This window comes from Candidatus Neomicrothrix sp. (genome assembly GCF_035329545.1).
Lineage (GTDB): Bacteria > Actinomycetota > Acidimicrobiia > Acidimicrobiales > Microtrichaceae > Microthrix > Microthrix subdominans.
On record NZ_DAOLGP010000003.1, the window covers coordinates 115,031 to 172,701 of the forward strand.

Annotated in this window: 53 protein-coding genes and 1 tRNA gene (2 of these 54 running past the window's edge); 27 read left to right on the forward strand and 27 right to left on the reverse strand. The window is 68.5% G+C overall.

Features of this window, described 5'->3' with window-relative positions:
* The 11 genes from hemC to PKD89_RS02995 form a co-directional block, all read right to left on the reverse strand.
* Positions 1-854 carry the 5' portion of a hydroxymethylbilane synthase gene (hemC, locus tag PKD89_RS02945; protein ID WP_287394064.1) on the reverse strand. It extends 40 nt beyond the left edge of the window, so only the first 854 of its 894 coding nucleotides appear in the window; its start codon is at positions 852-854; its stop codon lies off the left edge, out of view.
* Positions 851-2,131: a glutamyl-tRNA reductase gene (gene hemA / locus PKD89_RS02950; protein ID WP_287394062.1), complete on the reverse strand. Its 1,281-nt coding sequence runs from the start codon at positions 2,129-2,131 to the stop codon at positions 851-853. Before hemA ends, hemC begins: the two co-directional genes overlap by 4 nt.
* Before the next feature lie 60 nt (positions 2,132-2,191).
* A complete protein-coding gene (locus PKD89_RS02955) occupies positions 2,192-2,974 on the reverse strand; it encodes a redox-sensing transcriptional repressor Rex (protein ID WP_287379919.1) in 783 nt (260 codons plus the stop codon).
* Positions 2,975-3,038: 64 nt separating this feature from the next.
* Positions 3,039-4,577 (reverse strand): AMP-binding protein, encoded by a 1,539-nt coding sequence (locus PKD89_RS02960; protein WP_287394059.1) that lies wholly within the window; start codon positions 4,575-4,577, stop codon positions 3,039-3,041.
* A gap of 312 nt (positions 4,578-4,889) precedes the next feature.
* Positions 4,890-5,780 (reverse strand): SAM hydrolase/SAM-dependent halogenase family protein, encoded by an 891-nt coding sequence (locus PKD89_RS02965; protein WP_287379917.1) that lies wholly within the window; start codon positions 5,778-5,780, stop codon positions 4,890-4,892.
* Positions 5,781-5,837: 57 nt separating this feature from the next.
* On the reverse strand, positions 5,838-6,683 hold the full coding sequence (gene proC / locus PKD89_RS02970; RefSeq protein WP_289011350.1) for a pyrroline-5-carboxylate reductase: 846 nt from the start codon (positions 6,681-6,683) through the stop codon (positions 5,838-5,840).
* A gap of 24 nt (positions 6,684-6,707) precedes the next feature.
* Positions 6,708-7,181, reverse strand: coding sequence for a YbjN domain-containing protein (locus PKD89_RS02975; RefSeq protein WP_287379915.1), 474 nt, complete (start codon positions 7,179-7,181; stop codon positions 6,708-6,710).
* A 57-nt stretch (positions 7,182-7,238) separates the two neighbouring features.
* On the reverse strand, positions 7,239-8,459 hold the full coding sequence (locus PKD89_RS02980) for a glycosyltransferase (protein ID WP_287379914.1): 1,221 nt from the start codon (positions 8,457-8,459) through the stop codon (positions 7,239-7,241).
* A gap of 46 nt (positions 8,460-8,505) precedes the next feature.
* A complete protein-coding gene (locus PKD89_RS02985; protein ID WP_287379912.1) occupies positions 8,506-8,889 on the reverse strand; it encodes a helix-turn-helix domain-containing protein in 384 nt (127 codons plus the stop codon).
* A gap of 60 nt (positions 8,890-8,949) precedes the next feature.
* On the reverse strand, positions 8,950-10,485 hold the full coding sequence (locus PKD89_RS02990) for a hypothetical protein (RefSeq protein ID WP_287379911.1): 1,536 nt from the start codon (positions 10,483-10,485) through the stop codon (positions 8,950-8,952).
* Entirely contained in the window at positions 10,482-10,724 is a 243-nt protein-coding gene (locus PKD89_RS02995; protein WP_287379910.1) for a MoaD/ThiS family protein, read from the reverse strand. Before PKD89_RS02995 ends, PKD89_RS02990 begins: the two co-directional genes overlap by 4 nt.
* A 153-nt stretch (positions 10,725-10,877) precedes the next feature.
* On the opposite strand from PKD89_RS02995, the gene PKD89_RS03000 reads away from it, so the two are divergent.
* Positions 10,878-11,471 carry a histidine phosphatase family protein gene (locus PKD89_RS03000; protein WP_289011352.1) on the forward strand — a complete coding sequence of 198 codons (594 nt, stop codon included), beginning with the start codon at positions 10,878-10,880 and terminating at the stop codon, positions 11,469-11,471.
* Between the two features lie 149 nt (positions 11,472-11,620).
* Here PKD89_RS03000 and PKD89_RS03005 read toward each other — a convergent pair whose 3' ends face one another.
* Complete coding sequence (locus PKD89_RS03005) at positions 11,621-11,941, reverse strand: hypothetical protein (RefSeq protein WP_324332266.1); 321 nt, start codon at positions 11,939-11,941, stop codon at positions 11,621-11,623.
* 56 nt (positions 11,942-11,997) lie between these two features.
* Here PKD89_RS03005 and PKD89_RS03010 point away from each other — a divergent pair, with 56 nt between their 5' ends.
* Together PKD89_RS03010 and PKD89_RS03015 are read left to right on the forward strand one after the other, a co-directional pair.
* Positions 11,998-12,480, forward strand: a complete 483-nt coding sequence (locus tag PKD89_RS03010; protein WP_289011353.1) for a hypothetical protein — start codon at positions 11,998-12,000, stop codon at positions 12,478-12,480.
* Between the two features lie 115 nt (positions 12,481-12,595).
* A tRNA-Lys gene (locus tag PKD89_RS03015) sits at positions 12,596-12,672 on the forward strand.
* A 12-nt stretch (positions 12,673-12,684) separates the two neighbouring features.
* Here PKD89_RS03015 and PKD89_RS03020 read toward each other — a convergent pair.
* A complete protein-coding gene (locus PKD89_RS03020; RefSeq protein ID WP_289011354.1) occupies positions 12,685-13,008 on the reverse strand; it encodes a nitroreductase/quinone reductase family protein in 324 nt (107 codons plus the stop codon).
* Positions 13,009-13,091: 83 nt separating this feature from the next.
* Here PKD89_RS03020 and PKD89_RS03025 point away from each other — a divergent pair, with 83 nt between their 5' ends.
* Entirely contained in the window at positions 13,092-13,700 is a 609-nt protein-coding gene (locus tag PKD89_RS03025) for a GNAT family N-acetyltransferase (RefSeq protein ID WP_289011355.1), read from the forward strand.
* 314 nt (positions 13,701-14,014) lie between these two features.
* On the opposite strand, the gene PKD89_RS03030 is transcribed toward PKD89_RS03025, so the two are convergent.
* Entirely contained in the window at positions 14,015-16,705 is a 2,691-nt protein-coding gene (locus PKD89_RS03030) for a penicillin acylase family protein (protein WP_289011356.1), read from the reverse strand.
* Positions 16,706-16,822: 117 nt separating this feature from the next.
* Between PKD89_RS03030 and PKD89_RS03035 the strand changes: the two genes are divergently transcribed.
* The 4 genes from PKD89_RS03035 to PKD89_RS03050 all read left to right on the forward strand — a co-directional run bounded on the left by PKD89_RS03035 (position 16,823) and on the right by PKD89_RS03050 (position 22,817).
* Complete coding sequence (locus tag PKD89_RS03035; protein WP_289011357.1) at positions 16,823-19,960, forward strand: DEAD/DEAH box helicase; 3,138 nt, start codon at positions 16,823-16,825, stop codon at positions 19,958-19,960.
* A 72-nt stretch (positions 19,961-20,032) separates the two neighbouring features.
* Complete coding sequence (locus PKD89_RS03040; protein ID WP_289011358.1) at positions 20,033-21,256, forward strand: hypothetical protein; 1,224 nt, start codon at positions 20,033-20,035, stop codon at positions 21,254-21,256.
* Between the two features lie 86 nt (positions 21,257-21,342).
* A complete protein-coding gene (locus tag PKD89_RS03045) occupies positions 21,343-22,002 on the forward strand; it encodes a TetR/AcrR family transcriptional regulator C-terminal domain-containing protein (RefSeq protein ID WP_287394042.1) in 660 nt (219 codons plus the stop codon).
* Positions 21,942-22,817, forward strand: coding sequence for an NTP transferase domain-containing protein (locus PKD89_RS03050; protein ID WP_287394039.1), 876 nt, complete (start codon positions 21,942-21,944; stop codon positions 22,815-22,817). Before PKD89_RS03045 ends, PKD89_RS03050 begins: the two co-directional genes overlap by 61 nt.
* 26 nt (positions 22,818-22,843) lie before the next feature.
* Here the strand turns inward: PKD89_RS03050 and PKD89_RS03055 are convergent, their stop codons facing one another.
* The 3 genes from PKD89_RS03055 to PKD89_RS03065 all read right to left on the reverse strand — a co-directional run bounded on the left by PKD89_RS03055 (position 22,844) and on the right by PKD89_RS03065 (position 26,096).
* Positions 22,844-24,262 (reverse strand): neutral zinc metallopeptidase, encoded by a 1,419-nt coding sequence (locus tag PKD89_RS03055; protein WP_289011359.1) that lies wholly within the window; start codon positions 24,260-24,262, stop codon positions 22,844-22,846.
* Between the two features lie 103 nt (positions 24,263-24,365).
* On the reverse strand, positions 24,366-25,088 hold the full coding sequence (locus PKD89_RS03060) for an endonuclease/exonuclease/phosphatase family protein (RefSeq protein WP_289011360.1): 723 nt from the start codon (positions 25,086-25,088) through the stop codon (positions 24,366-24,368).
* A gap of 9 nt (positions 25,089-25,097) precedes the next feature.
* On the reverse strand, positions 25,098-26,096 hold the full coding sequence (locus PKD89_RS03065) for a 1-acyl-sn-glycerol-3-phosphate acyltransferase (RefSeq protein ID WP_287379897.1): 999 nt from the start codon (positions 26,094-26,096) through the stop codon (positions 25,098-25,100).
* Positions 26,097-26,250: 154 nt separating this feature from the next.
* Here PKD89_RS03065 and PKD89_RS03070 point away from each other — a divergent pair, with 154 nt between their 5' ends.
* The 5 genes from PKD89_RS03070 (at position 26,251) to PKD89_RS03090 (ending at position 32,073) form a co-directional block, all read left to right on the forward strand.
* Positions 26,251-27,402, forward strand: coding sequence for an alpha/beta hydrolase family protein (locus tag PKD89_RS03070; protein ID WP_289011361.1), 1,152 nt, complete (start codon positions 26,251-26,253; stop codon positions 27,400-27,402).
* A gap of 3 nt (positions 27,403-27,405) precedes the next feature.
* Positions 27,406-29,037: an RNB domain-containing ribonuclease gene (locus PKD89_RS03075; RefSeq protein ID WP_324332267.1), complete on the forward strand. Its 1,632-nt coding sequence runs from the start codon at positions 27,406-27,408 to the stop codon at positions 29,035-29,037.
* A gap of 186 nt (positions 29,038-29,223) precedes the next feature.
* Entirely contained in the window at positions 29,224-30,741 is a 1,518-nt protein-coding gene (locus PKD89_RS03080) for an aldehyde dehydrogenase family protein (RefSeq protein ID WP_289011363.1), read from the forward strand.
* 143 nt (positions 30,742-30,884) lie between these two features.
* Positions 30,885-31,382 carry a hypothetical protein gene (locus tag PKD89_RS03085; protein ID WP_287379893.1) on the forward strand — a complete coding sequence of 166 codons (498 nt, stop codon included), beginning with the start codon at positions 30,885-30,887 and terminating at the stop codon, positions 31,380-31,382.
* 160 nt (positions 31,383-31,542) lie between these two features.
* Entirely contained in the window at positions 31,543-32,073 is a 531-nt protein-coding gene (locus tag PKD89_RS03090; RefSeq protein ID WP_287379892.1) for a hypothetical protein, read from the forward strand.
* A gap of 4 nt (positions 32,074-32,077) precedes the next feature.
* Here the strand turns inward: PKD89_RS03090 and PKD89_RS03095 are convergent, their stop codons facing one another.
* Positions 32,078-33,007 carry a cation diffusion facilitator family transporter gene (locus tag PKD89_RS03095; RefSeq protein ID WP_289011364.1) on the reverse strand — a complete coding sequence of 310 codons (930 nt, stop codon included), beginning with the start codon at positions 33,005-33,007 and terminating at the stop codon, positions 32,078-32,080.
* Positions 33,008-33,099: 92 nt separating this feature from the next.
* Between PKD89_RS03095 and PKD89_RS03100 the strand changes: the two genes are divergently transcribed.
* The 3 genes from PKD89_RS03100 to PKD89_RS03110 all read left to right on the forward strand — a co-directional run bounded on the left by PKD89_RS03100 (position 33,100) and on the right by PKD89_RS03110 (position 36,147).
* The gene (locus tag PKD89_RS03100) at positions 33,100-33,405 is read left to right on the forward strand and encodes a metal-sensitive transcriptional regulator (RefSeq protein WP_289011365.1); all 306 of its coding nucleotides are present in this window, start codon (positions 33,100-33,102) and stop codon (positions 33,403-33,405) included.
* Positions 33,406-33,455: 50 nt separating this feature from the next.
* Positions 33,456-33,704: a heavy-metal-associated domain-containing protein gene (locus PKD89_RS03105; RefSeq protein ID WP_287379888.1), complete on the forward strand. Its 249-nt coding sequence runs from the start codon at positions 33,456-33,458 to the stop codon at positions 33,702-33,704.
* A 76-nt stretch (positions 33,705-33,780) separates the two neighbouring features.
* The gene (locus tag PKD89_RS03110; protein ID WP_287379887.1) at positions 33,781-36,147 is read left to right on the forward strand and encodes a heavy metal translocating P-type ATPase; all 2,367 of its coding nucleotides are present in this window, start codon (positions 33,781-33,783) and stop codon (positions 36,145-36,147) included.
* A gap of 12 nt (positions 36,148-36,159) precedes the next feature.
* Here PKD89_RS03110 and PKD89_RS03115 read toward each other — a convergent pair whose 3' ends face one another.
* Together PKD89_RS03115 and PKD89_RS03120 are read right to left on the reverse strand one after the other, a co-directional pair.
* Entirely contained in the window at positions 36,160-37,329 is a 1,170-nt protein-coding gene (locus PKD89_RS03115; protein WP_289011366.1) for a serine hydrolase domain-containing protein, read from the reverse strand.
* Between the two features lie 98 nt (positions 37,330-37,427).
* On the reverse strand, positions 37,428-38,702 hold the full coding sequence (locus tag PKD89_RS03120; RefSeq protein ID WP_287379885.1) for a cytochrome P450: 1,275 nt from the start codon (positions 38,700-38,702) through the stop codon (positions 37,428-37,430).
* A gap of 242 nt (positions 38,703-38,944) precedes the next feature.
* Here PKD89_RS03120 and PKD89_RS03125 point away from each other — a divergent pair, with 242 nt between their 5' ends.
* On the forward strand, positions 38,945-40,174 hold the full coding sequence (locus PKD89_RS03125) for an epoxide hydrolase (protein ID WP_287394021.1): 1,230 nt from the start codon (positions 38,945-38,947) through the stop codon (positions 40,172-40,174).
* 125 nt (positions 40,175-40,299) lie between these two features.
* Here PKD89_RS03125 and PKD89_RS03130 read toward each other — a convergent pair whose 3' ends face one another.
* On the reverse strand, positions 40,300-40,725 hold the full coding sequence (locus PKD89_RS03130) for a cyclic nucleotide-binding domain-containing protein (protein ID WP_287379884.1): 426 nt from the start codon (positions 40,723-40,725) through the stop codon (positions 40,300-40,302).
* Positions 40,726-40,839: 114 nt separating this feature from the next.
* Between PKD89_RS03130 and PKD89_RS03135 the strand changes: the two genes are divergently transcribed.
* Both PKD89_RS03135 and PKD89_RS03140 read left to right on the forward strand, forming a co-directional pair.
* Positions 40,840-43,110, forward strand: a complete 2,271-nt coding sequence (locus PKD89_RS03135; protein ID WP_324332268.1) for a heterodisulfide reductase-related iron-sulfur binding cluster — start codon at positions 40,840-40,842, stop codon at positions 43,108-43,110.
* A 130-nt stretch (positions 43,111-43,240) separates the two neighbouring features.
* The gene (locus tag PKD89_RS03140; protein ID WP_289011368.1) at positions 43,241-44,392 is read left to right on the forward strand and encodes a winged helix DNA-binding domain-containing protein; all 1,152 of its coding nucleotides are present in this window, start codon (positions 43,241-43,243) and stop codon (positions 44,390-44,392) included.
* A 177-nt stretch (positions 44,393-44,569) separates the two neighbouring features.
* Here PKD89_RS03140 and dcd read toward each other — a convergent pair whose 3' ends face one another.
* Positions 44,570-45,154, reverse strand: a complete 585-nt coding sequence (dcd, locus tag PKD89_RS03145) for a dCTP deaminase (RefSeq protein WP_289011369.1) — start codon at positions 45,152-45,154, stop codon at positions 44,570-44,572.
* Positions 45,155-45,390: 236 nt separating this feature from the next.
* On the opposite strand from dcd, the gene PKD89_RS03150 reads away from it, so the two are divergent.
* The 3 genes from PKD89_RS03150 (at position 45,391) to PKD89_RS03160 (ending at position 50,302) form a co-directional block, all read left to right on the forward strand.
* Positions 45,391-47,511: a YceI family protein gene (locus PKD89_RS03150; protein ID WP_289011370.1), complete on the forward strand. Its 2,121-nt coding sequence runs from the start codon at positions 45,391-45,393 to the stop codon at positions 47,509-47,511.
* Positions 47,508-47,954 (forward strand): hypothetical protein, encoded by a 447-nt coding sequence (locus PKD89_RS03155; protein ID WP_287379879.1) that lies wholly within the window; start codon positions 47,508-47,510, stop codon positions 47,952-47,954. The genes PKD89_RS03150 and PKD89_RS03155 overlap by 4 nt, the downstream gene beginning before the upstream one ends.
* A gap of 146 nt (positions 47,955-48,100) precedes the next feature.
* A complete protein-coding gene (locus PKD89_RS03160; protein WP_289011371.1) occupies positions 48,101-50,302 on the forward strand; it encodes a YceI family protein in 2,202 nt (733 codons plus the stop codon).
* Positions 50,303-50,323: 21 nt separating this feature from the next.
* On the opposite strand, the gene PKD89_RS03165 is transcribed toward PKD89_RS03160, so the two are convergent.
* Positions 50,324-51,625, reverse strand: coding sequence for a DEAD/DEAH box helicase (locus tag PKD89_RS03165; protein ID WP_289011372.1), 1,302 nt, complete (start codon positions 51,623-51,625; stop codon positions 50,324-50,326).
* Positions 51,626-51,806: 181 nt separating this feature from the next.
* Here PKD89_RS03165 and PKD89_RS03170 point away from each other — a divergent pair, with 181 nt between their 5' ends.
* Complete coding sequence (locus PKD89_RS03170; protein ID WP_289011373.1) at positions 51,807-52,112, forward strand: type II toxin-antitoxin system PemK/MazF family toxin; 306 nt, start codon at positions 51,807-51,809, stop codon at positions 52,110-52,112.
* Positions 52,113-52,128: 16 nt separating this feature from the next.
* Here PKD89_RS03170 and PKD89_RS03175 read toward each other — a convergent pair whose 3' ends face one another.
* The gene (locus tag PKD89_RS03175; protein WP_324332272.1) at positions 52,129-52,812 is read right to left on the reverse strand and encodes an SDR family oxidoreductase; all 684 of its coding nucleotides are present in this window, start codon (positions 52,810-52,812) and stop codon (positions 52,129-52,131) included.
* A 257-nt stretch (positions 52,813-53,069) separates the two neighbouring features.
* Between PKD89_RS03175 and PKD89_RS03180 the strand changes: the two genes are divergently transcribed.
* Entirely contained in the window at positions 53,070-53,474 is a 405-nt protein-coding gene (locus tag PKD89_RS03180) for a ferritin-like domain-containing protein (RefSeq protein ID WP_287379875.1), read from the forward strand.
* Entirely contained in the window at positions 53,471-54,262 is a 792-nt protein-coding gene (locus tag PKD89_RS03185; protein ID WP_289011374.1) for a family 1 encapsulin nanocompartment shell protein, read from the forward strand. The genes PKD89_RS03180 and PKD89_RS03185 overlap by 4 nt, the downstream gene beginning before the upstream one ends.
* A 95-nt stretch (positions 54,263-54,357) precedes the next feature.
* Here PKD89_RS03185 and PKD89_RS03190 read toward each other — a convergent pair whose 3' ends face one another.
* From PKD89_RS03190 to PKD89_RS03200, 3 genes are all read right to left on the reverse strand, one after another.
* The gene (locus PKD89_RS03190) at positions 54,358-54,927 is read right to left on the reverse strand and encodes a DUF488 family protein (RefSeq protein WP_289011375.1); all 570 of its coding nucleotides are present in this window, start codon (positions 54,925-54,927) and stop codon (positions 54,358-54,360) included.
* Between the two features lie 94 nt (positions 54,928-55,021).
* Positions 55,022-55,804, reverse strand: coding sequence for a hypothetical protein (locus tag PKD89_RS03195; RefSeq protein WP_289011376.1), 783 nt, complete (start codon positions 55,802-55,804; stop codon positions 55,022-55,024).
* Entirely contained in the window at positions 55,801-56,262 is a 462-nt protein-coding gene (locus PKD89_RS03200; protein WP_287379871.1) for a YggT family protein, read from the reverse strand. The genes PKD89_RS03195 and PKD89_RS03200 overlap by 4 nt, the downstream gene beginning before the upstream one ends.
* A gap of 186 nt (positions 56,263-56,448) precedes the next feature.
* Between PKD89_RS03200 and PKD89_RS03205 the strand changes: the two genes are divergently transcribed.
* The gene (locus PKD89_RS03205) at positions 56,449-57,390 is read left to right on the forward strand and encodes an ABC transporter ATP-binding protein (protein ID WP_289011377.1); all 942 of its coding nucleotides are present in this window, start codon (positions 56,449-56,451) and stop codon (positions 57,388-57,390) included.
* Positions 57,391-57,416: 26 nt separating this feature from the next.
* Positions 57,417-57,671: the beginning of an ABC transporter permease gene (locus tag PKD89_RS03210; protein ID WP_287379869.1), read on the forward strand. Its footprint extends 906 nt past the window's final position; 255 of the gene's 1,161 nt are visible here — the first part of the coding sequence; it begins with the start codon at positions 57,417-57,419; the stop codon falls past the right edge of the window.

A 57,671-nucleotide genomic window follows, 5' to 3' on the forward strand; every position in this document is an offset into this window, starting at 1 on the left:
AGCCCCAGCACGATGGGGCCATCGCCCGAGGCGTCGCCGGTGAGCTTCGCCCGGGCGGGACGGGCCCCACCGACGTCGAGCACCCCGATGATCGACAACGTCGATCCGTCGAGGGTGGCGTAGGCGCCTGCCGGCATGTAGCAGTCGCCGCCGAGCTCGGCCAGGAAGGAACGCTCGGCCTCGACACAGACCCGGGTCGGCCGGTCGTCGAGGTCGGCCAGCACCGCCAGCGTGGCGGCATCATCGGAGCGACATTCGACCGCCACCGCCCCCTGGCCCACCTGGGGGCAAAACATGGCGGGCGACAGCAGTTCGGCGGCCCGGTCCTCGATGCCCAGGCGCTCCAGGGCGGCCGCAGCGACGACGATGGCGTCCAGCTCACCAACCCGTCCCAGGCGCGTGGCAATGTTGCCCCGAAGGCCGACCACGTCGAGGTCGGGCCGCAGGTCGAGCAGCTGTGCCTTGCGTCGAGCCGACCCGGTGCCGACCTTGGCACCGGTGGGTAGGTCGATCATGCGGGAACCGGCCAACGCATCCCTGGGGTCGCCGCGCGGCAGAAGCGCGGCGATCACCAGGCCGTCGGGACCGGCCGCCGGGAGATCCTTCGCTGAGTGAACCGCCACGTCGGCCCGACCATCGAGCAGCGCGGCCTGCACCTCCTTGACGAACACGCCCTTGCCGCCGATGACCTCGAGGGGCACGTCGGTTCGTCGATCTCCCTCGGTCGACACCTCGACCAGCACGCTTCCCACCTCCGGGTGGGCCGCGCTGATCGCCTCGGCGGTTGCCTCAGCCTGCCAGCGGGCCAGCGGGCTCGCCCGCGTGGCCAGGCGGACGGGATCGGCAGCGCTCAAGGCAGGTCGAACAGGTCGTGAAGGGCCTCGGCGAGGCGATCGCCCCGGAGCGTTCCCGCCTGCTCCCGCAGCCGCACCGACGGCTGGTGCAGCCACTTGGCCAGCATGCCCTTGGTCAGCTGTTCCACCAGCGCCCGGGTGTCGTCGTCGAGGGCCTCGAGCTTGGACGCATGGCGGTCGAGTTCGAGCAGGCGAAGCTGTTCGGCCCGCGTTCGAACCGACGCGATGATCGGTCCGGCGGCTCGGGCGGTGGTGGCGTTGTGGTACCGCAGCACCTCGTCCTCGACGATGATCGTGGCCGAGGCCACCTCGTCGCGACGACGGTCCAGCCCGGCCTCGGTGCGGCGGGCGACGTCGTCCATGTCGAAGAGCCCCACCCCGTCCAGCTCGTCAACCGCCGGGTCGACGTCGCGGGGCATGGCGATGTCGACGATCACCAGCTCGGCTGCGGTCCGGGCCGCTCGGCGGTGGACCAGCGCCCCGGCGATCTGGCCGACGCCCAGGATGGTCTCGGTCGACGAGGTACCGCACAGCACCGCATCGGCGGTCGCCAGCTCGGCGGGCAGATCGACCAGGGCGCAGGCCCGGCCACCCACCTCGTCGGCCAGCTGCGCTCCCCGCGCTGCGGTGCGGTTGGCGACGACGACGAGCGACCCTGCCTGGGACAACGAACGGGCCATCGAGGTGGCCATCTTTCCGGCCCCCACCACGGCGACGGTCGCACCCTCAAGTGAGCCGTCGCCACCCAGGCGGTCGCGGGCGATCTCGATCGCTGCCTGGGCGACCGAGGCGGTGTGATGGGCGATCGACGTCTCGGTACGCACCCGCTTACCCGCGCCGAGGGCATGGCGGAAGGCCAGCTCGAGCGTCGGGCCAAGGGTGCCCTCCTCCTCGGCCATGCGCTGGGCCTGGCGCACTTGGCCCTGCACCTCCACCTCGCCGAGCACGGCCGAATCCAGCCCGGCCGCAACCGAAAACAGATGCTCGATCGCCTCCTCGTCCCAAAGGACGGTCAGGTGGGGCAGAAAACGGTCCGGGGCGACATCGGACAGGTCGACCAGCAGGTCGCGGAGGTCCTCGAACGCACCGTGAAAACGCTCAGCTTTGACGTAGATCTCGGTGCGGTTGCAGGTGGCGAGGACCACAGCCTCGGACACGTGGTCGCGCGCGGTCAGGGCCGCCAACAGCTTCGGGGTGTCGTCTGCGGTCACGGCAAACCGCTCAAACACCTCCAAGGGGAGGTCGCGGTGTGTGACTCCGATGAGCAACACTGACACGTTGCCGGCTCCTCACACTCCGGCGACGAGGCTCGCCGGAACCCCTCCAGCTTGGTCGGTTCAGGCCTCGCGCGCCAAGCGGGTGTCAGCGGACACGCCGAGGGAGGCCGCCGGACCGTCCAACGGGTTGCTGCCGGCGTCCGGGGGCGCCTCCGGGGACGACCCGGGGCGAGTTCGACCCTGGTAGAACGACAGCACCTGCAATTCGAGTGCCAGGTCGACGTTGCGCAACAACACCCAGTCGGGTACCGACAAGACGACCGGCGCAAAGTTGAGGATCGAGCTCACGCCGGCAGCGACCAGCTGGTCGGCGACATCCTGGGCGACGGTCGGGGGCGTCGTGATGATGCCGATGACGATGGCGCCCTCGGCGACCAAGCGGGGTAGATCGTCGTCGCTGTGGACCGCCACCGCGCCGATGTGGGTCCCCCACTTGTCGGCGTCGGCATCGACGATCGCCGCCACCGAGAAGCCCCGCCCGGCCCCCGCCAGATAGTTGACCAGCGCGGCGCCCAGGTTGCCCGCCCCCACGATGACGCAGGGCCAGTCCTGGGAGAGTCCGAGTTGCCGGCTCATCTCCATCATCAGCCGGGTGACGTCGTAGCCGACCCCGCGGATCCCATAGCTGCCCAGGAACGACAGGTCTTTGCGAACCTTGGCGGCGTTGACCCCGGCCAACTCGGCTAGACGGTCCGAGCTGATCGTCGATGCCCCGGCGTCGCGTTCGGCCACCACCGCCCTCAGGTAGACCGGCAGGCGTGCGACCGTCGCTCCGGGGATGGCGTCGCCGGTGCGAGCGGAGTGGAACTCTGGGCCGTGCCCGCCCGGGCGATCCTCGGTCATCACATGACCGTAACCACCTTGTTCGAGAATTCACAATGTCACCTCGAACGCTGCTCGCACTTGGTCAGTCGGTCGTGTGAGGCTTCCATTCGCCCACCTGCGCCGACGGCGGCTTGGGGAGCATGCGGCGCAGCACCTTGCCGCCGAGGTCCTGGGGGACCTCCTCGGTAAACCAGATCTTCTTGGGGCACTTGTACCGGGCCAGGCGGGTCTGGCTGTAGCGGATCACGCCCTCCTCCTCGAGCGACGCTCCGTCGCTGACCACCACGTAGGCAACGACCGATTCGCCCGTGCTCGGGTGGGGGACGCCGACGACGACGCAGTCGTCCACCTGGGGGTGCGTGCGGATGGCGTTCTCAACCTCGGCGGGGAACACGTTGAACCCCGACACGATGATCAAGTCCTTGCTGCGGTCGACCAGAAACACGTAGCCGTCGTCGTCGACGACCGCGATGTCGCCGGTGTGCAGCCAGCCGTCGCCGTCGAGCGCCTCGGCGGTGGCCTCGGGTTCGTCGAGGTAGCCGGAGAAGACGTTGGGACCCCGCACCAACAGTTCGCCGGGATCGCCAATCAGCACGTCCCCCCCATCGCGGTCGACCAGACGGACCTCCAGCCCGGGCACCGGGATGCCGACCGACCCGTGCGGGGCATCGGTGCCGTAGGAACTGCACACCACCGGGGCCGCCTCGGTGAGCCCGTAGCCCTCCCACAGCCGGATCCCGAAGCGCTCCTCGAACGCCCTGGAGACCTTCTCGGGCAGCCGGGCCGCCCCGGAGACTGCGATCCGGACCGAGGCGAACACGTCGGCGGGCAGGTCGGGCAGGTTGAGCCACGACGACCACATCGTCGGCGGACCGACCGCCACGGTCACCCCGTGCTTCTGCATCGACTCGAGCGCCAGCACCGGATCGAAGCGCTCGATCAGCAGCGTCGAGGCCCCGACCGAAAGGGACGAGGACAGCACCGAGTTGAGACCCATGATGTGGCTGAGCGGAGCGACCCCCAGGGTGACGTCATCGGCCCGCACCCGATCCTCGGCCGAGGCCTTCTGCTGTTCGATGTTCACCGACAGCGCAGCGTGGCTGAGGATGGCCGGCTTGGGCGACCCGGCGGTGCCCGACGTGAAGGCGAGCACGGCGGGGGCATCCCCGTCGAGCTCGACCCGGTCGGTGGGTTCACACTCGATCAGCTTCTCGAAGGTGGTGCCGCCCTCCGGGGTGAACCCGCACCCGATGACGAACTCGACGTCGTCGAGGGCACCTTCGGTGTTGGCGGTGACCAACGCCCGGGCCGACGGGCCGGCGATCAGCGCCCGAGCCTGCACCGCGTCGAGCTCCTCCTTCACGGCCAGCGCCGGCGTGGTCGGATCGATCGGCACCGCCACCATGCCGGCGCCGACCACCGCCAGGTAGCCGACGACGAAGTAGCGGTTGTTCGACGCGATGATCGCCACCCGGTCGCCTGGACACAGCCCGAGCTCGGTCAGGCCCGCCCTCAGCCCCCCGACCTGACGGCGCAGTACCCCATAGGTGGTCGGTCGGCCACGGCTCAGCACCGCTACGCGGTCGTCGTCGTGCCCGTCGATAATGCTGCCCAGGTTCACTCGTACCTCCCTCGGCCAGGCTAACCGCGGCGACCCGCTCCAGGCGCTGGGATCGGGAGCGACCTGTACGGTCCAGGGCAGATCATCCGCACGGGTCCTACCGAAACGGGCTCCTCACCCCTGACCGGCGGCCATCCAGAACTGAAATCCGGCCGCCCCCAGGATCACCAACAACAAAATTGCCACTGCGATCGTCGTTCCGGCTCTCATCGGTGTTGCCTTCCTGCATACGGGGTTCCTGAACACGGGGTTCCGGCACGCTGGGTTCCGGAACGCTGGGTTCTGAGAATGCCAGAGGCGCCAGCGAGCCGATCACCCATCGGTCGGCTCCGGAGCCGAGCGTTGCCCCAACGCTACCGGCGTTGTCACCCCGGGCTCGTCCGCGCCGGCTGCGAGGGTCACCTGATCCCCCGGGCTCACCCCGAGATCGTCGGCCGCCGAGGCACCGTCGGCCAGAAGCGACACCATGCCCAGGTGGTCGGTCCACCACCCGAGCCCGCGCTGTGCGTCGGTGCGTTCGACGACCAGCCGAGCCGTGCGCAGTGCCTCACCGACCGTGATCGACAACCGTTCACCGAACGCAGCCAGCTCCTCGGCCTCGACGTTCAGCTGCACATCGCCAAAGCGGTCGATGCTGAGCACCTCCGCCCCCAGCGAACCGTCCTCGGCCTCCTGGGCGAGCGGCACCAACCCGGGGCGCAGGGTCATCGGGTCGACCGGGGTGCCCAGCTGCTCCAGTGGGGTGCCGCCGACCAGCGCTGCCGCCACCGGCACGAGAACATCGCGGCCGGGATGGCTGCGCCCCGGGCTGGCCAGATGGTGCTCGTCTGCGTCGAGGATCACCGCCCGCTCGGCGCCGCCCACCATCGCCATCGCCGGCGCCAACAACCCGTTGTCCGGTCCGAGAAAATAGGCCTGGCCGCCGCTCAGCTCGATGGCGACCAGCCTGCCGCCAGCCGCCGACTCCGGTGCGACGAGGGCGATGACCACCCCCGGGGCCAACCACTGCACGCTTCGGGCCAGCCGCAGCGCCCCGCCGCGCACGTCCCGGGGGTCGATGTCGTGGGTGAGGTCGACCACCAGGGTCTGGGGCGCCAGCTGGGCGAGCACAGAGTGCATCACGCCGATCAACTCGTCGTCGTGACCCAGATCGGACATCAAGGTGATGACGGGGGCGGGTTCCGCTGCGGGGGTCGGGGCCATGCCCGCACGGTAGCGCCGCACCGCTGTCACCGAGCCCTCGGGGGCCCGACGGACGCGTCAGCCGGCGCCGAGCAGACGCGACCGCTCGGTGGCAGCGGCGACCGCCGCAGCAAACGCCCCGCGCACCGCCCGATCTTCGAGTGCACGGAGCCCTGCGGCGGTCGTTCCACCTGGCGAGGTCACCCCGGCGCGCAGCTCGCCGGCCGACTGGCCGGACTCGGCCAGCATCATTCCGGCGCCCCGCACCGTGCCGACGACCAGCCGCTCGGCCACCGGACGGGGCAGCCCCTCCGCCACGGCAGCATCGATGAGCGCCTCGGCCACCAAAAAGACGTAAGCGGGCCCGGATCCGGAGATGCCGGTGACCGCGTCGAGCTGCGCTTCGCTCACCCGCACCACGTCTCCGACCGCGCCGAGGATGCCCTCCGCCCAGACCAACACGGTCTCGTCGGCTTCCGAGCCGGGGGCAAGCGCGGCCACCCCGGCACCGACGAGGGCCGGGGTGTTGGGCATGGCCCGAACCACGGCGACGCCCGGGCCGGCCGCCACCTCCAACCGGCCGAGCGGCACGCCCGCCGCCACCGACAACACGGTGTCAACCCCGGCGGCCACCGCTTTGCTCACCGCTGCGGCCACATCGTCGGGCTTGACGGCGATCACGGTCGGCGCCGCCGTCGGAACGTCGCCCAGCACCAGCTGCGGATATGTCACCCGAAGCTGTTCGCGTCGGGCGGGCAGCGCCTCGACCACGGCGATCTCCTCGGCCCGCAGCTCACCGGACCGGATCAGGCCAGCGATGATCGCTTCGCCCATGCGCCCCCCGCCGACGAACTGCACGGCGATGCCGGAGGAGCGGATTCCTGCCGGTGGTGAGCCAACCTCGGAAGCGGACGATTCGACCATGACGGGAAGCTACTCGTCCGGCGCTCAGCCGTCCTTGGCGAAGCTCAGCCGCACGGCGGTACCGAAAGCGTCCTCCACGGCACCGTAAAAGCTGCCCAGGGTGCGGTCGAGTTCGTCGTGGCTGACGTGCTCGAGCGACAGCTTCGACCGCAAAAACACCGCGTCCTCATCGCCGATGCAGAACGCCACATCGTCGGTGCTGCGGTTGCGACGGAGCAGGTGCTCGTAAAAGCGCTCGGCGTTCCGTTCGGGCGGCGGCGTGAAGTACGCCTCGAAGTGCAGGCTGCGCTGATGGGCGCTCACCCACAGCGACCACACTCCCTTGGCCTCGCCGAGCACCCGCAAGAACCATCGCTCACCGTCCAGGGACCGTCCCGGCGTCTCGTCCCGCACGACGGCATCGATCATCGGGTAACCCGCCGCCTCGTCGAGCCAGGCGTGCAACGCATCGGTCGCAGCCCGGGTGACGTCGGCGTCGGGAGGGGGTCGATCGGCCATGGCGGTCACCGTACTTCGAGGTGGCCGGTGCCCCGAGGCGGCCGACGATCCCAGGCGTCAGCGGCGCTCACCGTGTTCCACCACCGCCCGATCGAGCGCTGCGAGGAGCGCTTGGGCGGTGGTCGACCAGCGGTAGGACCGCCCGAGCGTCGCGCCGGCGACGCCGAAAGCCGCCGCCCGTTCCGGGTCGCCGAGCACCTCGCCGATGGCGGCCGCCCAATGCCGAGGGTCTCGGCCCCGCACCCGCAGCCCGGACTCGCCATGCAGGACCAAGCCGCGCAGCCCACCGACATCGGCGGCCACGACCGGACGCCCGCACGACGCCGCCTCGAGGGCGACCAAACCGAAACTCTCGGTGCGGCTGGGCACGACGACGACGTCGGCCGCCCGGTAGTAGGTCGAGAGGATGTGGTGGGGCTGGGGATCGGTGATCGTCACCCGGTCGCCCAGCCCAGCAGCGGCGATGAGGTTGTTGACCCGCGCCTGCTCTGCTGCGCCGTGGGGGCCCGAGGGCCCGCCGACCGCCAGCAGGCGCGCATCGCTGCGCTGCAGTTCGGCCATGGCACACACCGCCACATCGAGCCCCTTGAGCGGCTGGATACGACCGACGAACAGCACGTGCGGGGCGTCGCCCAGCCCGAGTGCTCGGCGCGCCCCTGCCCGGCTACCCGGAGAGAAGAAGGCGTGTTGCACCCCCGGTGGCACGCGCACGATGCGGCGGGGATCTGCGCCGTAGTGGGTCGAGAGGTCGGAGGCATCGCTGGCCGAGGCGGCACACAGCACGTCGGCCGACGCGACCGCCCGTTCCTCGGCGGCGGCCCGTCCGCCGGGCTCCGGATCGCCGTGGGCCAACTTCACCCGGGCGAGCGTGTGAAAGCTCACCGCCAGCGGCACCCTCAGAGCATGGGCCAGTGTCTGGCCGGCCACCGCCGACAACCAGTAGTTGGCGTGGATGGCATCGGTGCCCCCGGTGGCCGCCAGGTCTAGGGCCACGCCGGCGGTGAACTCCTCGATCGCCGAGCCCAGATCCTCCTTGGACAGATCGGGATCGCCGGCTGCGATCGGCACGACGACCAGGTTGGGCTCCACCGTCTGCGGCCCCGCGGGCACGCCGTGCGTCGCCCGGGTGTAGACGCGAACGGCCACACCGGCCTGGGCCAACGAGGTGGCCAGCTCCCGCACATAGACGTTCATACCCCCCGCATCAGCCGACCCAGGCTGAGCGAGCGGCGAGGTGTGCATCGACAGCACGCACAGCCGCCGCACGAGGTCGCTCACCGTCTACCGCGCCCGGCCGAAACCCGACGACGTCGCTCGGCCATCACTAGCCGTCGGTCGAAGCTTCACCGGGCGCAAGGTCACCGTTCTCCCGACGGAACGAGTCGTAGATCCGGACCAGCGTCTTTTTCTGTTCCTCGGTCATGTGCGGGTCCCGACGGATCTCAGCGACCAGGTCGAAGACCCCGGTCGGCTCGTCAAGGATGCCCGCCCGCACGTACAGGGTCTCCGCCGAGATCTGCAGAGCCCGGGCGATCTGCTGGAGGATCTCCGCCGAGGGGCGACGCAGGCCGCGCTCGATCTGGCTGAGATACGGATTGGAGATCCCGGCCATCTCGGACAGCCGACGCAGCGAGAGTTCACCGAGGTTTCGTTGTTCCCGAATGAATTCGCCGACATCATCCCAGCGGCGATCGATCTCGTCCTTCACGGCGCACACGCTAGGCGTTCGGTTGCGAGCACCCAAAGGAACGATCGCGAGCGCGGACCCCTAGAGCAGCGGGCGGTTACCCCCGAGCAGCAAGAACACCGCCAGGGTCAGCGGCGCGGCGAGGAGATAGCTGTCGAGACGGCGCAGCGCTGGGGCCCTGGCGTCGGGTCGAGGCAACATGAAGGATCCAATGATCTGACCGAACGGACAGGCCAACGCAGCCAGGCCGCCCACCAGCCAGGTGGTCTGCTCGGTCAGCGGCGGCGCTTCGAAACCGGCGGCGCCGAACACGACCGCGGCCGCACCCAGAAGACCGGCCAGCGGGCCCACCCACGCCCGGCGCGACCCTGTCCCGACCAGGAAGTTGCCGGCGTCATAGATCGACACGACACCAAACAGGATCATGAACACCCAGGCATCGACGCGGTGCAGGTACAGCAGCGCCGCCACCGCAATGCCCAGCGGCAGCGCCGCCCGAAGGGTGAGGCCGGCCACCTGCACCAGCATCGACCGGTCGATCGTCTGGGAGGCCACGACGAACGCCACGACAACCGCGACGAGGATCACGATGCCCACCACGCGGGCATCGAAGATGGCCGAGGTACCGACCGCAGCGGTGATCACCGCAGCGGTGACGCGGCTGTTGGTGTCCTCCTCGATCATCAGGTGGGCGGCCACCTGGAGGGAGGCGACGGTTGCAGCGGTGACGAACACGGCGCCCACACCGAGCGACCCGAGCGCAAAGCCGGCCCAGGCCAACAGAAACCACAGCACACCGAGGCGGACTTTCGGGCCACCGACGTCGTAGACGGGCTCGATGCGGCTGCCCCGATAGGACAGCTTGGAAGCGCGCCGCTCGAGCCGCTCCTCCAGCGGGGTGAGGGGCGGGCCCACGGGTTCGACGACCTCATCGGCGGGTGGAACGGCAGCGGGGGCGTTCCAGGTGCCGTCGACGTAGCCACCGGCCCCGTACTCGCCCTCGTCCCACTCCTCCTCGGGGTACGCCACGTCCCCGGAGGTCTCCTCCCCCGCGTAGCGACCCTCCGGGTACTCGTGCTCGCCATGGCCTCCCTCGGCGTAGCGACCATCCCCGGCGTAGCCGTCCTCGGCATAGCCGTCCTCGGCATAGGCACCGTCGGGCTCTCCACCCTCGTGGTAGTCCCCGACTGCATGGTCGCCATCGAGGTAGCCGACGTCGCTCCCGCCGTCGACGTACCCGAGATCATCCAACCCTGAACCAACCCCCGGGTCGCCACCGAAGTGAGCGAAATCGTCGAATCCTGAGCGACCATCGGAGAGGTCCGCCTCGGCAAGGCCGCTGCCGTCGTCGCGCGGCTCGTCCACGCCATCGGCGGGTGTGGCGCCGGCCCGAGGGTCCGCCTCGTCGCCGGGTGCGTCGACGAACCACTTGCCCGGGGCCTCGGCCAGCCGCTCGCCACGCCGACCGGCGGCTGGGGAGTCGTGTCCGTTGCGTTCCGCCTGGTGGTCGCTGACCGCTACCGGCGCTGCGTCCTCCCATGGGATGACAACCTCACGGCGTCGCCGGGAATGACCGGGCAGATCGGCGTCGTCGTCCGTTCCCAAATCTCCGCTCACGCGTCGCCGCCCGAGATCGGGGGGAGCACCGCAACCTCGTCGGCATCACTCACCGTGGCGTTTCGATCGGTCGGCTCGCCGTTGAGCCACAGCTTCGAGCTGGCGAGCACCTCATCGAAAGCCGGGCCCAGCTGTCGGGACGCGGCATCGAGCACATCGCCGACTGACGCGCCGGTCAGCTCCATCGAAGGAGTTCCAGCGGCCTCGCGTGCCTGAGCGAAGAGGCGCAGAACAGCCATGTGGCCAGGCTACCCGCCTGGGACCTCCCTCGGTTACGAGCGCCTCCGGCGATCGGAGGCGACCCGTGCGAGCTGCAGCCCGGTGTGAAGCGAACCGCCTGCCCCTCTCACGTGGTGTCGAGCGCACCGGGGCCGCCCCCCTAAGGTCGAGCCATGCCGCTGGAAGTACTCCTCATCCGCCACGGACAGTCGGAATGGAACGCGTCGGGACGGTGGCAGGGCCAGCAGGATCCACCGCTCACCGACACGGGCCGAAACGATGCTCGACGTGCCGCTGCCGGGCTCGGCACCTTCGATGCCGTCATGTCCTCTCCGCTGCTGCGGGCGGCCGAGACGGCGGCTGCCATCGCCGAGGGAATCGGGGTGGGACCCGTGCTCACCGATGATCGGTGGATGGAACGCAGCGCCGGCTCCTGGGAAGGGCTCACCCGGTCCGAGATCGAAGCCGGCTGGCCCGGCTACCTCGCCGACGGGAAGCGTCCCGACAACTGGGAGGACGACGATCTGCTGATGGCGCGTGCGCATGGGGCGCTCACCGACCTGTGGGCCGAAATGGCCGACGCCCAGGTGGCGATCGTCACCCACTCCGGCCTGATCATGGCGGTGGAACGACACCTCGGCCAGCACTCTGGCCGCATGCCCAACCTGGGCGGCCGTTGGCTCCGTGGCGCCGGTCCCGACCGTTGGCAGCTTGGCCCCCGAGTGCAGTTGATCGACGCAGCAACCAGCTCGGGCGTGTTGGAGTAGCAGTTGCACCCTGCGACTGAACCTGCAGAAGGCTCCCCGCCGACTTCTGCATGGCCACCATGCCAAAGTCGGCGGTGAGACTTCTGCATGGCGTCGATGCCGGAGATGTCAGCGGTCAGCGCCGGCGTCACCTCGGGCGCTGTGCTGTTTCAGGGAGCCGACACCTGAGGCTCGGCCGGGACCTCGGTAGAGCGCTGAGGCCCGGCCGAGAACTCGGTGGAGCGCTGAGGCCCGGCCGAGAACTCGGTGGAGCGCTGCGGTTCGGCTGGAAGCTGCGGTTCGGCGGGAAGCTGCGGCTCGGCGGGGAACCGCTCGGCCCCGACGACCGCCCGGATACGCTCGGCTGCCTCGGCACCACCGCGGCCCTTGCTCTGGGCGTGCAGCTCTTCCAGCGTCGCCAACGCACGGTCCACATCGGCGATGTCTTGTTCCAGCCGCTCAAGCCGTTGGGTTGCCAGGCGTTCGCTCACCCCGCTCAGCGTAGGCACTCCGGGCGCCGTTGGTCGCACGGGTAGCGTCTTGGCCCGTGACCAACTGGGCCGACGTGTTGACCGGGACGCTTGCCGGCGCCGTGGCGCAGCTCGACCCCGAACGTCCACCCGAGGGTCTTGGACGGCTGGTGTTGATGTTCGTGTTGGCGCTGGCGGTCACCGCCCCTTTTGCGGTGCGGACCGTGCGCAAGGTCCGCGCTGGCACCTGGGGTCGACGGGGCGGCGCTGCCGATGATGCGACCACCGATGATGCCCCCGAGGACGTGCCGGAGGAGACCGACGAGGCTCGTCTCGAGGACCTGATCGACGCCATCCGGGCCTTGGAGGGCGACCGCACAGGGCGTGCCTTCGTGCTCGTGCACCGCCACCTCACGTCGCAGGGACGCGAGCTTTCCCCGCCGTTGGCCGACACCCTGGTGCGAGATGCCCTCGGCCGGTCGGGGTGGGTGGTGGCCGGCGAGGTACCCGACGAGCTGGGCAGAGTGCTGGAATGTGAGCCTCGCCCACCCCATGATTGACCCGGCTCAGCGTTGCCCAAGTCCGTCACATCCCGCGACCGCAACGGCCCCCGGGGCCGGGGTCGGTCCGGGGCGGCCTTCGATGGTGAACGTGCGGCCCGGTACGATGTCCGGCGGGCCGCTAGCTCATCGGGTTAGAGCAGGGGACTTTTAATCCCAAGGTGCCGAGTTCGAGTCTCGGGCGGCCCACCACCAGCCAGGTGCTCACCTGCGCCCGAAGGCCACCATCGGCATCTCGTCCATCATGGCCAGACGCCCGGCGTCGGAGCCGTCGTAGGAACGCTCCATCCATGCCAAGAGTCGCTTGGCGGTTCGTGGATGTCGATGCTCGTAGCGGGCGAAGCGATCGGCCGCCTCGGTGACATCGAGTAACCGCTGCCTCGGCTCCCAAGAGCGGTTGCCCACCTGCACTCGGAGTGCCGGACGAGCGACCAGGTTGCGATACCAGTCGGAGCTCCGGCCGAGGCCGGCACACACGATGTACTCGTCGGTGACCGTGTCATGTTCAACCACCTCGGCCTTTCGCACGTGACGAGCTCCCTCGAGAATCGAAGCCGACCTGACCAGGCTGCAACCCCGAGCGGGAACGGTGGTGTCAGGCTCGAAAATGGGTGGCGGATCACGCCCAGGTGAGCGAGGCTCGGGCCATGGAGCGGCTGCCCGAGCGCACCCAGACCCAACGGCTGGTGCTGCGACGGCTGACGCCCGAGGACGAACCGGTCTTGGGGGCGAGCGTGACCGCCAGTCTGGAGCACCTCCTCCCCTGGTTTCCCTGGGCGGATCACGAGCCGGTCAGCCCGGATCAGCGACGGCAGCGGATCGCGACCTGGGAGCAGGAGTGGCGCGCCGGTGGCGACCTGTACTGCGGCGTTTTTCTCGACGGTGCGCACATTGGCAACATCGGGCTGCACCGGCGCGGCACCGCCGACTCCATCGAGATCGGCTACTGGCTGCACGTCGACCACACCGGCCACGGCTACATCACCGAGGCCAGCGAGGCGCTGACCACCCTGGCCTTCGAACAACCTGGCATCGAACGGGTGGCCATCCACCACGATCGGGCCAACGTCGCCAGCGGCGCAGTGCCTCGACGGCTGGGGTTCACCTTGGAGCGGGAGGTCACCAAGGAGCTCCAGGCACCCGGCGAGGACGGCGTGGAGTTCCAGTGGAAGATGGTCCGAGCGGCGTGGGCCACGCGGCTGGTCCGGGCTCCCCGCTGACGGCGCTCGGCCGACAGTCGGCCAGCATCGGACGATCTCAACGGTCTCTCCGGAACAACCCTCGATCACCAGCTGCGTCGGCAATATCGTCGGGGCCCATGGCAGCATCCCGCCCAACCGACCCGGTTCGTCACCGGACGGTGCGACGGCTCGCCGCCGTCGCCCTGGCAGCCGGGTTGTGGCTAGCTTCGATCAGGTGCGCAACGAGTTGTACGACGCCTTCGACGTGTAAGCGGCGACCATCGTCCCGGCACTCACCCGGGACGACGACTTCGAGGCCCTCGGGCGGATGATCGAGGTCGTGCGGCTCTGACTCAGCCCTTGACGGTGATCGGGTCGCTGATCGCCTCCTCGGCGATCACGTCGGAATCGAGGGAGACGGTCTTCCACTGCTTCTCGGAGAACATCTCGGTCTGCTCGGTGAACAGTGGGGAGTTCTGATCCCCGGTCTGTCCGTAGGTGAGGATCGTGCGGATCTCGGGGCCGTTCGGGCCGTACTCGACCGTCATGATGAAGCTCGACCCGTTGGTGACCGGGTATCCCTCCTCGGTCAGCCCGGTGTCGTTGGTGAGGGGGTCGAGAAGATCTCGCACCGGCTCGCTGGTCCCACCCAGACCGCCGCGACCGACCACGTTGGTGACGCCCTCGTCGCCCAGCCCGCCCGGGATCGCAGAGCCGTCATCGACCCGTCCATCCGTTTGCAGCTCGCCGAGCGACACGTTGACCTTCAGGTCTTGAGACTCGAGCAGCTGCTGGGCCGTGGCCAGGTTGATCAGCACCGGGTCGCCGTCGGCCCCGGACTCGACCAGACCGTTGGGCGTCTCCAGCGGCTTGGCCGGGTCGAACCCGTTGGCCCAGATCGACTCGTCGCCAAAGCCGTTGAGAAACTCCCGCCACAGCGGAGCGCCCTCCGAGTCGGGATCGAAGTGCCCGTCCCACTCGTCGAGCACCCGGCAGGCGTCGGTGAGGTCGATCTCTCCGGCGGGGGCGATCTCCTCGCCGGGCTGGCCGTCGTCGCCTTCCGGGCCCAGGATCGCCTCCACCTTCACCGGGTCCGATGCGGCCTCGCAGCGGGCCACGACGTCGGTGCGCAGTTGGGCTGCCGTGTAGGCGTTGTCGTCCAGAGCGGCGACCTGCAACTCCTCCAGGCCGAACTTGTTGTCGTCGCCGGCGAGGCGTTCGGTGTCGGCGCCGTCCAGCACTGACAGGTTCTGCAGGGTGCGTACCGACCGTTCGGTGTCCTGGGCGCCGTGTAGCGGCGAGTAGTCGCCCTCGATCAGCTGATCACGGTTGGCCAGCCAAAAGCTGTCGTTGGCGTTGAACACGTAGTCATCGCGCTCCAGTTGAGGCATTTTTGAGTAGGGGACCAACCCGGGGTCCCGAGCGCCGTCGACCTCTTCCCAACGGTTGTAACCCTTGGACCCGTCGAGCAGTACGGCGCCAGAGTCGGCCGCCGCCCGGGTGATGGGGTCGTTCTCCAATGCATCCTCGTAGGCGTCGATCGCCTCGTCGGACAGGTTCGGCGTGGCGGAGGTGTCGGCGTACCAGGCTCGGCCGTCCTTGCTGACTGCGACCGTGTTGAACAGGGGGACGCCCTGAATGTCTGCGTGGGCGTCGACGAACTCATCAAAGCTCTGGGCCGTGTCGATCGCCCGGTACTGCTCGACGAACTCGTCGTTGTCGATGTTGGCATCCCGGTAGGTGATGGCGGTCTCGTCGGTCCAGCCGACACCCGGGAAGTCGATGACCGGCCCGAACTCGGTACTCCACATCGTGCGACTCTGTTCGGTGGTCTCCCCCGAAGCGTCCGCCACCTCGATCGTGACGTCCTTCGACGTCATCTGGACGGTCTCACCATCGACGACGTAGGCGGTCGGATCGTCGGGGGCCAGGGTCAGCTTGTAGGCGGTGAAGCGGTTGCCGTCCGACACGGTGTGGGTCCATGCGAACTCGTCGGTGGCGCCAATGCCCACGCCGGGTAGGCCAAGCAGCTGAGCCCCGTAGATGTCGGAAGGGTCATCGCCGGTCACCGTGAGGTGGCTCTCCCAGAAGCGCAGCTCGCCCTGCCAGGGGAAGTGCGGGTTGGCGAGCAACATGCCGCCACCCTCCTCGGAGTTCTTCGATCCGATCGCCCAGCCGTTGGAGCCCTGCTCCTCGGTGGGCCCGATCATCGTCGTGTTCGCCTCTCCCTCGGTCGCGACTGCGCCGGCCGCTGCCGTCGTGGTCGTGTCCTCGGCCGCCGTCATGCTGGCGCCGGCCGCTGCCGTCGTGGTCGTGACGTCGTCCGCACCCTCGGCATTGGGCGGCTGGGCGGTGGCGATGAAGTCGGCCAGACGCGCGCCGGAGGCGTTGAGGGCCACGGAGCGAGCGTAGGCGTAGAGATCCTTGGGCTCGAGAGGAACCACCCACGGCTCGCCGGCGCACCAGCCGGTCACCCCGTCCGCGCCCACCTCGTCGAGGTGGGCGTTCCAACCGGCCACGAAGGACCCCATCAGGTCTTTCACGTCCTCGGGCGCCTTCTCGAAGTCAGCATCGGCAATGTCGGCGATGCCGATGGCCCGCCATGCGAAGTCGGAGTTGATGTTGGCGTCGTCCTCGCCGGGGCCCATGAACTCGGCTTTGCGTCCCCGCACCTTCAGCACCTGGTCGGCCAGGCTGCATGCGTGGTCCTGGCCCGAGGCGTACCCCTGGCCGAAGGTGACGTCGTCGAGCGTCTTCCCCGTGATGTGGGGAACCCCACCCTCCGTGCGGGTGATCGTGGCCGAGTAGGCGCCGCCGGACCCGATGACCTTGCCCTCGGCATCCTTGGCCTTCTCGTCCTCGCCATCGTCGGTGCATCCGGCCAGCACGAGCATCCCTGCGAGGCCGGCGACGGCCAGCGTGCGGGCGCGGACGAGCGACCTCAGCCCCGTTCGGCGACCGGGTCGGCGGGAGGTGCGGGCAGCTGGGGCGCGGTCGGCGGGCAACTCGGTCAGAGGACCTTTACTCCTGAAGCGTTCATTCATGGCAGACCTGACATTAGTCAGACGATCCGGAGGTCGGCGGCGATCCGGCCGCACCGGGGAGCGGCACCCGCCGACAGGGGTCGAACACCTGTACGTCGATCGGTTACCCTGGAGCCCATGGTGGATACGCCCCCACCCTCACGCTCAGCCGTCCAGCGCCCAGCCCTCCCTCCCGCCGCCGAGGTGACGTTGAGCGCGGCCGACCCCCCGCGTCGCTCGATGGTTGCCTGCTGGCTGCCCGGGACCGAACGCGCCCAGGAGGACCTCTTCACCCTGCCCAGCGAAGCTCCGGCGCTCCCGGGCGAGCCAACGCTGTTCACCCTGGTGCTCCCCGCCCGAGGCGGCGACAAACCATCGGCCACCGACACGATCGTTCACCTGGTGCCGCTGATCGATCTGGTACCCCAGCTGCTGGCAACCTCCGCCGGCGCCAGCACCTCCCAGCGCGCCCTGAGCGAGACCGTACGGGCCGGCTTGGCCTTGATCGCCGCCGGACGCGTGCTCCCCTGCGTCACTCCGGTGGGATGGGATGCCTGGACCGTGGCGCCACTCGGGCCGGAGGACCAGGCCACCATGAGCGCCCTGGCAACCTGTCTTCCGCCCGAGCTCCTCGCCACCCCGCTACCGGGCACCCGCAGCGGCCAACGCGTGGCGAGCCCCGAGGCCACGGTGGCTGCGGTCTGGGATGCCTTGGCCGACTCGCTGCCACGAGGTGCATCGTCGGAGGCGCTCACCGCCAGCCACGTCTACGCCGCCGACTCCCCCACCCGCGTGCCCCACCTGCGCACCTGGGCGGCCAAGTCGATCTCGACCCGATGCCGGGGTGCCGCTCTCGAGCTGTGCTTGGCGCCGCCGACCAAGGACTCGCCCGGCGGGCCCTGGCATCTTCACCTGCGCCTGCGCAGCCGGGCCCACCCCAGCGTTGCGGTGCCGGCCGGTCAGTTACTCGGGAGCGACGAACGCCACCGCCTGGGGCCGACCCCCTGGGAGGATCTGCGCAGCGAGCTGGCGCGCGCCGGACGTCATTGGGTGGTCCCCCCCGAGCTGGCTGCAGTCGACCACCCGACCGACACCGAGCTGACCGACGATCAGCTCGATGCGCTGATCGACGCCACCGATGATCTCAAGCGCGCCGGCATCAAGTTGTTTTGGCCCGAGGACGCGTCGTTGGGCACCGTCGACGTGCGGGTGGAGCTACGCCCGCCCACCTCCGGGGCCTTCGGCCTGGAGGAGCTGTGCGATACCCGCTGGCGGGCCCACGTCGGGGGTCGGCAGCTGAGCGCCGACGAGCTCGATCAGCTGTTGTCGGCACGCCGACCGTTGATCCGCACGCCGGACGGATGGGTGCGCGTTCCCGACCAGCTGGCGAGGAAGGTGCAAGGCCGGGGTCCGGAGACCACCGTCGGAGCGGCGATGGCCCAGCTGATGGCCGGTCTTTCGGCCGTCGGCGACGCCGACCAGCCTGAAGCTGCCGCACTGGACGCCGGGCTGGGCACCCTCGCCCTCGACGATGCCCATGCGGCCGATCCTCAGGTGGTGGCATCGCCGGAGCTGGTCGCGCGCGCCCGCCGGCTAATTGCGCTGGCCGAGGAGCAACCGGCCGACCCGCTCGACATTCCCGGCCTCGAGGCGGAGCTGCGCCACTATCAAACGCGAGGCGTGGCGTGGATGGCGGGGTTGGCGGAACTGGGCATGGGCGGTGTGCTCGCCGACGACATGGGTCTGGGCAAAACCCTCCAGACCATCGCCGTCCACGCCTTGCTCCACGGCCCGAATGCGCCCGAGGTACCCCCGCTCGCCCGCCCCCCGGGCCACGCCGGAACCACCGACCCAGCCGACCCAGCTGCCGACCCAGCTGTCGGCAGCGTCGGCCATGTCGCCGGCGGCGATCCCGCCGCCGACGAAGCTGCCGTCGACGCCTCCGCCACGCCACCCACCGGTTCGGGCCGATCGCAGCCGCTTGGCCCCACGCTGGTGGTGGCACCCACCTCCCTGCTCGGCACCTGGGAACGGGAGTTCCAACGCTTCGCCCCCGACACGCCGGTGCGCCGCTATCACGGCACCCGACGCGACCTGGAAGCCCTGAGCGATGACGAGGTGGTGATCACCACCTACGGCGTGCTGCGACGCGACCACGGCGAGCTGGGACAACGCGCCTGGGGGATGATCGTCGCCGACGAGGCCCAAGCGGTGAAAAACCCGGTCTCCCGCGCAGCCCGTTCGCTTCGGCGTGTGCCCGGACGGTTTCGTCTGGCCCTCACCGGCACCCCGGTCGAGAACCAGCTCGGCGATCTGTGGTCACTGATCGACTGGGTCACCCCCGGGCTGCTGGGCACCTACGCCGACTTCCGCAACCGATTCGCCGACCCGATCGAACGGCACGGCAGCCAGGCCAGCAACGCCGAGCTGCGCCAGCGCATCGCTCCACTGGTGCTGCGCCGCACCAAGGCCGACCCGCTGATCGCACCGGAGCTGCCCAACAAGATCGAGCGCGACGTCGTCGTCGGCCTCACCACCGAACAGGGGGCCCTCTACGACGCCGCCGTGGGCGAAGCGCTCGACCGCATCGCCCACGCCGAGGGGATCGTCCGACGGGGCCTGGTGCTGGCGTTGTTGACGTCGCTCAAGCAGATCTGCAACCACCCGGCCCATTATCTGGACGACGGCAGTGCCCTCGACGGCCGCTCGGCCAAGCTCGAAGCGTTCGACGACCTGATCGACTCGGCCAGCGAGGCCCGCAGCGACGACCGCTCCGAGCCCACCCTGGTCTTCACCCAGTACGTGGTGATGGCCAAGCTGCTCGCCTCGCATCTCAGCGAGCGGGGCATCAGCCACGCCATCCTCCACGGTTCGTTGAGCCCCACCGAGCGACAGCGGCTCACCGATGAATTTCAGGCCGGTCACATCGACGTGTTGGTCTGCTCGCTTCGGGCGGCCGGCACCGGGTTGACCCTCACCCGGGCCACCCAGGTGATCCACTACGACCGCTGGTGGAACCCCGCCGTCGAGGATCAGGCGACCGATCGGGCCCACCGGATCGGCCAGACGGCCACGGTGTCGGTGCACCGACTCATCTCCGAGGGAACCCTCGAGGAACGGGTCGCCGAGGTGCTCGGCCAAAAGCGACAGCTGGCGGGAGCGGTGATGGGCACCGGGGTCGACGGGTGGATCGGAGGGCTAAACGACGGCGAGCTCGGCGAGTTGCTGCGCCGCCAGCGCCCGGGAGGCGCAGCATCCTCGGAGGACGCGGCATGATCCATCGGCGGACCAAGGCGTCAGCAACGCTGCAGGAGCGGCGATGACGAGAACCGGTTCGAGGAACCCACGATGACCACACCACCGGAGAACGCACCGGGCTCGGCCGCCGGCTCACCGAACCACCTCGGCTGGCACGGCCAATGGCTGCAAGCCGCCGCCGAATGCCTGGGCGTGGCCCCCCGATCGGTCAGCCTGGCGCGCAATCGAGGCGCTGCCGCCCAGGGGTCGCGCGACGGCGACGACAGCGCCGCCTCGGCCCTGTTCGGCGACGAGCCCACCGGCGAGCCGGCCACTGCCGACCCGCCACTCGCGTTGTCGATGGAACCCGGCCAGGTGGTTGCCGAGGATCGCTCATCGGGCAGACGCACGGTCCTCACCGTGCGCAGATGGGGCCCGGCACGCTGGGCGCGTGCCCGCGCCTCGTTGTCCGGCGACGCCGAGTTGGAGCGGTCGCTCATGTCGGGGCGCGCTCACATCCGTCTTCGCCAGGCGCTCATCGAGATGCAGGCTGACCCAATGCCTTCACAGCACGACCTGTCGGCCGAGTGCAGCTGCGGGCGCGAATCCTGTAAGCACCTCGCCGCCTTGCTCGTCGCCCTTGCCGACGAGATCGCCTCCGACCCGCTGCTCCTTTTGATGCTCCGCGGCGTCGATCGGGTGGAGCTGGGGGGCGGGGCCCAGCTGGACGAAACCCCGGCCGGATGGCCCCGGGCGCGCGATCCCGGGATCGCCGCAGCCACCGCCTGGAGCCGGCCCCGTCAGGCCCCGGCGCTCGCATCCCACCGGCCACCGAGCGAGCGTGTCCGGGTGGATGCACCGCCGGCCGACAGCGGTCTGAGCCGGGCCGGGCTCGGAGCGCTGGCCGACCTGGCCGCCCACCGTGCCGCCGCCCTCCTCGACGATGCCCCTCCGGAGGCGGACGGAGGCCTGGGCGTACTGGCCGAGCGGCTGGTTGAGCGGGGGCTGGCGCCAACTACCGTCGCCAAGCGCAGCGGCCTGAGCAACGAAGAGCTCGAGGTCCGACGCCGAGCGCGGGTGCTGGCCGGGGAGGCAGGGGTGGCGGTGCTGCTCGACCGGTTCGAGGCCGACCCTGATGATCTGGCCGACGGGGCCACCGCTCTGGGCGGCCGCGTCCGCCAACGCGCCAACTTGATCACTTCGGGCCCAACCGGCCGCCAGCTTCGCATCGATCGGCGAGGCCGCTGGTGGCTACTGCGCTCCGACCCGGAGCTCGGCTGGGTGCTCGTCGAAGGGCCGAGCGACGATCCGGCTTCGCTGTGTGAAGACATCTGAGGCACCTCCCTCATTACAGGCGCGCTGGGCCTGGGTAGGTAGCCTCGTTACCGGTGCGCCGGGCCTGGGTAGGTAGCCTCCGCACGATGAGCCCCAGCCAGCCTCTCACCCCCGACCGCATCGTGTGGGCCGCCGTCGAGCTGGTCGACGACGAAGGCCTCGACGCCTTGTCGATGCGCAAGCTGGCGCGGCGGCTCGGGGTAGAGGCGATGTCGTTGTACCACCACGTGAAGTCCAAGGGGGCGCTGCTCGACCTGATGGTCGAACGGGTCTACGGCGAAATGGTGCTCGACCTGGCAGCCGAGCGGTGGCAAGACCAAGTGGTCGGCGCCATGGATGCCCTGCGATCGGCGCTGTTGTCCCACCCCAACCTGCTACCGGTCATCGCCACCCGTCCGGTGATGAGCAGCAACACGATGGCGCTGGTCGAGCTCGGGCTCGCCACGCTGGTCGACGCAGGCTTCACCCTCGACCGCTCCCGTCAGGTGATCAACGTGTTCGTGGCCTTCGCCATCGGTCACGCACTCACCGAAGTGGGGGCATCGCCGCTGATGTTCGATGGCTACGATCCCAACGCGGTGGCCGAGTTTCGCACCTCGATCAGCGACGAGGATCTGCCGCTGGTCGCCTCGTCAATCGGGACGACGTCCGAGGACCGTGCCGCCGAATTTGGCCTGGGCGTGCAGTGCATGCTGGAGGGCGTTTCCGCCGAACTCGAGCGCAGCCGAACCCGAAAGGAAACCTGATCGCACACTCACTCATCCTCCTTGCGGGCGGGCTGGGCAGTCGCTTTGGCGGGCCCAAGCAGCTGGAGCCGGTCGGCCCGAACGACGAGCCGATCTTCGCCATCACCGCTGCTCAGGCCCAACGCGCCGGGATCGAGCGCCTGATCCTGGTCTCCCGCGCAGAGGTCGAACAGCGGTTACTCGAGGCCGCCGACCAGTACGTCAGCGGGCTCGAGGTGGTGTCGGTCCGCCAGGATCTCGCCGGCCCGACTCGCGAGCGCCCCTGGGGTACCGCTCACGCGGTCGGAGCGTGTGCCGATGTGCTCGACGGACCGTACGGGGTGGCGAACGGCGACGACCTGTACGGCGACCCGTCGTTGCAGCTGTTGGCGACCAGCCTTACGGAGCAACCCGACGACGGGGTGCTGGTCAGCTTCGAACTGGCCGGGACGCTCAGCGACCACGGCGGCGTCTCCCGGGGGATCTGCGAGGTCACCGACGCCCGACTGAAGTCGGTGGTCGAGACCCACGGGCTGTTCGCCCACCCCAGCGGGATCGGCGTCAGCGACGACGACGGCGCGACGTATCCCGACGATACCCCTGCTTCGATGAACCTGTGGGGGCTGCCGGCCTGGACCGCCGGCCTCATGGCCGAGCGATTCGAGCAGTTCCTCGCCGGACACCCGGACCCCGACGACGAGTTTCTGCTGCCGACCGAGATCGCCCGCATGATGGCCGACGACGGCCTCAGCATTCGGGTGGTCCGATCGTCGGGCCGATGGATCGGGCTGACCCATCGTGACGACCTGCCGGAGGTCCGGGCCGCGTTGGCCTGAGGGAGAACGCAGTGTTGCAGAGAGGGTCAGCCGCCGATGCCGCACGAGTTCACGCCGTCCAACACCCCGTTCTGGAAGGCCTCGATGCGGTCGAAGGCCAAGCTGGACCCGGACTCGTCAACCTGTTTGGAAGCAGACAGGCTGATCAACGATGCCAGGGCCTCGTCCAGGTCGCCGCCCGAGATCGAGAGCTCTCGGCTTCCGGTCGGGTTGGCCGACTCGTCGATCAGCGAGCCGGAATAGGCGCCAACAAGGCACGCCCGCTGCTTGATGCTGTCCTCCGAGCCAATGTCGTCGTCGCTCATTCCCGTCTGGGATTGCAGCGCCACGCCGTACTGCATGCCGAGCAGTAACCCGGTGGCGAAGTCGCCGGACTCATCGTTGATGCCGGCGAGCCACGGTTCGTCCCAGCGGATCGAGTTGTCGCTGGCGCAGTAGAAGATCTTGCCGGTCGCATCCGCTCCGCTCAGCTTGGTGTCGCCACAGCTGACGTCCCCGGCCGACGGGTCGAATCCCACGGCGGTGCTGAGTGCCTCAAAGGAGGGAAACTCACGCGTCATCCACAGATCGAAGTCGGGGACGAGCAGCTTGATGAGTTGGCCGTAGTCCAGGTTTCCGCCGGTCCGGTACTCTCCCTCGGTCCGAAACGGCAGCTGCGTTAGCTCGGGCGGGTTGGTCACATAGTCGGCGCAGGCCTTGACGCCGGAGGTGAAGCCGTCCCGAAAAGCGCGCACCCGATCGAAGCCGGAGCCGTGGGCGGCCGGGTCGTCCGGGCGGGTGCCCGGCTCGTCCCGAAACGCAAGCATGCCTCCGAGGGCGGCGTCCAGGCTCCCCTCGGACAGGCTGAGGTTGTCGCTGTTGCCGTCGTCGACCCACTTGGTCCACGCGCCGGCGAAGCAGTCGGACTGCTGCTCAAGAAAGACGGTCGGCTTGGAACCGTCGGCGAGGCCCAGCTGGTCCTGCACCGCGTGACCCCATTCGTGGGCCAGCACCATCGCCACCCCATAGCTGCCGTACTTTTCGTACAGCTGTGGAAACAGGTTCTCGTCGTCGAAGGCGATGAACTGCTCTTCGCTGCAATAGAACGCATTACCCGCCAAAGCCTCGTAGGAGGGCTGCTCTCCGGGCCCGCACGCCGGCGGCGGGGTGGCGCTGTTGTAGGCGAAGATCTTCGAGGTGGGGATCTTCTGGAACTCCTGACCAAAGGCCTTCGGCATCTGGTTGGACCAAAAGTCCTGAATGTCCGCGATCGACAGGTCGACCGTCTCCAGGTAGGGCCGGGCATTCTCGCCCTCGGCGGGCCGGGTGGGCTGCTCGGGCCGATCGGTGCGGTCGATGACGATCGCGCCAGGTTTGACGTCCGCGCTCTCAGCGACGAGGCCGGTGGAGCAGGCGGCGCCAACCATCGCTGTCAGGACGATCAGCATGATCAGTCGGTTTTTCATAGCTCTCCCTGGGTCGTCAACGAAAGGTACCCGCGGCCCGGACGGTCATGGCACCGGATCGATTCAGCCTGGAGCGGTTCTCAGCATCGCGCTGGGGGGCTGCTCAGCCAAGGTCGTCGCTCGGCCTCAGGTCGGCGCTGATCGCCAGGTGATCACTGCCGTAGACCGGCACGGTGCCCGAGGACACCACCTCCAGCCCGCGCACCCCCATCCAGTCGATCCGCCGGCGAGGCGACGGAAACGGGAAGGTCGGCCCGGTCGGGACGGCGCTGAGGCCCGCCTGCTCGAAGGCCGGCTCGACGTCGGATGCGAGCAGGTTGAGGTCGCCGGTGAGCACGGCCGGCGACGGACGCGACTTCATGGCGTCGTTCACGACGCCGAGCTGGGCGAGTGCGTCGGCGTGGCCCCGACCATCTGAGCCAGCATTCTGCAGATGGGTGCCGACGACGGTCACCGAAGCACCGGCGACCGGGATCGAGGTGAGCACCGCCGATCGGGTTTCGACGCCTCGGCGGGCCGGCAGCGCCAGCACCTCGGTCCGGCACGGAGGGGTGCGGCTGAGCAACGCGTTTCCATACAAACCCGGCGACAGGCGGCGCGCCGGAGCAAAGAGCACGTGGTAGCCCAGACGCTGCCCCACCAGCTGGGCCTGATCACGAAACCAGGACCGCCACACCCGCAGGTCCACCTCGCACAGCACGACCACATCGGCATCGAGCTGAGCGATGCCGGAGGTCAGGCTGACGTGGTTGGCCAACCACTTCGAGCCTGGGGCGCCGTGGTGGATGTTCCAACACGCCACCCGAAATACCGACCGCCCAGTCACGATCGAAGGTTACAGCCGGGCCTGGACAGCCGAGTCGACCCAGGCGTCCATGCGGGTCCACAGGTCGAAGAGCCACCGGCGACGTTCGTCGCGGTCCTCGGGGATCCCCGCTCGCGGGATCCGCCACAGCTCAACGGTGACCGGGTGCCGAAAGGGCAGAGCCGCCAAGATGGTCCGCAACCCGCTCAGGCCATCCAACCCGTGGTGCACGAACACGACGACATCGGCGTCCGGTGCAGCGTCCAGCAGGGCGAATGCCCCGCCCCAGCGCGGCGGCATCGTATGCCTCAACGAGGCAGCCTGCTCGGCCAACTCGGGGTGACGCTCGCCGAGACGTTCGACCGCCCGGGCCCGCTTGTCGGCGGTGCCTCGGGTTCCCTCGGGAAAGATCACGACCGAGTCGTCGGGGCCCAGGTCGGTCGCCAGCGCCGAGAGCGCCGCCAACTCGCGCTCGGTGTCGGTGCCGGAGCGATCGGCGAAATAGTTGGGCAGGCGGTGTCCGACCACGTCCAGCAGCGGCACGATCTCCAGCTCGCGCTTGAGTACATAGCGCAGCGAGAGACCGGAATCGGCCAGAGCCAGAGCCGGAAACAAGGTATCGACCAAGCTGACGTGCCGGCCGAAGACGATCACCGGGCCGGGGCGCAGCGCCTCGATTCCCTCGATCGAGAAGCGAAGCCCGAGCACGGCTTCGAGCAGGCGGAGGAGGCGCCCCACCCACCAACGCTGCAGCGAGTAGTGCAGCCGCTGGGCCCATCGGGTGGACATCGCCAACCCGAATCCGGTGAGCACCCACAGCCCGGCGACGACCACCAGCATCGCCGACTCGAGCAGCCCGTAGGCGAGGCCGAACACCCAACCCCGGGCGAGGGGCAGGCGGGGTCGCGCCCGAAGCAGATCGACCACGACGAGAACGGGCAACGCCAGCGGGGCCAGCACGATCAAGGCCAACGTGATGAACCAGGTGGCTGGAACAGTGACCAAGCGGCGGTTGAGAGCGCTGGTCATCCGGGCAGGCTGAGGAGCGTCATCGAAGCACGGAACATCGGGAGGCTCGACTTCGATCGCTCAGCAACCCGACCCCCAACTCGTTGAACCCCAACCATAAAAATCGAGCGTACCTGGCGTTGCCGACGACCAAGGCGACCATACGCTGTCGCCCATGTTGCAATGCCCCCGCCATGACCTCGCCGAGGAACCCCGAGCGGTTTCCCGGTTGCCGGCGCCATGGCGCCGGGGCGTCCGGCGGTCGATCGCCGCCGCGGCGTTGGTCGTCGGAGCATACGGCTGCGCCTCCCCCGCAGCAGGTTCGACCCAGCCGGCGACCACGCCTTCGGCCGCCTCGCCCGAACCGGAGGCCCTTCCCGGTGAGACCACTGCGACCACCACCGTCGACAAGGTCGCCCGGATCGGGACCTATGCGGTCGGCTCCGACAACTTCGATGTCGTCGACACCAGCCGCACGACCGACGCGTGGGGAGGGCAAAACGAGTTGCCCGAACGGACACTGCCCACGCTGGTCCTCTACCCGGCGGCCGACGGTGCCGGCGACACAAGCTCCAAGACCGCGAACGACGCTGTGGAGGTCGTCCATCAGGCCGAGCCGCAGCCCGGCCCCTGGCCGTTGATCGTCTTCTCTCACGGCAGAGGCGGCACCGGCCCCGCCTACGTCAACACTCTCAAGCTGTGGGCGTCGGCGGGCTACGTCGTCGTCGTGCCCACCTTCCCGCTGACCAGCGCCCTGTCCCCCGGCCAGCCCAAGACCGAGGATCTGGTCAACCAACCTGCCGACGTGTCGTTTCTGGTCGACTGGGCCCTTGCCTTCGACGCTGACAACCCACTGGCGGGCATGATCGACCCCGAACGGATCGGCCTCGCCGGGCACTCCCTCGGCGGCTTCACCTCGCTGGCCGCCGCTTACAACCCGAAGCTTCGCGACGATCGGATCGGCGCTGTGGCCGAGTGGGCCGGGTCGTACTTGGACGTCTTGGCCGAAGGCGGTCCGCCGACCGAGGACGGGCCGCCGCTGTTGATCGTCCACGGTGACGCCGACGAAACGGTGAGCTACGGCGCTGCTCTGGCCACCGCTGCGGCGATCGGCCCGCCGTGGGGGCTGATCACCCTGGTCGGTGGCGAACACATTCCCCCCTACATTCAAGGAGTGGACGACCCGTACTCCGCCGTGGTCACGAAGGGCACCCTCAACTTCTTCGACGCCACGCTGAAGGACGACCCGGCAGGCGAGCGTCGCCTGGAAAACCTCGTCGACAAGGCCGGGCCGCAGGTCGCCACCTTCGTCGAAGCCAAGGACTGAGCCATGCCCATCCCCCGACGGCGCCTCCTCATCGATGACGAACCGCTGATCTCCGCGCTGTCCAAGCTGCGCCGCGATCTCGACGTTCCCGGTGAGTTCCCCGCCGAGGTGTCCGAGATGGCCGGACGGGCTCACGACCGGTTCGCAGGGGGACGCGTCGACGCCACCCACCTGCCGCTGGTTGCCATCGACCCGCCCGGAGCCCGCGACCTGGACCAGGCATTTGCGTTGGAGCGCGCCTCGGATGGCTGGGTGTTGCATTACGCCATCGCCGACGTGGCCGCGTTCATCGTGCCCGGCGACGCCGTGGACCTGGCTTCCCGAGCACGTGGCAGCACCCTGTACCTGCCCGACGGCTCGGCCCCCCTCCACCCCCGAACCCTGTCCGAGGGGGCCGCCAGCCTGCTGCCTGGCGAAGCCCGCCCGGCCATGTGGTGGCGGCTGACCTTCGACGCGGAAGCCGAGTTGAGCGAAACCGAGGTGACGCGAGCCACCGTCCGGGTGCGCGTAGCCACGAGCTATTCGGTGATCACAGCCATCCTCGACGACGCCGACGCCGACCACGCTGGCGACAGCGACAGCGACACCCTCGACGGCGGAGGCAGCGATGGCGACAACGTCACCACGGGCGCTGACGCCGACTCGTACACCGCATCGGCTCCGGAGGCTCCAGCCGCCCCGGGACACGCCATCGATTTGCAGGCCCCAAATGGCGACGCGCTCGAGGTCGCCGCCAGCCGAGGGATCGACCTGTTGGAGGTGGCCACGGTGCTCCGCGACTTCGGCAGCCAACGGCTGGCACTCCAAGCCCAGCGCGGCGGCGTCAGCCTCCAGCTGCCCGAACAGGACGTCGAGGTGTCCGGCTCGGGCGAGGTGCAACTGGTGGCCAGGCCGTCGCTGCCCGCCGAAGAGTGGAACGCCCAGATGTCGTTGGCCACCGGCATCGCCGCAGCCCAACTGATGCTGCGGGCCGAGACCGGGCTGCTGCGCACGCTTCCCGACGCCGAACCCGAGATCCTCGAGGAACTCGAGCGGGCATCCACTGCGTTGGGTCAGCCCTGGCCCAACACAGATCAATCTCCCACCCACGTCTACGCCGAATGGGTTCGCTCGCTCGACCCGTCCACCCCCATCGGCGCTGCGCTCATGCTGACCGCCGCCAAGGGGCTTCGTGGCTCCGGGTACAGCGCGTTTCACGGCGAGTTGCCGGAGCTGACCACGCACGCTGCGGTGGCCGCCCCCTACGCCCACGTCACTGCGCCGTTGCGGCGCCTCGGTGACCGATACGCCGCCGAGCTGGCCTTGGCGGCCTACGAAACCCGTCCGGCCCCGGCCTGGGTGCTCGACGTGCTCGACGACCTGCCTCAGATCCTCAACGACGGCAACCGACGCTCCTCCGCCGTCGATCGGGCCGTGGTCGACCTCCTGGAGGCGGCGGTGTTGGCACCCCAGGTCGGCGACGAGTTCGCCGCCGTTGTTCTGTCGCACGGGCGGGACGGCGTTCGGGTCCAGGTGACCGAGCCGCCGGTGATCGCCGACGCTTCGGGCGCAGCCGACGACGGACAGGCGGTGACGGTGCGGCTCGTCGAGGCCGACCCGATGGAACGCCAAACCCGCTTCGCCATCGACCACTAGGCCCCGACCGGGTCAAACCAGACGGCCCAGGCTCTGCTTTGGGATGATTACGGGTCACCCCCTGACCCGTAATCATCGCACCCGAACGGCACGAATCGAGCGTGCGGACACCTCGGCTCGGTTGCCTCACAGGATGGGATGTGGTTCGAGCTTGAACGCCTCGGAGGGCCGGTACGATCGAGGCCCATGAACACGGTCGACCGCTCGCCCCAGCCACTCCGCCAGCTCACCGAGGGCATGCCGATCGTGGTCGGCGGCGACCGGGTGGTGCGAGTCACCGCCGAGCTCGCCGCCGCCTTCGCCGAGGGTGACCGCCTGCTGACCGTGCCGGCCACCGGGGCGCTGCTGCATGTCCCCGCCTCGGTCGGGCAAGTCACCGAGAGGGCGGTCGACCGGGCCGCAACCGCGTTCGCCCGCATGGGTGCCGTCTCCGACGAGGCGGTGACCACCTTCTTCGAAACGTTCGCCGACCGCCTGGCCGACGACGCCACGTTTGCGCCGATCGCCGAGGCCAACGCCGGCGACGTAGCCGCCGCCAAAGCCAGGGGTCGCACCACCACCCGGTTGGTCCTCTCCGATGTGATGCGCGCCGACATGATCGACGGCCTGCGGACCTGGGCCAAGGCGCCCTCGGGCCGCGACGAGGTGGTCGACCGCGTGGACCATGACGGCTGGGCGGTCGAGCTGCGCCGGGCCGGCCTGGGCGTGGTCGGCTTTGTGTTCGAGGGCCGGCCCAACGTGTTCGCCGATGCCTGCGGCGTGATCCGCTCGGGCAACACGGTCGTGTTCCGCATCGGCTCGGATGCGCTGGGCTCGGCCGCGGCGATCGTCGCCCACGCCCTCGATCCCGCCCTGGCTGCGGCCGGCCTTCCCGAGGGGTCGGCTACCCTGGTGGCGGCGGCGGAACGCTCGGCGGGGTACGCGCTGTTCGCTGACCCGCGACTGGCGCTGGCAGTCGCACGCGGGTCGGGCGCCGCGGTCGCCCAGCTGGGGGCGGTCGCCCAGGGCGCCGGGGTACCGGTCAGCCTGCACGGCACCGGCGGCGCTTGGATCGTCGCCGGCGACTCAGCCGACGTGGACCGCTTGGAGGCGTCGGTAACCGCCTCGCTTGACCGGAAGGTGTGCAACACCCTCAACACCGCGATGGTGGCCCGAAGCCGGGCCGCCGAGCTGGTGCCGGCGGTCCTCGCCGGCCTGGACGCAGCCGCCGCCGACCTGGGGACCAACCCCAAGTTGTGGGTGCACGACTCGGCCCGTGAGTTCGTCCCGGAGGAGCGCTGGGGCGACACGACGATCGCACGCGCCGACGGGCCGACGACCGAACCGGGAGCCGAGGCGCTCGACGAGGCCGACCTGGGCCGGGAGTGGGAGTGGGAGGACTCCCCCGAGATTTCGCTGGCGATCGCCGACGACCTCACCCAAGCGATCCACTGGTTCAACGCCTACTCACCCCACTTTGTGGTGTCGATCGTCGCCGAGGACTCGGCCGAGGCCGAGGCCGCCTACCAGGGCTTCGATGCGCCGTTCGTCGGCAACGGCTTCACCCGCTGGGTCGACGGCCAATATGCGTTCGACCGCCCCGAGCTGGGCCTGTCCAACTGGGAACAGGGCCGACTGTTCGGACGCGGCGGCGTGCTCTCCGGCGATTCGGTGTTCACGCTGCGCGCCCGGGTTACCCAGAGCGACCCGTCGGTCCGCCGCTGAAGCGCCTCCACCCGCTGTTCGCCGCCCCCGGAGCTTTCCGTCGACAAGCTGGGCGACCGCCACCTCCAGTTTTTCGTGGCGAGGCTCTCCGAGCGCGGGCTCCAGGCTTGCTCGACGGGCGAGGTCGAAGCCAAGGTGTCCCCATGTCCAATCCCATGAGCACACCGCCCGCCGAGTACGTCCAGGCCACGATCCCCGGCGCCACCGTCAAGGCGGGACCGCTGGGACTGAACGCTCGTCTGCACACGATCGTGATCACCAACTACCGCCTGCTTTTCGTCCGCAGTACCACGGCCGATTTCAGGCGCATCGCCGCCGAACTGAAACAACAGGCACGGGATGCCGGCAAGGGTCGAATCGGACAGTGGGGAGCGCAACAACGTGCCCAGCACGTGCTCGCCCAGGAGTGTGCTGCGATGGCTCCCGCGGACCTGTTGGCCAGGCACCCCAAGAACTTCGCCATCGACCGGGCCACCGTGACCAAGCTGAAGTTGAAGCGGGTCGAGAACTACGACACCTCTGAAAATCGGCTGTCGATCAAGACCACCGGAAAGAACTACAAGTTGCTGCTCAACGGCATCTCGGTTGCGGACGCCCGCCAGACATTCCTGAATGCGGGGCTCAAGCAAGGGCTGCTCTGACCGAGTCGGCCTCCGGCCCGAGGTGGCTGCGTCGGTGGTGCTGATCGGGTCGGTTTCGGAATCGGTGGTGCAGCGGCCGAGGGCGCCAGGGCGACCCGGTCTCCGTCCCATTGGCTCCCGAGTAGGGTCGCAGCGTCACTCAGACCGGGGGTTGTCGACGATGAAAAACGCCATTTGGGGCATGTTGAACGAGACGGAGAAGGCGCTGCTTCGCGAGGTTGAGCCGAAGCGGCTCAACAAGCTGGACGAGGACGGGCTCGCCGAGCTGCACGACCGGATCCGACGCGCTCGGCGCAAGTACACCAAGCTCTACCGGCGCCGGGCCTCCGAACAGGTGGACAAGGACGCCTCCCGCAAGAAGGCGCACCAGCAGCATGCGCGGACGGTGACCAAGGCCGAGGCGTTCGAGGATGCGCTCGCCATCGTGTCCGACAAGCTCGCCAGGGCCGCCCGTGACAGCGCCGAGGAGCTCAAGCAGGAACGGCTGGAGGCGGCCCGGTCCTGGAAAAGTGGCTCGTCCGATCAGGGCAAGAAGGGCAAGAAGGGCAAAGGCAAGGTGAGGGGGAAGAAGGGCAAGGGCGGCAAGCCGGCCCACCAGAACACCAAGGGCAAGGCCAAGACCCCGGTGTCCAGGAAGTCCGTGGCCTCGCAGCGCTCATCCAAGGGCCGCAAGCAGGCCGCCCGCGGCTGATTGACTACTCGCCCCAGGTTGGGTCCGCCGTGAACTCCACGCTGAGCCACATATCGTGGGGCAGTTGCTCCAACCGGGCGAGCAGGTTGTGGCGAACCGTGTCCTCGTCGCGCACCACGTAATCCTCGGGCACCACAAAGTCGACCTCGACGTACAGCTTCCGTCCAGCCTTGGCCAGGCGCAGGTGATGGTCCCCCAGCCCAAAGCGCCGCTTCACGTCATCGACCGCCGAGCGAACCGGTTGCTGAACCTGCTCGCCGGGGGCACCCTCGAGCAACTCGACCAGGGTGGAGCGGACCATGCCAAACGGTGCCGGGACCAGCACCACGCACGCGGCGATGACCATCGCCGGGTCGATGTACCGTCCGGCCCCGGCCCAGGCGGTGCCGTTCAAGGCGATGACCGCTCCGAAGCCCACCACCATGCCCACGCTCAAGGCCGCACCCGCCATCCATTGCGTGGCCTCGGCTGACATCAAATCGGAGTGCCCGGCGCGACGCCGGATCCACAGGTAGGCGACCACCGCTGCGGCCAACGAGATCAGCCCGTAGCCGACGCCGGAGGCACCGGTGACCTCGCTGCCCCCGTCGCGGATCGTCGCGACCGCATCGACCACCGCGTAGACGCACGTGGCGAACAGGGCGATGCCCTGAAACGCGATCACCATCGGGGTGAGCGCCTCGCGCCCCCAGGGGTAGCGGGCGGTCGGTCCGGCCTCCACGATCCGGGACGCCCACAGCGAAACCCAGGTCAGGCTGATCCCCACCAGCGCATACACGCCGTCGAAGAGGATCATCTGCGAACCGCCGACGATCCCCCAGCCGATCCCGAGGATGCACAACGCCACGCCGACCAACATCGAGACCCGCAACACCCGTTGTTCGGAGGCGGTCTCCGTCGACCGTGCGTTGCCCGCTGCCAGCGTGTCCACCATCGGAGGCAGCCTGACACGTCCAATGCGATCCGATGACGAAGTGATACCCCCTGGGGGTGTACATTGATACCCCATAGGGGTATGGTGACCCCATGGTCGCCATCGACACGCCGCCGCCGCCGGGCTATTCGGACACCAAGGCCGACCACCTGCGACGGTTGCGACGCATCGAGGGCCAGGTGCGCGGCCTCCAGCGCATGATCGAGGACGACAAGTACTGCATCGACGTGCTGACACAGATCTCCGCCGCCAACCGGGCCCTTCAGTCGGTGGCGATGGGGCTGCTCGACGAACACCTGCACCACTGCGTGGTCCAGGCGGTCGAAGCTGGCGGCGACGAGGCCACCGCCAAGCTCGACGAAGCATCGGCTGCCATCGCCCGACTGATCCGCAGCTGACCACCCCCACAACCGTCCCCGTCGGACGCGTTTCCCCGAAAGGACCCGATATGACCAACCCAACCGTTTCCACCGGCAGCGACACCTCAGGCTCGACCACCGAGCTGACAGTGACCGGCATGTCGTGCACCAGCTGCGCCGCCAGGGTGGAGAGCGCGCTGAACGACCAGCCGGGCGTCACCGCAACGGTCGACCACGCGGCGTCCTCCGCCAGCGTCAGCCGGGGCCCCGACGCCCCCGACGTCGATGAGCTGATCACCGTCATCGAGGGTCTCGGATACGGCGCCAGCCCGGCCTAGTTCGCATCGGCGGCGACGAAGCCACCGCCCCTCTTCGACCTCTTCATCACAACCAGCTCTGACGAAAGGACCCGACATGACGGCCCCTACCGTTACTACCGACACCGGCGCCTCCCGCTCGGGCACCGATGCGCCCACCGAGCTGGCGGTCACCGGCATGTCGTGTGCCAGCTGCGCCGCCAGGGTCGAGAGCGCGCTGAACGACCGCGATGGCGTGACAGCAACGGTCAACTACGCCACGTCGTCCGCCTACATCAGCCGCGGCCCGGACGGTCCGGCGGTCGACGAGCTGATCGCCGTCGTCGAGGGGCTCGGTTACGGCGCCAACCCGGCCCCGGCGGCCGGCGACGACCTCGAAGCCGCAGCCGAGGCGCAGGACGCCGAGGCAGCCGCTCACGTCGCCGACCTGAAGCTGCGCTTCTGGGTCTCGGCGGCGCTCGCCTTGCCGGTCATGCTCATCTCGATGATTCCCGCCTGGCAGTTTCGCGGCTGGCAATGGGTCGTGTTCGCCCTGACCACACCGGTGGTGGTGTGGGGTGCGCTGCCCTTCCACCGGGCCACGATCATCAACCTCCGCCACCGGGCCACGACGATGGACACCCTGGTCTCGCTCGGGGTCATCGCCGCGTACGCCTGGTCGGTCTGGGCGCTGTTCTTCGGCGGGGCCGGCATGTTGGGCATGACGATGAACATGAGCTGGCTGCCGGCTGACGCCGGGGCCGGGCACCACGAGCTGTACTTCGAGGTGGCGGCCGTCGTGCCCACCTTCCTGCTCGGCGGACGATGGGCCGAGGCCCGCGCCAAGCGGCGCGCCGGATCGGCATTGCGCTCGCTGCTTCGCCTCGGCGCCCAGCATGCCAACGTGCTCACCGACGACGGCAGCGAAATGACCGTACCGGCGAGCGCCGTCAAGGTCGGCCAGAGCCTGATCGTCCGTCCCGGCGAGCGCATCCCGACCGACGGCGAGGTCACGGTCGGAACGAGCACGATCGACGCCAGCCTGCTCACCGGCGAGTCGGTGCCGGTCGAGGTGGTGGCCGGCGACCACGTCACGGGAGCGACGGTCAACATGTCCGGCCGCATCGAGATGATCGCCACCGAGGTGGGCTCGGACACCCAGCTGGCACGTATCGCCCGGCTGGTCAGCGAGGCTCAGGCCGGCAAGGCCGACGTGCAGCGCCTGGCCGATCGGGTGTCGGCGGTGTTCGTGCCGATCGTGCTCGCCATCGCGTCGGTGACGCTGATCGCCTGGCTGGCGCTCGGCCAGCCGGTGGACGCCGCCATCGCCGCAGCCGTGGCTGTCCTGGTGATCGCCTGTCCGTGCGCGCTCGGCCTGGCAACTCCCACCGCGCTTCTGGTCGGTACCGGTCGTGGCTCCCAGCTGGGGTTGCTGATCAGCGGCCCGCAGGTGCTCGAGGCTACCCGCAACATCGACACGATCGTGCTGGACAAGACCGGCACGATCACCGAGGGCAAGATGGCGCTTGCAGAGGTCGTTGCCGCCCCCGGAACCGACCGGGGCCGGCTGCTGGCCTTGGTTGGTGCGGCCGAGTCGGGCAGCGAGCACCCGATTGCCGCAGCCATCGCCGCCGGCGCCCGGGAGGAACTGGGCGAGCTGCCTGAGGTGAAATCGCTCACCAACCGCCCCGGGCTGGGCGTCGAGGCGGTCGTCAACGTCGCTGCCGATGCGATGATCGGTCGGGCCTCGACCGCCAACTCCGCACCCTCGGGCCCCGAACCGACCCGGGTGCTGGTAGGTCGGCCCAGCCTGCTCTCCGACGAGGCACTCGCGTGGCCCGACGGCCTACTCGATCAGGCAGAGACGCTCGGAGCGAAGGGCATCACCGTGGTGGCCGCCGGCTGGGACGGCCAGGTTCGGGGTCTGCTCTCGGTGGCCGACACGGTCCGCCCCGACAGCCAGCGAGCGATCGCTGCGCTGATCGACCATGACATCACCCCGTGGATGGTCACCGGTGACTCCAAGCAGGTGGCGCGTGCGGTTGCCCGACAGGTTGGCATCGCCCCGGAGCGGGTGATCGCCGGTGTCATGCCGGAGGACAAGGTTGACATCGTTGCCCGGCTCCAGGCCGAGGGTCAGCGGGTGGCGATGGTGGGCGACGGCGTCAACGACGCCGCTGCGCTGGCCACCGCCGAGCTGGGTATCGCCATGGGCTCCGGCGCCGACGTTGCAATGGAGGCCTCCGACCTGACGATCGTGTCGGGGGCCCTGATGGGGGCGGTCGATGCGATCCGCCTGTCGCGGTCGACCCTGTCCACGATCAAAGCCAACCTGTTTTGGGCCTTCGGCTACAACGTGGCGGCGATCCCGCTGGCTGCGGTCGGCCTGCTCACCCCGCTGATCGGCGGGCTGGCCATGGCCGCCTCGTCGGTGTTGGTCGTGTTGAACAGCCTGCGGCTGCGCCGCTTCCAGCCAACCCGCTAACCCGCGTCCGGGTTAGCCGTTCGAAGACTCCGCATCGTTGATGGCCGCCACCACATCGGCGGGCAGGCTCTCGGCAAAGGGGTCACCGGCCGGGTTCGGGGCGGCGACCGCGGCCATGCGGGTGATCACCAGATCCTCCGACGGGACGACCACCACGACCTGGCCCCCCAGGCCCTCGGCGGCGAAGGTGTCCGGTGGCGCACCGGGGTAGTGGCCGGTCAGCTGCTTGCCCTCGCCTCCGGTGAACACGTCGTCGGTCTGGAGCCACCACAGGTAGCCGTACGCCGGGTTGAGCTCGCCGGGGGTGGTGGCGGCCTGCACCCAGTCGGCGCTGACGATCCGGTCATCACCCCAAGCCCCACCTCGGTCGAACAACAACCCAAACCGGGCCAGGTCGTCACAGGTGCTCTGCAAACCCATGAACGCAAGCGTATTGCCGGCCTGGTCGGCGCTGAAGGAACTGTGGGCCATGCCCAGGGGTTTCAGGAGTCGTCCGGCGCCGAAATCGCCCATGCTCTGACCGGTGGCCTGAAACATGACGGCCGGCAGTGTCTGGATGGCGGCGTTGTTGTAGCGCCAGACCGTGCCCGGCGGCTCCGCCTGATCGAGGTCCAACGCAAACTGGGTGAGGTCGGTGGCCCTCATCATGTCGAGATAGTCGGACTTGAGGCTCCAGAACCGCCCCGAGTCATTTTGGATCAGGTTTCTGATCGTCACGTCGGCCGAGTCGGTTCCTTGCCACTCGGGGAGGAAGTCCGAAGCGGCTTGGCCCACGTCGAGGTCGCCGTCCTCGGCCGCCATGCCCACCAGCGTCGAGGTGAACGACTTGGTGACCGAGTAGGCCTCCTGAGGGGTCGACGCCGTGTAGTCGCCGAACGTGCGCTGGTACGCCATCTTTCCGTAGCGCACCACCGAGAGGCAGTAGGAACCGGTGGCCTCGGCACCCTCGGCGATTTGGTCGAGCGCCTCTTCGTTCAGCCCGGCCTCGCTCGGGGAGATCGTCTCCCACTCGCTGCCGGGAACAGCCGACGCGGTGTCTTTGGTTTCTTCAGTGTCGTTGCGTGTGGTGCTGGGAACGGGACGCTCGCCCGTCTCGGGGGAGGAGCAGGCTGCGATCACGGCGACCAAGAAGGACCCCCACAGCACGGCATACCTGGGGCTGGTGAAACGGCGCCTGGTCATCGCCTGCACCGCCTCACGCGTGTGCCGCGTTGGGAAGCGTCTGGCTTCGCACTGCTGACCCGGTAATCACATCGAGTTCCCGAAGCTCGTCGGGATCCTTAGGTGGCGTCCGCCGGGTGCTTGCGCTTGCCCGGGGTGAAGCTCACCGGCATCGACTTGATGCCCGAGATGAAGTTGCTGCGCAGTCGCTCGGGCTCGCCGACCACCTTGATGTCGGGCATGCGGGTGGCGATCTCGGTGTAGATGATGCGCAGCTCGGCCTTGGCCAGGTTGGCGCCCAGGCAGTAGTGGGCGCCGCCGCCGCCGAAGCCGACCTGCTCGTTGGCGTTGGACCGCTCGATGTCGAACGTGTCCGGATCGTCAAAGACGTTCTCGTCACGGTTCGCCGAGACGTGCCACATGACGACCTTGTCGTCGGCATCAAGCTCGACCCCGCCGATCTCGGTCGGGGCGGTGGTCTGGCGACGGAAGTGCAGCACCGGGGAGCCCCAGCGCACCATCTCCTCGATGGCGTTGGGCATCAACTCGGGCAGGTTGCCCTTAAGCAGGTCCCACTGGCCGGGCGTGCTCGACAACCCATACATGCCATGGGTCGTTGCGTTACGGGTGGTCTCGTTGCCGGCGACCGACAGCAACAACATGAACATCTCGAACTCTTCTTCGCTGAGGTTGTCGCCATCGATCTCGGCGTTGATCAGCTTGGTGACGATGTCGTCCTTGGGATCGCTGCGCCGCTGGGCGCGCAACTGGTCGACGTAGAGGTACAGCTCGGCGGCGGCCTGGGTGGCCTCCTCCATGTCCTCGATCTCGCCGCTGTCGTTGTAGTCCGGGTCCTGCGCCCCGATCATCTTGTTGGTCCAGTCGAAGATCAGGCGACGGTCCTCTTGGGGGACACCCATGATCTCGGCGATCGCCTGCAGCGGCAGCTCCATCGCCAGGCCGCTGACGAAGTCGCACTCGCCCTTTTCGATCACGTTGTCGACGATCAGCTCGGCCCGGTACTGCAGGTATTGCTCCAACAGGCCGATCATGCGTGGTGTGAAGCCCTTGTTGATCAGGCGCCGATACCGGGTGTGCAGCGGGGGGTCGGTGTCGATCAGCAGCTTGCCCCGGCTGTCGAACCCTGACGGGGCCGGGTTCTCGAACATGAGCGAGCCGGCCTTCTGGGAGGAGAACAGCTCCGTGTCCCGATTGACCGTCTGCAGGTGCGGGTGCATGACGATGTTCCAGAAGCCGCCCTCGCGGACCTTCTCCTCGTGCCACGACACCGGAGCCTCTTCGCGCATTCGGCGGAACATCGCGTGATGGTCGCCGCGCACGAAGCGATCCAAGTCCAACACGTCGACGAAATCAGGCTGCACACGCTGGGTCACGATCGGATCCCCCGTCAAGGCTCGTAGCCACCTCGATGGCTGTTCGTTCGATGAAATGACAACGTAATAAGAACACGTTCTCGTTTTCGCACCCTAGGGCAGAACAACGCTCGGCGGCATAGCCGGACCGAAGTCGCCGGCGCTCGCCAGGCCGGATCGGGCGACCCGCCGAGCGGCTCGACGGTAGTTTCGGGCTGCGACAGGCGCCATCATCGCGACGGCGGCCAACCCAAGGGGAAACGATGACTGGATCCGAAAGCGGCGATGGCGCACCACCGGCCGACGAGTGGGTCGGTGATGCGGCGGTCGAGGGCCCATCGGCCGACCATCCGGTGCCCGACGGGTTTGAGGCGACATCGATCGCCATCCCGGACGAGCTCTTGGACGATCTGCGCCTGCGCTTGGGGCACACCCGCTGGCCCGACGAGCTCCCGGACGTCGGCTGGGACTACGGCACCGACATGTCGACGCTCCAGGCACTCTGTCGCACTTGGCGCGACACCTACGACTGGCGCCCGACCGAGGCCCGCCTCAACGCCTGGCCGCAGTACCGCACGACGATCGGCGGCACGCCTATCCACGTGATCGTCGCCCGTTCCCCCGAGCCCGACGCGATGCCGCTGTTGTTGACCCACGGCTGGCCCGGGTCGGTCACCGAGTTCCTCGACGTGATCGAGCCGCTGCGCAATCCGGTCGCCCACGGGGGCGATGCTGCCGACGCGTTTCACGTCGTCGTCCCCTCGCTGCCCGGCTTCGGGTTCTCCGGGCCCACGACCGGCCCCGGCTGGGACGTCAAGGCGGTGGCCGAGGCCTGGGCCGAGCTGATGGCCCGGCTCGGGTTCGACCGCTACCTGGCCCAGGGGGGCGACTGGGGCAGCTTCGTCTCCACCTGGCTGGGTCTCGTCGACCCCGAACACCTCGCCGGCATCCACCTCAACATGGCGGTCGGGTTTCCCGGCGACGGCGAGCTCACCGAGTCCGAGGGCGTCGACCTGGCCGAGATGGGCGAGTTCCTCGCCAACGGCTGCGCCTACCAGGAGATCCAAGGCAAGAACCCCCAAACACTGGCGTACGGCCTCGCCGACTCCCCCGCCGGCCTGGCCGGCTGGATTCTCGAGAAGTTCTGGGCCTGGACCGACCACGACGGCAACCTGTTCGACGCGGTCAGCGAGCAGGCGATCCTCGACAACCTCACCAGCTATTGGGTGACCGGCACGATCGGCAGCTCGACGCGCATCTACTTCGAAACGATGCGCACCGGCCGCTTCGCCACCCACGACGCCAAGGTGGAGGTGCCGACAGCGGTGGCGCAGTTTCCCGCCGAGATCACCCGGCCGCCCCGCTCCTGGGTGGAGGCGGGCTACAACCTGGTCCGCTATACCCGCTTCGACCGGGGCGGGCACTTCGCCGCGCTGGAAGAGCCGGATCTGCTGATCGGCGACCTCCGGGCCTTCGCCCGCACCCTCCGCTAACCGGCCTTCGTGGCCCGAACGACCTCAGCGGAGCGGCGACCCGGCCTTCGTGGCCCGAACGACCTCAGCGGAGCGGCGACCCGGCCTTCGTGGCCCGAACGACCTCAGCGGAGCGGCAGCCCAGATCAGTGGATCGGCTGGTGGGCGCCCTCGTTGGCGGCGCGCAGGCGGCGGGCGGTGCTCACCAGCACCCGCCGGGCCAGGCCTGGCACCTCGTCGAGCAGCGTGGAGAACTCGCGGGTGCCGATCACCAACACCCGCATCGGCGTCGTGGCGGTCACCGTGGCCGAGCGGGGCCCGGCGTCGATCAGGGCGAGTTCGCCAACGTAGGATCCCGGGCCGACCGTGGCCAGCAACTGGCCGTCGCGCACCACCTCGGCGGTGCCCTCCTCGATGACGAAGGCCTCCTGACCAGCGTCGCCCTGCGACATCAGTACCCGGCCGGACTCCACCTGCAGTTCGTCGACGATGCGCGCAATGTCACGCAGTTCCTTGTTGGTGCAACCGCCGAACATCGGCAATGCACCCAGGCGTTCCAAGTAAGCATCCATCACGTCCCCCTCGTGCCGACGACGACAAACGTCGGTTTCAGGGTGCCACGGTAGGCGACGTTCGGTCGGCGCGACGCTCGGAGTTCCCCGGGGCCGCCTCCGGACGGTAGATTCATGGCTGCTATGGCGACCTCCACCGAGACTCCCAGCGGGACCGAAACCAAGGCCAAGCGCCGGTTCCGTCCCTACCAGATCGCACTCATCGTCGGCGGCGGCTTCGCCGCCCTCACCGCGGCCTCCTATGTCGCCGAGCAGTTGTGGGCGGAGCACTGGGCAGAGACCGCCTTCGAAGAGCAGCCGATCTCTCGCCTGATGTTCGCCAACATCCCGGGCTGGTTGCGTTTGGCCTTCTACGTGATGGTGGTCGCCGCCATCCTGTACGGAGCCTTCAACTTCTCCAATCGGGTGCGCAACTGGGAGCGCGGCGCCCCCGACAACCGACGCACCACGCCGAAGAACTTCAAGAAGCGCCTGGAGAACATGCGCTCGGGCCTGTACATGCAGACCCTGCTGCGCGACCCGGCCGCCGGCGTGATGCACAGCTTCATCTACTTCGCATTCCTCGTGCTGTTGGCGGTCACCACCATCGGTGAGATCAACCTGCAGCTGCCGGTGGCCCTGAAGTTTCTTCACGGCGACGTGTACCGCGCCTACGCCTTCATCGCTGATCTGGCCGGCGTGTTCTTCGTCGTCGGGCTCGTCTGGGCCATCGTTCGCCGCTACGTACAAAAGCCCTACCGCATCCGCATCAAGACCAAGGCCGACCACGCGATCGGCTTGGGCGTCCTGCTGGCCATCGGGGTCACCGGCTTCATCGCCGAGGGCTTCCGCATCGCCCTTGAGGGCATGCCCGAGGCCGACAACTGGGCCTTCATCGGCTGGCCAATGGCCAAGGCGATGGAAAACATGGGCGGGCTCGAGTGGTGGCACCGCAGCTTCTGGATCGTGCATATTCTGACGTTCGTCGCCTTCCTGATCGTTCTGCCGACCACGATGCTGCGCCACATGTTCACGTCGCCGATGAACATGTATCTCAAGGACCGGGATCGTCCCAAGGGCGCCATGAAGGCGATGCCCAACCTGATGGAGACCGAGCTGGAGACCTTCGGCGCTTCGGTTGTCGAGGACTTCACCTGGAAGCAGCTGCTCGACACCGACGCCTGCACCATGTGCGGCCGCTGCACCTCGGTGTGCCCGGCTTCGGGCACCGGCAAGCCCCTCGACCCTCGCGAGATCGTCCTGAAGACCGGTGAGGTCATGGCCGCCACCGGCGACCCGCAGGTCAGCCCGCCGATCGCTCTCGACGGCGAAATCACCATCGGCGCCAACAGCCTGTTCGAGCGCATCACCCCCGAAGAGGTGTGGGCCTGCACCTCCTGCAAGGCCTGCGACGAGATCTGCCCGGTCAACATCGAGATCCTCGACAAGATCCTCGACATGCGCCGCTACCTCACCCTGATGGAGTCCGACTTCCCGACCGAACTGGGCCAGGCGTTCCAGGGCATGGAGAACCAGGGGAACCCCTGGAAGATGAGCCAGAGCGATCGCGGCAAGTGGGCCGACAAGCTCGACGGCATCAACGTGCTCGAGGGCGGCGACCCGCTCGAGGCCGAGTACCTGTACTGGGTCGGCTGCGCAGGCAGCTTCGACGACAAGAACCAGAAGGTCACCCAGGCGGTGGCCAAGCTGCTCCAGCGCGCCGAGGTGAGCTTTGCCATCCTCGGCCCGTCCGAGAACTGCACCGGCGACCCGGCCCGCCGCGCCGGCAACGAGTACATCTTCCAGATGCTGGCCATGCAGAACATCGAGACGCTCGACTCGATGGGCGTGAAGAAGATCATTGCCCAGTGCCCGCACTGCTTTAACACGATCGCCAACGAGTACCCCCAGCTGGGCGGCCACTACGAGGTCATCCACCACACCGAGCTGCTCGAGCGCCTGATCGACGACGGCTCGATCGACACGACCGGCACCAACTTCGCCGAGAAGGTCGTGTACCACGACAGCTGCTATCTCGGCCGCCACAACGACATCTACATGTCGCCGCGCAACATCATCGCCTCCCTCGGGGGCGTCGAAGTGGTCGAGGCGCCCCGCAACGGCACCGAAGGCATGTGCTGTGGCGCCGGCGGTGCCCGCATGTGGATGGAGGAGCACACCGGCAAGCAGATCAACGTCGACCGCAGCCAGGAACTGCTCGCCACCGGCGCCACCCGCATCGCCACCGCCTGTCCGTTCTGCTACATCATGATCGACGACGGCGTGAAGGGTGAGGGTGTCGACGAGGACCAAGTGAAGGTGGGCGACATCGCACTGCACCTGCTCGAGGCACTCGAAGATGCCGAGACCCCGGTCGGCCTGCCGCTCAGCGCTGTGCAGGACTAGTCACAGCGTCGGCTGAGCGTCGCAACGACGGACTCCAGCCGCCGCAACATGACCCACCCGAGGTGCGAGTCCGGACCCGCTTCGCCACGACACGGCGGCGATGGCCTCCGACCGGTGCGACACTGGCTGCATGTCCCAGCGAGCCTCGTCCCAACTCAGCCCAACCGAGGTGCTGCGGTTGCGCTTGGCCGCCCAGTTGCTCGACGCAATCCGCCCTCGCTCGCCGGGCGAGGTCGTCACCTGGTTCGGGGCGATGCAGGCCCAGGACCTCAACAGCGGACATTGGTCGTTCGGCGCGCGTTGTGACGGCCTGACCGACGACGACATCCACGCAGCCACCGCGAACCGTGAGATCCTGCGCACCTGGCCCATGCGGGGGACGGTCCACTTCGTCCCGCCCGCCGACGCCCGCTGGATGCTCGAGGTGACCGGCGCTCGTGCGCTGCGCGGCGCTGCCCGCCGGCGCGAGTTCCTCGGCCTGAGCGAGACGACGGTCGACCGCGCGGCCGACTTGCTGGGGTCGGCGCTCGCCGGGGGTCGTCGCCTGACGCGAGCCGAGTGCATCGCCGCACTGGTCGACGGCGGCGTTCCCGAAGCGGCCGATCACGGCTATCACTTCCTCTGGTACATCTCGCAGATCGGGGTGACCTGCATCGGCCCACAGGTGGGCAAGGAGCAGACCTTCGTGCTGCTCGACGAATGGGTGCCCAAGCCTCGACAGCTCGACCGCGACGAGGCGCTGGCTGAGCTGGCGGTGCGCTTCGTGCGCAGCCACGGCCCGATCACGCGTCACGACCTGGCCCGTTGGACCGGGCTGACGATGACCGACGCCAAGGCCGGTTTGGCGGCCGCGTCGGACGTGCTCGCCGAAGTGGACTGCGCCACGTCCGACGGACCCACAGCGATGTGGGTCACCGACGACGCACTGGAGGCTGCGCTCGACGTCGACGGGCGACCCGGTCTCGACGACCCGGAGCCGGTCGTCCTGTTGCCCGGCTTCGACGAGTACATGCTGGGTTACGGCGACCGCTCGGCCATGTTGGACCCGGCGTTCAACCAGCGCATCTGCCCCGGCAACAACGGCATGTTCAAGCCGACCATCGTCGCCGGCGGCACGGTGCTCGGCACCTGGAAGCGCACCGTGAAAACGTCGACGGTCGATATCGACCTCGATCCGTTTGAACCGCTCCCCTCTGCTGTGCGTGGCGGTATCGACGCCGCCGCCGAACGCTACGGGCAGTTCCACGGCCGCGACGCCCGGGTCTCACTCTCCACCGGCTGACCGCTCCGACCTCACCTTCAACCGGTAAAATTCCAGCAACTCGGGAGCCGAGAGTGCCGCCAGAGCGCGCTTTTGGCTCCCCACTTCGGGCCCCTGCCGCAACTCGGGAGCCGAGAGTGCCGCCAGAGCGCGCTTTGGGCTCCCCACTTCGCCGGGGGTTGCCCGTGGCGGGGTGGCTTACGGGGCGGCGGTGGTGTCGCCGGGGTAGTTGGCGGCGTATCGCGAGCTGACCGCGCCCCGCTGTCCCTGATACTTCGAACCCAGGTCGGGGTGCCCATAGGGGCGCTCGGCCGAGCGGTCCAGGTGCTGGAACACCATCTGTGCCACCTTCATCCCCGGGCGCAACAGGATGGGAAGCGTGGCCACGTTGGACAGCTCCAAGACGATGACTCCCTCGAAACCGGGGTCGACGAAGCCGGCGGTGGCATGGACCTGCACGCCGAGGCGGCCCACGCTGGACTTGCCGTTCACCACGCCCACGATGTTGTCGGGCAGCGCCAGGGTTTCCGAGGTGTGGCCGAGCGCAAACTCCCCCGGGTGCAAGACGAACTGCCCGCCGTCGGGCACCTCGACCGACTCCATGAGGGACTCGTCCACCGTGACCGGGTCGATGTGGGTCAGGCGGGTGTTGCGCATCACCCGGAACTGGTGACCGAGGCGCACATCGACCGACGCCGGTTGAACGTGCTGTGGCTCGTAGGGGTCGATCACGAGCACACCCGACTCGACAAGGGCGCGGATCGAGGCATCGGCGAGGATCACGGGAGAGCAACCTAGTGCCGTCGGGACCGCGTGCGAGCAACGGGTGGACCAACGACCACCCGCCGATGACGACGACCCGCCGATGACGCCGGCCAACGCTCGCAATGGGGTCGACCGCCGGGTTTCTCACGGGGTGCTGGTTGCCAAGCCCTGTAGCTTGAGCGAGGTCACCGTCGGGACGGTGGCTCACCGGCCGTGCGAGCGGGGCGGGCATCAAGATCGAGGGGGACACGGCGATGGGCAACAAGGTGAAGGGTGTGGTTGGTCGTCATCCGGTGTTGGCCGGCATGGGCATGCTCATCGTCGTATCCGCCGTGGTCGGCGGGATCGTCTGGAACTCAATGTTCGGCCTCGAACCAACAGTCGTCTACTTCGGCGTCCCCGACGCCCCCACCCTCACCGCCACCAACAACGAAACCATCTACCGACTCGACGCCTCCCGCTCCACCATCACCTACACCGTCACCGAAAAACTCGCCGGCACCACCCACACCGCCACCGGCACCACCCGAGGCATCGCCGGCGACATCGCCCTCAACACCACCAAACCAGCCGACTCCCGCATCGGCGACATCGTCATCAACGTCCAACAACTCACCTCCGACCAACAACTCCGCGACGAACGCCTCCGCCACGACTACCTCCAATCCAACGACTACCAAACCGCCACCTTCTCCCCCACCAAACTCGACGGACTCCCCACCAAAATCTCCGAAGACACCCCCTACAAGTTCACGATCACCGGCGACCTCACCGTCAAAGAAACCACCAAACCCGCCACCCTGAAAGCCACCGGCACCCTCACCGGCAACGAACTCCACCTCAACGCCACCACCACCATCTCCCTCACCAACTACGGCATCGGCCCCATCAACATGGTCGGCTTCGCCCAAGCCGACGACAACGCCCGGCTCGACTTCAACCTGACCGCCATCGACACAGCCGACTTCACCGACACCAACCGCGTCGCCTCAGCAGCCACCACCAACACCAAACCCACCGGCACCAGCCCCTCATTCACCAACGCCGTCCAACCCATCCTCGAAAACAGTTGCGCCTCCTGCCACCAAACCGGCGAAGCAGGCGCCCCCTTCTGGGAACTCACCGACGCCTCCGACGCCACCCGCATCGCCGACGGCCTCGCCCTCATCACCAAATCCCGCTACATGCCCCCCTTCCTCGCCACCGACGCCGGCATCCCCCTCAAACACGACCCCCGCCTCACCAACAAACAAATCACCACCATCGAAGACTGGGCCAACGCCGGCGCCCCACTCGACACCCCCACAACCACCCCCATCAAGGTCACCAACGAGCCCGTGCTGCACCCCCGCGCCGATATGACGCTGACCGCAGCGGCGCCGTACGAGGGTTCCACCAACAAGACCAACGACTACCGCTGCTTGATCATGGATCCCGAACTCGACACGCCGGCGGTGGCCACCGGATATGAGTTCGTGCCCGACAAAAACGAGTTCGTCCACCACGCCCTCACCTACCGCATGACCGCCGACCAGCGCGAGGGCGTCGATCAGCGCGACGCCGATGATCCCGGCACCGGATACGAATGCTTCGGCGGCGTCGGCGCCGGCCCAGGCGGACTGAGCCCATCGGGTCGGGGGCGGGGCTCCGAGCTGGTGGCCGGATGGGCACCGGGCGCCAAGCCGGGGATCTATCCGGACGGAGCCGGGCTGAAGATGCAGCCGGGCGACTTCTTCGTCACTCAGGTCCACTACCACTACGTCCACGCCGCACCCCCCGACCAGAGCCAGTTGATCCTGCAGTTGGGTTCCGAGCCCACCGAGAAGTACGCCGACGTGGCGGTCAGCCAATACCTGGCCCCAGCCGAGATCCCCTGCATGCCCGACGAAAAAGGCCCGCTCTGCGACCGGGCTGCGTCGATCCAGGCGCTTACCGACGAGTTCGGTCCGGCGGCGCCGGTGATCGCCAACGGGCTCAACGCCGTCTGCGGGTCCACCCCCGAGGAGACCGCGAACGTTGACGCGGAGGGCATCTCGACGAGCAGCTGCGAACACGGCGTGTCGTCCGTTGGCAAGCTGTTGTCGGTCAACGGCCACATGCACGAGCTGGGACGAACCTTCCGCATGACCCTCAACCCCGACACCCCCGGGGAGAAGGTCCTCCTCGACATCGACCGCTGGGACTTCAACTGGCAGTTCAGTTACGTGCCTGTCGAGGACATCGTGTTGACCAGTGACGACACGATCAAGGTTGAGTGCTCCTGGGACCGAAACCTGATCAACCCCCAGGCCGAACCCCGCTGGATCAGCTGGTCGGAGGGCACCGAGGACGAGATGTGCTTCTCGACCGTCGCCACGATCGAGCCCCGGGAGTGACCGCCGAGATCGATCCGACCTCGGCGGCAGGCTCAACCGCCACGGGTGACGCCGAGGGGCTGGAACAGACCGACCCGGCCGGCCGACCCAGCCGAACCGCCACCAGGTTGGGCCTGGCGCTGGCTGCCCTCGCTGTGACCGTCGCCGTCGGCGGGGCCTGGCTGGTGCTGGACGCTCGACCAACCGATCACCGCTACGTGATTCCGAACGGCAGCGCCGCCCGCATCGACAACGGTCAGCTGATCGACATCATCCCCAACGAGCTGAACTTCAAAGCGGGCGACACCCTCACCGTCGTCAACCATGACAGCGCCGATCACTTCGTCAGCGTCACGCAGATCCCCGCCGGGGAGACGGTCACCTATACATTCCCAAGCCCAGGCGTTTTCGATGGCGCCTGCACCGTGCACCCCCGCGGGGCGGTCCGGATCGAAGTGACCTGAGCCGCCGTCGCACATGTCCAGCGTGCTCCTGCTCCCGATCAGCGGGAACCGATCGGTAGCCTTGGGCGCTCGTCGGGCCGGCCCGGCTGTGGACGTTTTCCGTCGAACGAAGTGAGCGCACCCAGATGGTTCACAAGGTGAAGGGTGTGGTTGGTCGTCATCCGGTGTTGGCCGGCATGGGCATGCTCATCGTCGTATCCGCCGTGGTCGGCGGGATCGTCTGGAACTCAATGTTCGGCCTCGAACCAACAGTCGTCTACTTCGGCGTCCCCGACGCCCCCACCCTCACCGCCACCAACAACGAAACCATCTACCGACTCGACGCCTCCCGCTCCACCATCACCTACACCGTCACCGAAAAACTCGCCGGCACCACCCACACCGCCACCGGCACCACCCGAGGCATCGCCGGCGACATCGCCCTCAACACCACCAAACCAGCCGACTCCCGCATCGGCGACATCGTCATCAACGTCCAACAACTCACCTCCGACCAACAACTCCGCGACGAACGCCTCCGCCACGACTACCTCCAATCCAACGACTACCAAACCGCCACCTTCTCCCCCACCAAACTCGACGGACTCCCCACCAAAATCTCCGAAGACACCCCCTACAAGTTCACGATCACCGGCGACCTCACCGTCAAAGAAACCACCAAACCCGCCACCCTGAAAGCCACCGGCACCCTCACCGGCAACGAACTCCACCTCAACGCCACCACCACCATCTCCCTCACCAACTACGGCATCGGCCCCATCAACATGGTCGGCTTCGCCCAAGCCGACGACAACGCCCGGCTCGACTTCAACCTGACCGCCATCGACACAGCCGACTTCACCGACACCAACCGCGTCGCCTCAGCAGCCACCACCAACACCAAACCCACCGGCACCAGCCCCTCATTCACCAACGCCGTCCAACCCATCCTCGAAAACAGTTGCGCCTCCTGCCACCAAACCGGCGAAGCAGGCGCCCCCTTCTGGGAACTCACCGACGCCTCCGACGCCACCCGCATCGCCGACGGCCTCGCCCTCATCACCAAATCCCGCTACATGCCCCCCTTCCTCGCCACCGACGCCGGCATCCCCCTCAAACACGACCCCCGCCTCACCAACAAACAAATCACCACCATCGAAGACTGGGCCAACGCCGGCGCCCCACTCGACACCCCCACAACCACCCCCATCAAGGTCACCAACGAGCCTGCCAACAGGATCGACCCCGACGTCACCCTCCGGGCCGATGCCCCCTATCAAGGCTCGACCGAGCAGATCAACGACTATCGCTGCCTGGTGATGGACCCCGGGTTGAAGGAGGACGCAGCGCTGACCGGATACGAGTTCATCCCCGACAAGAACGAGTTCGTCCACCATGCCCTGATCTTTCGTATGACAGCCGACCAGCGAGACACCATCAATGCCCGAGACGTGGCAGACCCCGGCACCGGATACGGATGCTTCGGAGGCGTCGGCGCCGAAGGGTCGATACCCAGCCCGACCGGCCGCGGCGGCGGCACCGACCTGGTGAGCGCCTGGGCGCCGGGGCAAAGCGGCGAGCGGTTCCCGGACGGGTCGGGCATGGCCCTGAACGCCGGTGACTTCTTCGTGATCCAGGTGCACTACCACTTCGTCCACGCGGCACCACCCGATCATTCCCAGCTCGCCCTCGAGTTCGGCGATGGTCCAGCCGAGGACTACGACAACATTGACGTCACCCAGTACCTGGCCCCCGCCGAGATCCCCTGCATGCCCGACGAAAAAGGCCCGCTTTGCGACCGGGACGCCATGATGGTCGATCTGGCCGAGCGGTACGGCGACTCGGCGCCGATGATCGCCGACGGGCTGAACGCACTGTGCTCCACCACCCCGGAGATGAGCGCCAACGTCGACGAGGACGGCGTGTCAGTCTCGTGGTGCGACCACTGGGCGGTTGGCGAGGGCACGATCGTGTCGATATTCGGGCACATGCACGAGCTGGGGCGAACCTTCCGCATGACACTCAATCCCGACACGCCGACCGAGCAGATCCTGCTCGACATCGACCGCTGGGACTTCAACTGGCAGCTCAACTACACGCCCGCGAAGGCGACCGTGATCAAGCCCGGCGACCTCATCAGGGTCGAGTGCTCCTGGGACCGAAGCCTGATCAACCCCCAGACCGAGCCCCGCTGGATCAGCTGGGCGGAGGGCACCGAGGATGAGATGTGTTACTCGGCCCTGACCACCCGCGAGGGGTCGACGAGTACGACGAGCCGTGTCGGTGCCGAGGACGACCCCGAGATCGAGCCCGGGCTGATTGAGCCCGGCACCCTCGAGGCCGACCCGTCAGCCCCCGCCGGGGGCTGATCGGGAGGCCGCTCGTGTGGTCTAGCGCTGGCCGGAGCGGCTGCCGCCGCCCGAACGTGCCCGACCGCTTCGCCCGGCGCCGGCGGAACGCCCGCCCGGACCGGAGCGACCGCCGCCACCACCGCCACCGCTGCGCGGGTTGCGACGCTGGTTGTTGGACTGCTTCGGTTCGTGCACCGGCACCTGGGCGCGCACGGTCGGCACGAAGGCCGGCTCGCACTCGGCCTGGGGGAGCCCAACGTCGCGCTGCAGCTTGCGGAGGTCCTTGCGCTGATCGGGCTGCACGAGGGACACCACCTGGCCGTCGGCCCCGGCGCGGGCGGTGCGGCCCGAGCGGTGCACGTAGTCCTTGGGGTCGGGCGGCAGGTCGAAGTGCAACACGCACTGGACGCCGTCGACATGGATTCCGCGGGCGGCGACGTCGGTCGCAACCAGAGCGGTCACCTTGCCGTCGGCGAAGGCCTCGAGCGCACGGGTGCGCTGTCCCTGCGAGCGGCCACCATGGATCGGGGCGGCCTTGATGCCCACCCGCTTGAGCTGCTTGGCCACCCGGTCGGCGCCGTGGCGGGTGCGACAGAACACGACGGTGGGGCCGGCGTCTTCGATCAGGTCGGCCGACAGGGCCAGCTTCTGGGGCCGATCAGCCTCGATGAAGCGGTGGCTGACGTTGGACAGGTCGGGCTCGGTCTCGCCGACCTGGTGGCGCACCGGCTTGTGCTGGTAGCGGTCGATGAGCACCTTGACGTCGTTGTCGAGCGTCGCCGAGTACAGCTGGGTCTGGCGGCGCTTGGCGGTCATGTCGAGCAGCTTGCGCACGGTGGGCAGAAAGCCCATGTCGGCCATGCGGTCGGCCTCGTCGATCACCACCTGGTCGACGTCGCCCAGGCTGACGCAGCCCTGTTCGATCAGGTCGGTCAGGCGACCGGGGCAGGCGACGAGGATGTCGACGCCCCGCTGGAGCGCGGAGCGCTGCGGGTTCATACCGACGCCGCCGTACACGGCGAGCACATTGCGCCCGTTGGCGGTGGCCAAGGGCTCCAGCTCGCGGCGGATCTGCTCGGCCAGCTCGCGGGTGGGCGAAAGGATCAAGGCACGGGGGCGGCGGCTGGTGCCACGGCCGACCTGGGCCACCAGCGGAAGGCCGAAGGCAAGCGTTTTGCCGGAGCCGGTTGGGGCACGGGCGAGGACGTCACGTCCGGCGAGCGCATCGGGAATTGCAGCGACCTGAACATCGAAGGGAGTGGAGATGCCGGCGCGCTCGAGCACGGCGGCGAGCTCGTCGGGCACGCCAAGCGCGCGGAACGAGGAAGTGGGGGTGTTCATTGCGGGGGACTTTCCTGTTGTGCCCAAACCCCGAGATGGGCACGAGCGAAGTTTTCAACCTAACGCGCATCGGAACCCTGTCCGTCCCGGTGAGCCCGATGACACCTTGCTGGGCACGTCGACAGGAGGGGACCTTGGGGCCTGGCCCTCCTTCCGCCTCAGTCGCTGGCCTGAACTGCTCATGCGGTCGATCGTGTCGGTGCAGCTCGACACCAGTCGCCCGGCGCTCCTCCTGACCCGCTCGTCGAAGCTTCACCTGCTGTCGTCGGTCACCGTGGCGCCGATCACCACCACGATCAGGGGCATCACCAGCGAGGTCACGGTCGGGCCCCGCAATGGCTTGGACCAGGCAAGCGTCGTCAGCTGCGACAACATCATCACTGTTTCCTCGGTCGCCGTCGGCCACACGATCGGCGCGTTCTTCGACGACCAGGAGCCGACACTCGCTCAAGCGATCAGCGACGCGTTCGATCTCTACCTCGCCTGAGGGCGAACGTGCGGCGCTAGTTGCCCGGCACCTGGGCGGTGGCGGTCAGCGCGTACTCGACCGGGCACACGCCGGCGGGCAGCGACAACAGGTGGGCGGCGACATCACCGATCACTTCGGGGTCAAGCCCGCGTTCGGCGGCGCTGGCCTGCCAGCTACGGCGGTGCTCATCATCGAGGCCGTCGGCCAGGCCGGTGCGCACGAAACCCGGCGACACGGTGGTCACGGCGATCCCGTCGCCTTGGAGTTCCATGCGCAGCGCGTCGCCCAGCGCATGGACGGCAAACTTGGTGGAGGCGTACACCCCGCCGTCAACGCTGGCGACCCTGCGCCCCGACATCGACGAGATGTTGACGATGTTGGGATGGGCGCTGCGGCGCAGGTGCGGAACGGCGGCATGGGTAGTGGCCAACAGGCCGAGCACGTTCACCTCGTAGGCCGCTCGCCATACCTCCGGATCGGTGGCACTGGGCGATCCCAGGTCCATGCGCCCGGCATTGTTGATCAGGCCGTCCACGCCCCCGAGCTCATCAGCCAGCTCCTCGACTGCGACGGCCGCCGCACCGAGGTCGGCCACGTCGGCGCTGCGGTACGGCCCGCCGAGCTCCCCCGCCAGCAGCGCGAGCGGCTCCACCCGCCGGGCCAGTAGCCCGACGGTGGCGCCCGAGGCACTGAGCGAACGAGCGATCGCCTCCCCAATCCCCTATGAGGCACCGGTGATGATCACCCGACGACCGGTCAAGGCCGCAGTCCCGACGCTCGCCGGCACGATTTGGCTCGTCGGACCGTTCACCGGCATCGGGGAGTCTCCGGCGTCAGAGCGTTCTGATCCATCGAGGCAGGTTAGAGCCCGGACACGTGGATTTCCCCGGGTCGATGCGTACGTCGTCGGCGGAGCGGGTAGAACGTGAGAGGGCGGCGCTGACCGCCGACACGACGAACCCGAAAGGTGTACACGTGGCTGGATCGAGTGCTGAGCTTCACGAAGACCCCGACAAGCTGTCGGAGGCCACGGTCGATCGGCATCGGGCGATCGTCTCGCTGATGGAGGAACTCGAAGCGGTCGATTGGTATGACCAGCGGGTGGAGGCCACCAACGACGAGTCGCTCGCCGAGCTTCTCGCCCACAATCGCGACGAGGAAAAGGAGCACGCTGCAATGAACCTGGAGTGGCTGCGCCGCCGCGACGCCGGCTTCGACGAGCAGTTGCGAACGTACCTCTTCACCGACCGGCCGCTGCTGGCGGTCGAGGAGGCCAGCGATGGCGGCGACGCCGCCGACACCACACCCGACGCCCCATCGAGCCCCGCAGGTCTGTCGGGCCTCGGTATCGGTGGACTGAAAGGAACCGATTCACTGTGAACCGCCTGCACCGAGAGCTTGCCCCCATCTCCGCCGCCGCCTGGGCGGCGCTGGACGAGGAGGCCTCCGAGAACCTGAAAATCTTCCTGGCCGCCCGACGTCTGATGGATTTTTATGGCCCCACCGGGGCCACCTGCCTGCCGACCGGCCGCATCGAGCGGGTTGGCGGCGACGACGCCAGCGTGGCCCGCGTGGTCACCATGCCGATGTTCGAGCTCAACAGCCGCTTCACGATGGCCCGAGCAGAGATCGAGGCCCTCGAACGGGGCGCCGTCGACGTCGACTTCGATCCGTTGCGGGAGGCCGCCCGACACATCGCTGCGGCCGAGGACGGTCTGGTGTTCCAGGGCATCGACGGCGTGTCCACCGTCGGCATCGCCACCGCCACGCCGCACGAGGCGCTCGACATTTCGCCGGACTACACCCAGTACCCCAGCGTCGTCGCCAATGCGGTGGCGATCCTGCGGGACGCTGGCGTCGGCGGCCCCTACGGCCTGGCCCTCGGCCCACGCTGCTATCGGGGTGTCATGGAGACGACCGATCAGGGTGGCTTCGTGCTCGACCACCTGCGGAAGATCACTGGCGGTCCACTGGTGTGGGCGCCGACGGTCAACGGCGCGCTGGTCATCTCGATGCAGGGAGGCGACCACCACCTGGAGGCCTCCGAGGACCTCGCTCTGGGCTACCGCCATCACGATGGCGACAGCGTGGAGCTGTTTCTCACCGAGACGATCGGCTTCCGCCTCGACGGTGACGACGCTGCCGTCGTCCTTCGCCACCCTGACTAACCGTGAGGCCCTGAGCCTCCGACCGTGCGGCGGCTCAGGCCATCGGAGCAATCCAGCATCCGGCATCCGGCATCCGGCGCCCCACATCGATGGGTTCACTCGACCTGTTGGTCGTAGACGAGCTCTGAACCCTCGATCCTGGCCTCGGCGAGGGGAGGATGGTCGATCAGCTTGCCGGTGTGCATGATGTGGCGCACCGGAACCCCCTCCACCAGGACCAAATGGTCGGACACCAGCCGACGGTGGCACTTCCACCACACCGACTCGCTGCACATGATCGCCGTCGGCCGTTCCGCTGCCAGTGCGAGCAGTTCCGTCAGAGCTGCAGCGAAATCGTCACCCTCCATGTAGTCGGCGTAGGAGCGAAAAGCCTGGTGTCGTAGCGCCACGTGAGGCGAGTCGTCCGTCGGCTTGCGCCGACCGCCCAGGCCCCGCAACCAGCGGTAGTCGATCCCGGCCTCGGGCACCCAACGCTCCATCTCCTCGCGGCCAAACTGCGGGTTGTGTCGGCTACCGGGAAAGGACCGGATGTCGACCAGCCGATCGACGCCCTGGTCGGACAGCAACGTCACCAGCTCATCGGCGCTCAGCGTGCCGTGGCCGATCGTGTACACAACCTCGGGTGATTGGGTGGGCGTGGCATCGGCTGGTCGAATGTCGGTCACTCTCCCCAGGTCCCCGGCGGACCCCCGTCACAAACACACCGTCGGCAACTCCACCACCGAGACGCTGGCCCGTCGCAGTGGCGCGTCGATCTCACTAGTCAGGGGTGGCGCTGCTGGTGCTGACCAGCGCTTGCAGCTGAACGGCCAGGTGATTCTGTCGCTCGGTCACCCGCGTTTGGAGCGGGCCGAGCGCGTCGAGCTGCCCCAGCGACCCTCGCCGAATCGCGTCGGTGTAGGCATCGAGGGCGCCGCGCAATTCGGCGAAGGCAAGCCCGGCCCGCTGGACGGCTTCGGTGATTGCCGGCGAATCCGGGTGGAGGTCGGCCGCGCTGTGCTCAATGTCGATGAAGTGGGCACGGGCTGTGGGCCAGACGGCTGCCACCCGGTCGAGGTCGGTGGCCTGCACGGCCTCGGCTGCTTGGCGCATCGCCCAGTTGCCGTCATCGATCAGTCGGTTCAGGTTGGCGTAGAGCCGGCTGGTCTTCTGCGCCTCGTCATCGGACGAGTCTCTGCCACTGCGCATCAGCGCAACGACGGTGCCGACGATTCCGAGGGCGAGGAGTACCAACAGCGCAATGGCCAGCGCGCCGAGCCCGTCATCGCTCTGGTCGGGGTCAGCTGCAGGGGCGTCGTTGAGCGGAGCCGACGTGGTCTGCGGATTGTTCGGGGTCGTCACGGCCGGCACGGTCACGTCGGGCAGCGAGACGTCGGGTGCACTCACATCGGGAATGCTGACATCGGCCGCCAGGCTCGACGCCGACTGAAGAGCACTGTCGACGGGACCATCTTCGCCACACGACGTCAGCGCCAGTGCGCCGACGACCGCCAGGACCACAATGGTGGCGGTGCGCACTGCACCGCTGGACAGGCCGCTCACCGTTGGTAGGGGGTGGTCGGGTTGGGGTCATCGGCGGGCTGGGACATGACGTCGGGCCGTTGGGACATGACGTCGGGCCGCTCACTGCGGTAGCTCTCCGCAGCGTCGCTGTAGGCGTCCAGGCGTTCCTGTCGCACTCGGTTGGCGTCGAGGCGATGCATCTGACCGCCGAGCCAGGTCAGCCCCATATGGATGACGATGGCGACGATCCCGTAGATCAGCATTGCAAACAAGAACGAGGTGTCGAAGACCGCCGGGACCGCCTGCCTGCTGGTTCCGAGCTGAATCGGTTCGAAGATGCCGCGGAAAGGGTTCATCGCCCGGTCGGCGCTCCGGTAGATCCAGGTCACGAAGTCACTCGTCGGGTTGGCCCCGAGCAGGCGCAGGATGAAAGCAAGCCCGAGTATCACTTCGACGACGATCAGGTAGGCGTAGGTGAGGTAGCCCAGTACCCGCACCACGATAATGGGAGCCCGAACCAGAGCGTCGTGGTCCCTCCCATTTTGCCCCGTGCTCCGCCCCGTCCCCGGCCCTGGATTGTCGTTCACCTCGATGACCCTAGCGGTGGGCAACCGGCTTCTCGCGCCCCGACCGGCGTTCCGTCTGACAACATGTGGCGTTCACACGCGAGAAAGGCTGCTCGCATGCCCGAACCGGTACTCAGCGTCGATGGCTTGGTACGTCGATTTGGCGACCTGGTTGCGGTCGACGACGTCTCGTTTCGCATCGAGGAGGGCGAGACCTACGGCCTGCTCGGCCCCAACGGCGCCGGCAAGACCACTGCTATCTCCGTGGTCGCCGGACTGCTGTCGTGCGATGGCGGCGAGATTCGCCTCGGGGGCCAGCGCGTCGGCCCCAACCACGTGGCTGTCAAGGCGATGACCGGGCTGGTGCCCCAGGAGCTGGCCATCTACCCCGACCTGACCGGCCGGGAGAACCTCAACTTCTTCGGGCGGCTGGAGAAGCTGAGGGGAGCCGAGCTGAAGCGACGCACCGACGAGGTGCTCGAGGTGATCGGCCTGGCCGATCGGGCCGGTGACCTCACCAAGGAGTACTCGGGTGGCATGAAGCGGCGGCTCAACATCGGCATCGGGCTGCTGCACCAGCCAAAGCTCCTGATCCTCGACGAGCCCACGGTCGGGGTCGACCCGCAGTCGCGCAACTCCATCCTCGAAGCGGTGGAGGCGCTCGCCGGCGAGGGTATGTCCGTGCTGTACACCACCCACTACATGGAGGAGGCCGAACGGCTGTGCGACCGCATCGGCATCCTGGACCATGGCGCCATGATGGCCGAGGGAACACGCGATGAGCTGCTGGCGCTGACCGGCGAGACAGATCGGGTGCACCTCGAGGGCACCGGCGACCTCGACGGGGTGACCAACGCGCTCGCATCACTTGATCCGGTGCGCTCGGTCGCCAACGACCGTCGAAGCATCGACCTCATCGTCCTCGATGCCCCGGCCGCGCTGGCGGAGATCGTCGGAATCGCCAGCGCGTCGGGGATGTCGATCACCGACGTCGAGGTGGCTCGCCCCGACCTCGAATCGGTGTTCTTGAACCTCACCGGCCGAGCACTGCGAAACTGACCTTGGACGCATCGGCTGTATGGACGATGGCGCTCAGCGACCTGCGACAGCGGGTGCGCGACCGGTCGGTGCTCATCTTTGGCCTTGCGGTGCCCATCATCTTGATGTTCGTGTTCAACCTGTTGTTCTCTGGGCTGGGATCCTCCGAGTCGCTGGGAAAGATCACGGTGATCGTGGCAGCCGAACCCGGCGATCAGATCGCCGAGGGCCTGGTGGGTGTGCTGTCGAGCATCGACGACCTCGACATCGCCGCAACCTTGGTGCCGCCGGCCAAGGCCGAC

Bases quoted from the DNA above. Each gene is read 5' to 3' on its own strand.
- PKD89_RS03030 (WP_289011356.1), bottom strand. From the start codon at position 16,705: ATGAATGAACGCTTCAGGAGTAAAGGTCCTCTGACCGAGTTGCCCGCC.
- PKD89_RS03065 (WP_287379897.1), bottom strand. From the start codon at position 26,096: ATGACCAGCGCTCTCAACCGCCGCTTGGTCACTGTTCCAGCCACCTGG.
- PKD89_RS02965 (WP_287379917.1), bottom strand. From the start codon at position 5,780: ATGGCCCCGACCCCCGCAGCGGAACCCGCCCCCGTCATCACCTTGATG.
- PKD89_RS03130 (WP_287379884.1), bottom strand. From the start codon at position 40,725: ATGGATGCTTACTTGGAACGCCTGGGTGCATTGCCGATGTTCGGCGGT.
- PKD89_RS03090 (WP_287379892.1), top strand. From the start codon at position 31,543: ATGAAAAACGCCATTTGGGGCATGTTGAACGAGACGGAGAAGGCGCTG.
- PKD89_RS03045 (WP_287394042.1), top strand. From the start codon at position 21,343: ATGAGCCCCAGCCAGCCTCTCACCCCCGACCGCATCGTGTGGGCCGCC.
- PKD89_RS03125 (WP_287394021.1), top strand. From the start codon at position 38,945: ATGACTGGATCCGAAAGCGGCGATGGCGCACCACCGGCCGACGAGTGG.
- PKD89_RS03100 (WP_289011365.1), top strand. From the start codon at position 33,100: ATGGTCGCCATCGACACGCCGCCGCCGCCGGGCTATTCGGACACCAAG.
- PKD89_RS03000 (WP_289011352.1), top strand. From the start codon at position 10,878: ATGCCGCTGGAAGTACTCCTCATCCGCCACGGACAGTCGGAATGGAAC.
- PKD89_RS03040 (WP_289011358.1), top strand. From the start codon at position 20,033: ATGACCACACCACCGGAGAACGCACCGGGCTCGGCCGCCGGCTCACCG.
- PKD89_RS03150 (WP_289011370.1), top strand. From the start codon at position 45,391: ATGGGCAACAAGGTGAAGGGTGTGGTTGGTCGTCATCCGGTGTTGGCC.
- PKD89_RS03035 (WP_289011357.1), top strand. From the start codon at position 16,823: ATGGTGGATACGCCCCCACCCTCACGCTCAGCCGTCCAGCGCCCAGCC.
- PKD89_RS02975 (WP_287379915.1), bottom strand. From the start codon at position 7,181: ATGGCCGATCGACCCCCTCCCGACGCCGACGTCACCCGGGCTGCGACC.
- PKD89_RS03075 (WP_324332267.1), top strand. From the start codon at position 27,406: ATGCCCATCCCCCGACGGCGCCTCCTCATCGATGACGAACCGCTGATC.
- PKD89_RS03080 (WP_289011363.1), top strand. From the start codon at position 29,224: ATGAACACGGTCGACCGCTCGCCCCAGCCACTCCGCCAGCTCACCGAG.
- PKD89_RS03110 (WP_287379887.1), top strand. From the start codon at position 33,781: ATGACGGCCCCTACCGTTACTACCGACACCGGCGCCTCCCGCTCGGGC.
- PKD89_RS03115 (WP_289011366.1), bottom strand. From the start codon at position 37,329: ATGACCAGGCGCCGTTTCACCAGCCCCAGGTATGCCGTGCTGTGGGGG.
- PKD89_RS03170 (WP_289011373.1), top strand. From the start codon at position 51,807: ATGCGGTCGATCGTGTCGGTGCAGCTCGACACCAGTCGCCCGGCGCTC.
- PKD89_RS03095 (WP_289011364.1), bottom strand. From the start codon at position 33,007: ATGGTGGACACGCTGGCAGCGGGCAACGCACGGTCGACGGAGACCGCC.
- PKD89_RS03140 (WP_289011368.1), top strand. From the start codon at position 43,241: ATGTCCCAGCGAGCCTCGTCCCAACTCAGCCCAACCGAGGTGCTGCGG.
- PKD89_RS03070 (WP_289011361.1), top strand. From the start codon at position 26,251: ATGTTGCAATGCCCCCGCCATGACCTCGCCGAGGAACCCCGAGCGGTT.
- PKD89_RS03205 (WP_289011377.1), top strand. From the start codon at position 56,449: ATGCCCGAACCGGTACTCAGCGTCGATGGCTTGGTACGTCGATTTGGC.
- PKD89_RS02955 (WP_287379919.1), bottom strand. From the start codon at position 2,974: ATGACCGAGGATCGCCCGGGCGGGCACGGCCCAGAGTTCCACTCCGCT.
- PKD89_RS03105 (WP_287379888.1), top strand. From the start codon at position 33,456: ATGACCAACCCAACCGTTTCCACCGGCAGCGACACCTCAGGCTCGACC.
- proC (WP_289011350.1), bottom strand. From the start codon at position 6,683: ATGGTCGAATCGTCCGCTTCCGAGGTTGGCTCACCACCGGCAGGAATC.
- PKD89_RS03135 (WP_324332268.1), top strand. From the start codon at position 40,840: ATGGCTGCTATGGCGACCTCCACCGAGACTCCCAGCGGGACCGAAACC.
- PKD89_RS02995 (WP_287379910.1), bottom strand. From the start codon at position 10,724: ATGGCTGTTCTGCGCCTCTTCGCTCAGGCACGCGAGGCCGCTGGAACT.
- PKD89_RS03165 (WP_289011372.1), bottom strand. From the start codon at position 51,625: ATGAACACCCCCACTTCCTCGTTCCGCGCGCTTGGCGTGCCCGACGAG.
- PKD89_RS03055 (WP_289011359.1), bottom strand. From the start codon at position 24,262: ATGAAAAACCGACTGATCATGCTGATCGTCCTGACAGCGATGGTTGGC.
- PKD89_RS03085 (WP_287379893.1), top strand. From the start codon at position 30,885: ATGTCCAATCCCATGAGCACACCGCCCGCCGAGTACGTCCAGGCCACG.